This window comes from Prauserella cavernicola (genome assembly GCF_016595675.1).
GTDB classification, from domain to species: Bacteria; Actinomycetota; Actinomycetes; order Mycobacteriales; family Pseudonocardiaceae; genus Prauserella_A; species Prauserella_A cavernicola.
Genome location: NZ_JAENJH010000001.1, coordinates 282376 through 338115 on the forward strand (window position 1 = coordinate 282376; position 55740 = coordinate 338115).

Genomic DNA, 55740 nt, shown 5'->3' on the forward strand with positions numbered 1-55740 from the left:
GTGCGGGCAAGGTGCTGCAGACGCCGCGGGGCGCGGTGTACTGCCTGTCGCAGCGCGCGGAGCACATCTGGGAGGGTGTGTCGAGCGCCACCACGCGCTCGCGGCCGATCATCAACACGCGCGACGAGCCGCACGCCGACGCCGAGCGCTACCGCAGGCTGCACGTCATCGTGGGCGACTCGAACATGGCGGAGCCGACGACGTTGCTGAAGGTCGGAGCCGCGAACCTCGTGCTCGAGATGATCGAGCAGGGCGTGCAGTTCCGGGACTTCACGCTGGACAACCCGATCCGCGCGATCCGCGAGATCAGCCACGACCTCACCGGACGGCGCCAGGTGCGTCTCGCTGGTGGCCGCGAGGCCTCGGCGCTGGAGATCCAGCGCGAGTACCACGCCAGGGCGGTGCAGCACGTCGAGACCAACGGGTCCGGGCCGACCGCCGAGCGGGTGATCGAACTGTGGGGCCGGGCTCTCGACGCCGTCGAGCAGCAGGACTTCTCCAAGATCGACACCGAGATCGACTGGGCGATCAAGCACCGGCTGGTGGAGCGCTACCGCGCCAAGCACAGCCTCGACCTGTCCGACCCGCGGGTGGCGCAGCTGGACCTGGCCTACCACGACATCCGGCGCGGCCGCGGCGTGTTCGACCTGCTGCAGCGCAAGGGTCTCGTGCGGCGGGTGACCGACGACGGCGAGATCGAACTGGCCAAGGACACGCCGCCCCAGACCACGCGGGCGAAGCTGCGCGGCGACTTCATCGCGGCCGCTCAGCAGGCCGGCCGCGACTTCACGGTGGACTGGGTGCACCTCAAGCTCAACGACCAGGCACAGCGGACCGTGCTGTGCAAGGACCCGTTCCGGTCGGTCGACGAGCGGGTGGAGCGGCTGATCAACTCGCTGTAGGGGCTGGGGCGGAGCCACGCAGGTGGCTCCGCCCCAGCCTTCGCCGCCTCAGGCGTTGACGCGGGGACGCTCCCCCTCGGGCGCCTCGCTGATCCCGACACGGCGGTGGAGCCTGCGCAGCGGTGCGGGCGCCCACCACGCCCGTTCGCCGAGCAGGCGCATGCCCGCGGGGACGAGCAGCCCGCGGATGATCGTGGCGTCGATGAGAATCGCCAGTCCGCTGCCGATGCCGAACATCTGGATGAAGCTGACGCCGCTGGTGGCGAAGGCGAAGAAGCTCACCGCCAGCAGGACCGCCGCCATCGACACGATCCGGCCGGTGCGGGACAGCCCGTCGACCACGGCCTCGCGGGTGGGCAGACCCCGGTCATGGGCCTCCTTGATACGGCTGAGCACGAACACCTCGTAGTCCATGGACAGGCCGAACGCGATGCAGAAGAGCAGCATCAACATGCTCGTGTCGAGCGGCATCGGGGTGAAACCGAGCAGGCCGGACAGTGCGCCGTCCTGGAAGATCAGCACCATCACGCCGAGCGTGGCCGAGAGCCCCAGGACATTGAACACCAGTGCGCGCAACGGTTGCAGCACGCTGCCCGTGAACAGGAACAGCAGCACGAACGTGGTCAGCGCGATGAGGCCGAGCGCCAGGGGGAGGCGGTCGGTGATCGAGTTCGTGGAGTCGAGCAGGACGGCCGCGTCTCCGCCGACGAGCGCCTGCACGCCCGCCGGGGGCGGGACCGCGCGGACGTCCTCGACGACGGCGCGGGCCGAGTCGGACCGCGAGTCCTCGGTGGTGATCACGTCGTAGCGCTGGCCCTGAGCGCTGGGCACGACGTCGGCGACGCCGGGCAGCGCGGCGAGCCGCTGGACGTAGGAGGCCGAGCTCGCCTGGTCGACGGCACCCGTGGTGACCACCTGCACGGCGCGGCTGTCGTCGCCGGGGAACTGCTCGCGCAGCGTGTCGCCGACGACGCGGCTGGAGGCCGTCTCGGGCAGGACGCGGTCGTCCGGCGTGCCGAAGTCGACGCGCAGCAGGGGAGCGGCGGCGAGGACGAGCACCAGCACGGCGGGCGCGGCGACCAGTCCCGGCCTGCGAACGGCGGTGGCGGCGACGCGGCCCCAGAACGAGGACACGGTGCTCGGCGCCGTCCTGCGCCAGGGGAGCTTGCCCGCGTTGACGCGCGGGCCCAGCACGGTGAGCAGCGCGGGCAGCACGAACAGCGCCGCCAGCATCGCGATGAGCACCACGCCGATACCGGCGTAGGCGAACGAACGCAGGAAGTACTGCGGGAACAGCAACAGCGCGGAGAGTGCGACGGCGACGGTGACGGCGCCGAAGGTGATGGTGCGGCCCGCGGTCTCGACGGTGCGGATCACGGCGTCCCGGGTGTCGGCCCCGTCCGCGAGTTGTTCGCGGAAGCGGCTGACCATCAGCAGCGCGTAGTCGATCGCCAGGCCGAGGCCGAGACCCGTGGTGAGGTTGATGGCGAAGATCGAGACATCGGTGAGTGAGCCGAGTACCGAGAGTTCGGCGAACGTGCCGAGGATGGCGATGCCGCCGATGGCCAGTGGCAGGAGCGCGGCGACCACGCTGCCGAACACGAGTACCAGCAGCACGAGGATCACCGGTACGGCGATGGCCTCCGCGATGAGCAGGTCGCGGCCCACCTGGGAGTTGATGTCCTGCCCGACGCCCTGCCTGCCGCCGAGCTCGACGCCGATCGCGCCGTCGTCGCCGGTGTAGCGATCGCTGATCTCGTCCACGGCGGCGTCCTCGTCGGCGAGGTGGGCGACGACCAGTGCGTGGGTGCCGTCGGTGGAGCGCAGCGCGGGCACGCCGGTCTGGAAGTACGAGGTGACGCCGGTGAGTGCGGGGTCGCCGGCGAGCCGTGTGGTGAGGTCGGCGCCCGCGGCGCGGGGGCCGGGCTCGTCGACCGTGCCGGAGTCGGCCGTGACGAGGAAGACCAGGTCGGCCGAGCCACCGTGGCGCGAGTCGATGAGCTCGGCCGCCTCGGTGGACTCGGCCGCGGGATCGTTGAAGCCCTCAGCCTGGAGCTTGCCGAAGGCGGTGACGCCGAGTGCTCCGGCGCCGACGAGGACGAGCAGCGTGACGGCCAGTACGGCGCGGGCGTGGTCGGTGGCGAAGCGTCCGATGCGAGCGAACATGGTGGGCTCCGATGCGGAATGCGGACACGAAGTGGATGTTGACGCCTGCAAACTTTGTGGGCGTTAACTTGTCACTGATGTGTGCGGGTGTCAACATTGATCTGTGAGTTCCTCAGCGTCCGTTCGAAGCGGCTACCACCACGGCGATCTCCGCAACGCGCTCATCGAGGCGGCGGCGGGACTGGCGAGCGACGGCGGACCTGGCGCGGTGACGATCAGGGCCGCGGCGCGCGTCGTCGGTGTGACCCCGACCGCGGCCTACCGGCACTTCGCGGGCCACGAGCAGCTGCTCGACGCCGCGAAGGAGGAGGCCATGATGCAGATGAACGAGGCGATGCGGGCCGAGCTCGCGCAGCGTGCCGAACAGCCCGATCGCGTGGTCCGGGCGATCGGCAACCTCGGCGCGGTCGCTCGCGGCTACCTCAACTTCGCCTTCGCCCAGCCCGGCCTGTTCCGCACGGCGTTCTGCGGCGAGGGCAAGGTGCTGCCGCCGCAGGACCAGCAGTCCGATTACAGCCCGTTCCGCAGGCTCATCGAGGCACTCGACGACCTCGTCGACGCCGGCTACCTGCCCGCCGAGCGCAGGCCGATGGCCGAGTTCGGCGCGTGGGCCACGGCGCACGGGCTGGCGATGTTGATGCTGGACGGGCCGCTGCGCGAACTCGATGCGGCCGCCAGGGACGAGATCATCGTGCGCTCGCTGGTGATCTTCGCGCAGGGACTCGGCACTGGTGCGCTGACCGACGAGCTGCGCACGGCGATCGTGGCCGCGGCGCGGGCGTGAACGCGGGAGTTCGCACGACATGCCGGGACCTCACCAACGGGTGGCGGCGCGGGAGCTAGGGTTGGGAGGGTGTCCACCGCCCGCGCCGAGCGCCTGGTCAACCTGGTGCTCGCCCTGCTGTCCACTCGGCAGTTCCTGACCGCCGAGCGCATTCGCGGGATCGTGCCCGGCTACGGCGACGCGGCCACCGACGAGGCGTTCTCCCGCATGTTCGAGCGGGACAAGACCGAGCTGCGCGAGCTGGGCATCCCGCTGGAGACGGGCCGCAGCTCGGTCTTCGACCCCATCGAGGGTTACCGCATCGCCCGCCGCGACTACGAGCTCGGTGAGATCGAGCTCGGCCCCGACGAGGCCACGGCCGTCGCACTCGCCGCACGCTTGTGGGACTCGCCCGAGCTGACCGGTCAGGCCCACGGCGCACTGGTGAAACTGCGCGCCGCCGGGGTCGAGGTCGACGAGCACGCGTCGACGATCGTGGAGCCGCGTGTGCACACCGAGCCCGCGTTCGCGCCGCTGCTGTCCGCCGTGCAGACCGGCACCGTGGTGCGCTTCGACTACCGGCGGTCCGACTCGCCGGAACGCCGCGAGCGCACGCTGGAGCCGTGGGGCGTCGTGTCGTGGCGGGCCCGCTGGTACGTCGTCGGCCACGACCGCGACCGGGACGCGCCCCGGTGCTTCCGGCTTTCGCGGATCACCGGCGACGTCCGCACGGTCGGCAAGCCGGGAGCGGTGCACCGGCCGCAGGACGTCAACCTGCTGGAGTTCGTGGCGGGGACGTCCGGCAGCCAGGATCCGGCTCCGGCCGCCCGAGCCCGGCTGTGGCTCGCGCAGGGCCGCGCGGCGGGAATCCGCAGGCACGCCACCGTCACGGGCCCGCTCACCGTCGCCGACGTCGAGGGCGACGTCGTGGAGGTCGACCTGTACTTCCCGGAGAGCGCGGCCGACTGGATCGCCGGGCACGGTCCCGACGTGCTGGTGCTCGAACCGGACGTGCTCGCGAAGGCGGTGCGCGACCGGCTGGAGCGCGTCGCACTGGGGCTGGGGGCGGACGCGTGAGCGGCTCGACGGAGCGCATGCCGAGGCTGCTCGCACTCGTGCCGTACCTGCTGGCGAGGCCGGGCATCAAGATCGAGCAGGCCGCCCAGGACTTCGACGTCTCCGCCAAGCAGCTGCGCAAGGACCTCGAGCTGCTGTGGATGTGCGGTCTTCCCGGCTACGGCCCCGGCGACCTCATCGACCTCTCCTTCGACGGCGACACCGTGTCGGTCACCTTCGACGCCGGCATGCGCAGGCCGTTGCGGCTGACCGGCGGCGAGGCCAGCGCTCTGGTGATCGCGCTGCGCGCACTGGGTGAGACCCGGGGCGTCGTCGACACCGACGCGGTGCAGCGCGCGATCGCCAAGATCGAGTCGGCCGCGGGCAACGCGCAGCCTGCCGGGGTGGTCGTGGGCATGGGCGTGCGCGAGCGCGAGACCACCGCGCGCACCCGCGAGACCGTGCGCGGTGCGCTGCAGGCGGGCCGCGCGCTGCGGATGCGGTACTACACCGCGTCCAAGGACGAGGTCACCGACCGCACGGTGGACCCGATGCGGTTGCTGATCGTGCAGGCCAACAGCTACCTGGAGGCGTGGTGCCGCAGGGCGGGTGCCGTGCGGCTGTTCCGGCTCGACCGCATCGACGAGCTCGACGTGCTGGACGAGCCCGCCGCGCCGCCGGCCGGCGCCGAGCCCAGGCAGGTCTCGGCGGACGTGTTCGCTCCGCGTGACGACTATCCGGAGGCCGTGCTGGTGCTCGAGCCGGACGCGCGCTGGATCGCCGAGTACTACCCGTGCGAGGAGCTCGCGGAGCTCGACGGCGGCAGGTTGCGGGTGCGGATGCGCTACGGAGACGAGTCGTGGATGGTGCGGCTCGTGCTGGGCAGGGGAGAGGGCGTGCACGTCGAGGGCCCCGAGTCGCTCGCGCAAGCTGTTCGACAGCGGGCCGCCGACGCGCTGGCCCGGGCGCGTCACCTTCCGGTCACCTACGGCCAGTAGGGTGACGGCGTGTATTACGTGCTGAGCGGTGCCCTGGTCGGGCTCGGAATCCTCGTGCTCGGCGTTGTCCTGTTTCGCATCGTTCGGGTCTTGCGTCGTTTCACCCGGACGTTCAGCATGGTCACCGTGAGTACGCAGGATCGGACGGGGCTGGTGCGGGCCCGGACGGCGGCAGTGCGGGTCGCGATCGGGCAACGGCGCGCTCGCTCGCTCACACAAGACGGTTAAGCCAGTACGATCGATCCTGAACGAGTAAGGGAGGCCACTGATGGGTGCACTGCAGCCGTGGCACTTGATCATTTTGGTCCTTGTCGTGGTTCTGCTGTTCGGTGCGAAGAGGCTCCCGGACGCGGCCAGGTCGGTCGGCAAGTCCATGAAGATTTTCAAGGCCGAGACCAAGGACATGCGCAACTCCGGTGACTCGGACTCGGGCTCGTCCGAGACCACTTCCGAGGCCACCACCGAGGCCGAGACCAGGCAGCTGCCCAGCTCGACGGCCACCGCGGCGGCAGCGGCGGCGGGCGCGGCGTCCGCGGAGAAGGACCAGCAGCTCGCCGACCTGCAGCGCCAGCTGGACGAGCTGAAGAAGCAGCAGCCCAACGCCACCGCCGACCAGGCGCAGAAGAACCTCGGCTGACTGGTCGACTAGCGAGAACGGAAACTCTCCGTGGCGGACTCCTCCGAGAAGCGCGAAGGCCGCCCGGGCAAGCGGCGGAACCGTAGCCGTCGGCACAACCCCGACGGCACGATGACGCTCATCGAGCACATCTACGAGTTCCGCCGCAGGCTCGGTTACGCCCTCCTGGCGATCGTGGCAGGCGGCATCCTCGGCTTCCTCTGGTTCAGCAACAAGATCGGGCCGATCCCGTCGCTCGGCGACATCGTCACCGGCCCGTACTGCGCCATTCCGGCCGATCAGCGGTACCCCAAGGGTGGCGAGTGCCAGCTCCTGCAGACGGTGCCCTTCGAGGCGTTCATGATCCAGCTGCGGGTCGGCCTCACCGCGGGCGCCGTGCTGTTCGCGCCGGTGTGGCTCTACCAGCTGTGGGCGTTCATCGCGCCGGGCCTGTACTCGAAGGAGCGCAAGTACGCGCTCACCTTCGTCGCGTTCGCGAGCGCCCTGTTCGCGGGCGGCGCGGTGCTGGCCTACCTGATGGTGCCCCACGCGCTGGACCTGCTGACCAGCTTCGGTGGCGGCGAGTTCGCCACCTGGTTCACCGGTGACCGCTACATCTCGTTCGTCCTGTCGCTGCTGCTCATCTTCGGGGTCAGCTTCGAGCTGCCACTGCTGATTGTGATGCTCAACCGGGTCGGCGTGGTCCGCTACGACATGCTGAAGAAGTGGCGGCGGGGAATCATCTTCCTGCTGTTCGTCTTCGCGGCGTTCGTGACGCCGGCTGACCCGTTCTCGATGCTCGCGCTGGCGGGTGCTCTCACGCTGCTGTTCGAGTTCGCGCTGCAGCTGACGCGACTGCACGACCGCAGGCTCGACCGCAAGCGCGGAACGGAGGGCTGGGACGAGCTCGCCGACGACGAGGCCGCGCCGTTCGAGTACACGCCGAGCAGCGTCGACGACGAACAGCCCGCGAAGCAGGGCAAGTCGGCGAACACGGACGACATCACGTAACCGCTGATGGGAGTGCGTGCGGCGCTGGCCGTGCATCCCGATTCCGGCAAGGGCGCGGCGGCCCGCATCGCGGGTACCGTCGCCGCCCGGCTCCGGGATCACGTCGAGCGGCTCGACCTGGTGGCCGCCAACACGGTGGAGCAGTCCCGGCTGCTGATGGACCGCTCCCACTCCGACGGGCTCGACGCGCTCGTCGTGCTCGGCGGTGACGGCGCCGCCCATCAGGCGGTGCAATTCTGCGCGCGCACGGGCGTCGCGCTCGGGCTGGTGCCGTGTGGCACCGGCAACGACCTCGCCCGGGCGCTCGGCGTGCCCACCGACCCGATCGACGCCGTGGACGCGGTCGCCGCGGCGTTACGGGAGGGACGGCGCCGGCGGCTCGACCTGGGCACGGTGGGCGACACCTGGTTCGCCACCGTGCTGTGCGCCGGGTTCGACGCCGCCGTCAACGAGCGAGCGAACCGGATGCGCTGGCCCCGGGGACCGCGGCGCTATGACCTGGCCATCCTCGCCGAGCTGGCGTCCTTCCGGGCACGCACGCTCGTGGTGGACTCCGACACCGGCCGCGTCGAGCTGCCCGCCGTGCTGGTCGCGGTCGGCAACACCCGCTACTACGGCGGCGGCGTGCCGATCTGTCCCGAGGCGGATCCAGAGGACGGTCTGTTCGACGTCACCGTCGTCGGCGAGGCGACGCGCCGGGAACTGGTGCGGATGCTGCCGAGCCTGCGCACGGGCGCGCACCTGGACCATCCCGCGGTCACGACGCTGCGCGCCCGGAGGCTGACGCTGTCGGGCGGCGACTGGCCCGTCTACGCCGACGGCGAGTCGCTGGGGCGCCTGCCCGTGTCGGTCAGCTGCGTCCCCCGGGCACTCGCTGTTCTCGGCTGAGCGCCGACCAGCGCAGCCGCTCGCGCTGCGCCTTCGGCAGTCCGGCCACCACGAGGTCGTAGGAGTCCTCGATCATGTCGAGGACGAGCTGGCGGGGCACCGACCCGTCGAGCACCACCGTGTTCCAGTGCCGCTTGTTGAGGTGATAGCCGCCGGTGATCGCCGGGTGCTGACCGCGCAGCTGGACGGCCAGTTCGGGCTCGCACTTCAGGCTCACCCGCAGCGGGCTCGCGTCGAGCCTGCTGAGCGCGAAGATCTTGCCCGCGACCTTGAACACGCTGTTCGACTCGTCGAAGGGGAACTCCTCGCTGGCGCCGGTGAACCCGAGACACGTCGCCTTCAGTTCCTGGGGAGTCACCCGTCCAGCCTAGAAGCTTCCGGCGCCCGGCCGGGAACGAGCGCCACCGGACGCGCCGAGATCACCCACCGCATGCGCGGGGGCCCGGCGATATGGAACCCTGACGCCGTGGACGCCTCCACTTCCCCCAGTCCCGCCGAGGCCTACGTGGCCGCCCGCCGGCGCGGCAAGTACCCGCACCTGGCCGACTTCGCGGCCGCGCTCTCCTTCGAGTTCGACGACTTCCAGCTCCGCGGCTGCGAGGCGCTCGAGGACGGGCACGGTGTGCTCGTGTGCGCGCCCACGGGCGCGGGCAAGACCGTCGTCGGCGAGTTCGCCGTGCACCTCGCGCTGGCCGAAGGCCGCAAGTGCTTCTACACCACGCCGATCAAGGCGTTGTCGAACCAGAAGTACGCCGACCTCGTCGCCCGCTACGGGCCAGAGCAGGTCGGGCTGCTCACCGGGGACACCGCCATCAACGGCAACGCGCAGGTGGTGGTGATGACCACCGAGGTCCTGCGCAACATGCTCTACGCGGGCTCCTCCACGGTGAACGACCTCGGCTACGTGGTGATGGACGAGATCCACTACCTCGCCGACCGGTTCCGCGGCGCGGTGTGGGAGGAGGTGATCCTGCACCTGCCGGAGTACGTGCGGGTGGTCGGGCTGTCCGCGACCGTCAGCAACGCCGAGGAGTTCGGCGAGTGGCTCATCGAGGTCAGGGGCGACACGACGGTCGTGGTGGACGAGCACCGGCCCGTGCCGCTGTGGCAGCACATGCTGGTGGGCAACCGCCTGCAGGACCTCTTCGTCGGCGAGGAGCCGGGCGGTGACGAGGCCAAGATCAACCCGCAGCTGCTGCGCCGTGTCGAGGACGTCGCCAGGATGCACGCCCCGGCCGGGCTGCGCGGGGGCCGCGGGCGCAGGGGAGCACCGCCGCGTGGGCCGCGCTTCCGGCCGCCGTCGCGCGTCGACGTGGTGGAACGCCTCGACCGCGAGGGGCTGCTGCCCGCGATCGTGTTCATCTTCTCCCGCGCGGGGTGCGACGCCGCGGTGGGCCAGTGCCTGCATTCGGGGCTGCGGCTCAACACGCCCGAGGAGATCGCCGAGGTCCGCCGGATCGTCGACGAGCGCACCAGCGACCTGCCCGAGTCCGACCTCGGCGTGCTCGGCTACTGGGAGTGGCGCGAAGGCCTCGAACAGGGCATCGCCGCCCACCACGCCGGACTGCTGCCGGCGTTCAAGGAGACCGTCGAGGAGCTGTTCGTCCGCGGCCTCGTGAAGGTCGTGTTCGCCACCGAGACGCTCGCGCTCGGCATCAACATGCCCGCCCGCACCGTGATGCTCGAACGGCTCGTCAAGTACAACGGCGAGGCCCACGTCGACCTGACACCCGGCGAGTACACCCAGCTCACCGGGCGCGCGGGCAGGCGCGGCATCGACATCGAGGGCCATGCCGTGGTGCTGTGGCAGCCGGGTGTGGACCCGCGCCAGGTCGCCGGTCTGGCGTCCACGCGCACCTACCCGCTGCGCTCGTCGTTCCGGCCCGGCTACAACATGGCGATCAACCTCGTCGGCCAGTTCGGGGCCGAACAGGCGCGCGAGCTGCTCGAGCAGTCCTTCGCGCAGTTCCAGGCCGACCGTTCCGTCGTCGGGCTCGCCAAGCGCATCGAGCGCAACAAGGAGGCGCTGGAGGGCTACGCCGAGGCCGCGAACGGCGACTTCGACGAGATGCTGTCCTACGTCGAGCTGCGCAAGCAGATCTCCGACCGCGAGAAGCTGCTGGCGAAGCAGAACTCGGCCACCCGCCGTACCGAGACCGCGCAGTCGCTGGAGAAGCTGCGCAAGGGCGACGTGATCTCGGTGCCGCAGGGCCGCCGGGCCGGGCTGGCCGTGGTGGTCGACCCCGGGGTCGACCCGCTGCACGAGCCACGGCCCGTCGTGGTGACGGAGGACCGCTGGTCGGGTCCGCTGTCGGTGTCGGACTTCCCGGCCCCGGTCGAGCCGCTGGGCCGGTTGCGGCTGCCCAAGCACGTCGAGCTGCGCTCGCCGAAGACCCGCCGCGACATCGCGTCCTCGCTGCGCAACACCGGGATCATGCGGCCATCGCGCGAGCGGCGGCGCTCCGGCGCCAACGACGACGGAGAGCTGGCAGCCCTCCGGCGGGCCCAGCGCGCGCACCCGGTGCACGGGCTCGCCGACCGCGAGGCCCGGCTGCGCTGGGTCGACCGCTACCAGCGGCTCGCCGCCGAGACCGCCCAGGTGGAACGCAAGGTCGCCGCCACCACCCACTCGCTGGCCAGGGCGTTCGACCGGATCCGCGCGCTGCTCACCGAACGCGGCTACCTCGCGGAGAGCGGCGAGGACGTGACCGACCACGGGCGGCTGCTCGGCAGGCTCTACAGCGAGTCGGACCTGCTCGCCGCCGAGTGCCTGCGCCAGGGCGTCTGGAACGGCCTGACGCCGCCGGAGCTCGCCGCGGTGGTCTCGGCGCTGGTGTACGAGGCGCGCCGCGACGCCGCCGCCGAACCTCGCCTGCCGACCGGGGCGGTGCCCGCGGCGTGGCAGGAGACCGTGAAGGTGTGGACCGACGTGGTCGAGGACGAGCGGCGCCACCGGCTCGACCGCACCAGGGAGTCCGACGCCGGATTCGCGTGGCCGGTGTATCGCTGGGCGCGCGGCGAGTCGCTCGAGAAGGTGCTCACCGCGGCCGAGGCCAACGGCCAGGAGCTCTCCGCGGGCGACTTCGTGCGGTGGTCACGCCAGGTCATCGACCTGCTCGACCAGCTCAAGACCGTGCTGGGCAAGGATCATCACGTCGGCGCGACGGCGGCCAAGGCGGTGCGATCGCTGCGCCGCGGCGTGGTCGCCGCGGGCGAGGTCTGATACCGATCTGGATCTTCCGCGTGCCCTTCACGTGTGCGCGACGGCATGCTGTGGTTGGATCGCGCTCGACCCGGTGGCACAACGTTCGAGGCGGACTGGCGGAGGCGACACGATGAGCACCCCGTACGGAGGCAACGACCCTCAGCAGTGGGGGCAGCAACCGCCTTCGGGCACCCCGTCCGGTGGCTTCCCCAGCCAGGGCGGTTACGGACAGCAGCCGCAGTACGGGCAACAGCCCGGGTACGGCCAGCAACCCCAGTACGGGCAACAGCCCGGCTATGGCCAGCAACCCGGCCAGCAACCCGGCCAGCAACCCCAGTACGGCCAGCAGCCCGGTTACGGCCAGCCTCAGCAGCCCCAGTACGGGCAGCAGCCGGGCTACGGCCAGCCTCAGCAGCAGCCCGGCTTCGACCCGGCGCAGTACGGCCAGCAGCCACCGCAACAGCCTCATCAGCCTCAGCAGCCGTACGGCCAGCAGCCGCCGTACGGGCAGCAGCCTGGCCAGTTCGATTACGGCCAGCAGCAGCCCGGGTTCGGTGCCCCGCCTCCGGAGAAGAAGTCCGGTGGCAAGGGCCTGTGGATCGGCGTCGGCGCGCTCGTCGTGGTGATCGCCGCCGCCGCGGTGGTGCTGTTCTGGGTCCCGGGCATCCTCGTGTCGAAGGTGTTCGACAACGAGACGATGCAGAACGACATCCAGCGCGTGCTGACCGACAGCTACGGCGAGGAGAACGTCGAGGGCGTCAGCTGTCCGACCGACCAGGCGGTCGAGGTCGGCAGCACGTTCCAGTGCGACGTGACCGCGGGCGGCGAGCAGCAGGCCGTGACGATCACGGTCAAGAGCGAGGACGGGCACTACGAGGTCGGCGGTCTCGAACCGAAGCAGTAATCCGGTGGCGGAGCCGGTCCGGGGTGGACGAGCATCGCACCCATGACCGATCACCACACGAGACTGCTGCGCGAGGACGAACTGCGCGCCGCCAACACGCTGTTCCGGGCGGCACTGCACGTCAAGCCCGTCGAGGACGAGGAGTGGGCGCGCACGGCGCCCGGCTACCAGCCCGAGCGCACCGTCGGGGTGTTCGACGACGCCCTCATCGGTACGGCGCGGTCCACGGACGCCGAGCTGACGGTGCCCGGGGGCGCGACGTTGTCCTCGGCGGCGGTCACCGGGGTCGGGGTGCGGGCCGACCGCACCCGGCGCGGTGTGCTGACCGAGCTCATGCGCGCCCAGTTCGCGGACTTCGAGCGGCGTGGTGTGGTCGCGGCGACCCTGTGGGCCTCGGAAGGTCCGATCTACGGCCGGTTCGGCTACGGCCTGGCGACGCACTGGCGCTCGTGCACGGTCGACCGCAGGCGCGCCGTGCTGCGCGCCGACGTGCCCGCGGGCGGCGAGGTGCGGTTGATCGACGCCGACGAGGCGCGTGAGCAACTGCCCGGCATCAACGCGGGCACCCTCGTCCGGGCCGGGATGATGACACGCGCCCCGTACTGGTGGGCCTGGCACGATCGCGGGCTGCGCAAGGGCGAGGACCCGGTGACCGTCGCCGTGCACCACGGAGAGCGCGGGCCCGATGGTTACGTCGTGTACCGGGTGAGCCGCACCGCGGGCGGGTCCGGCGTGCTCTCGCTCGAGGAGATGCACTACGCCAACGCCGGGGCGTTCGCGGGGCTCTGGCGGTTCCTGCTCGGTGTGGACCTGGTGGACGAGATCGCGACGGGCTGCCGTCCGGTGGATGAGGCCGTCGAGGTGCTGTTCACCGACCCGCGCGTGTGCCGCGTGACCGGGGGAGCGGACGAGACCTGGCTGCGGCTGCTGGACGTGCCCGCGGCGCTCGCCGCGCGGCGGTGGCGGGGCGAGCCGCTGGTGGCCGAGGTGACCGACCCGGTGCTGGAGCGCAACTCGGGCCGGTACCGGCTGGGCACCGGGGGTGCCGAACGGACCGACGAGCCCGCGGGCATGCAGCTGGGCGTGGACGCGCTCGCGATGATCTACCTGGGCGGCTGGCGTCCGTCGGCCCTCGGCGATGTCGGCCGCATCCGGTTCACCGGCGCGACGGCGGCCGCCGCCGCGGACGACCTGTTCGGTGCGCACGTCGCGCCCTGGTGCGGTACGTTCTTCTGACCTGTGAACGATCAACTTCCCCGGGGTGTCCGACTGTGCGGGTACGCGCTGTCCTGTTGGTGCTGATGGCGGGTGCCGTGCTGTTGCTCGGCGCGTGCGAGGGCGGCGGGCAGGATCCCGCCGAGGCTCCCGAGTCCTCGGAGTCGGCGGAGTCGGGTCCGTCGTCGGCCCCGGGCGGGTCGGCGGCCGAGCCGAGCGAGGGCACCGCGACGTCCGCACCGAGCACCACGACCAGCCTGGCGCCGGTGTCGAAGGTGTTCGACCCCGGCGCCATGCAGGCCTCGGTTCAGCGCATCCTCACCGAGAGCTACCGCGTCGAGGGCCTGGAGGGCGTCACGTGCCCGCCGGACCAGCCGGTCGAGGTCGGGCTGACGTTCGACTGCACGGTGCAGATCGCCGGCGAGCAGAAGCGCGTGCGGATCACCGTTAAGAGCGAGGACGACGAGTACGAGGTCGGCTACCCGGAGTGAGCCCGCCGGGTCACGCCTCGCGCGACTCCAGCGCGTCCAGCAGGCGCTTGACCGAGTTGCCGAGGTTCCACCGCTGCGCGAGCTCGGCGACGCGATCCGGGTCGGCGGGCTCCGCGGGGATCCGGTCGTCGCGCGAGAGCACCACCGGCGCGTCCGGCGCCACGCGCACCACGGTCGGTGCCACCGCCAGGTAGTCGGCGGCCTCGTTGAGCCGGGTCCGTGTCTTCACCGGCAGGTCGGGACTCTCCCTGCGCGCGGCCTCCACCAGCGCACCGAGCGAGCCGAACTGGGTGATCAGCTTGGCGGCGGTCTTCTCGCCGATGCCCGCGACGCCGGGCAGCCCGTCGGACGGATCGCCCCGCAGCATGGACATGTCCGCGTAGGCCGGGCCCGCCTGCTCGGCCGGGACGCCGTAGCGGGCGCCGATCTCGGCGGGGCCCAGCACCTCGGCCTTGGCCCAGCCCTTGCCGACGTAGATCACCGAGGCCGGGGTGGGTTCGGTGCGTACCAGCTGGAAGAGGTCGCGGTCGCCCGTGATCACCTCGACGGGATCGGTCTCCTCGGTGGCGGTCAGCGTGCCGATCACGTCGTCGGCCTCGAAGCCTGTCGCCTCACCGGTCGCGAGGCCCACCGCCTCCAGCAGGTCGAGGATGATCGGGACCTGGGGCGTGAGCGTGTCGGGCACCTCCTCGACGTCGGCGCCCTGCGGGGTGGCCTCGGCGACGCGGTGCGCCTTGTAGCTCGGCAGCGCGTCCACCCGGAACTGCGGCCGCCAGTCGGCGTCGAGGCAGGCCACCAGCCGCGAGGGGCGCCGGTCCACGATGATCCGCGCGACCGTGTCGGTGAAGCCGCGCACGGCGTTGACCGGCGTGCCGTCGGGCGCGGTCATGGAGTCCGGAAGCGCGAAGAACGAACGGAAGTAGAGGCTCGCCGCGTCGAGCAGCGCCACAGGTGCGGTCGTCACCAGCACAGCGTGCCATGCTCGGGTGATGGCGCTCGTCGAGAACCCGTTCTTCGCGAGACTGTTCATCCGGATCGGCGCCCGCAACGAGGCCCGTGGCCAGGCGGCGTTGCGGGCCGAGCTGCTCGCCGGGCTGCGCGGGCACGTGGTGGAGCCCGGTCCCGGCACCGGCCTGAACTTCGGTCACTACCCGGCCTCGGTCGAGCGCGTGAGCGCCGTGGAGCCGGAGCCGACGTTGCGCGAGCGGGCGCGGGCCGCCGCCGAGCGTGCGCCGGTGCCCATCGACGTGGTGGACGGGCTCGCCGACCGCCTGCCGCTGGCCGACGGTGAGGCCGACGCCGTCGTGGTGACCGGGGTGCTGTGCTCGGTCGCCGACCCGCCGGCGGTGCTCGCCGAGTTCCGCCGGGTGCTGCGGCCGGGCGGTGAACTGCGGTTCTACGAGCACGTCCGCGCGGGCGGAGCGCGCGGGCGCTGGCAGGACGCCGCCGACCTGGTGTGGCCGAGCCTGATGGGTGGCTGCCACCCCAACCGCGACACCCTGGGCGCGGTGCGCCGCGCGGGCTTCGAGGTCGTCCGGCTCCGCGAGCTGATCTTTCCGCCCGGGGCGACGGTCTCGGTCGTGGCGTCGCGGATCCTCGGCGTGGCGCGGCCCGGACTCCCCGGCCGGTGACGGCGGGGACGACTAGGCTCAGCGCCATGTCGCGCCGATCTCCGCACCTCGCCGTCCCCGATGTCGCCAGCCTCCGCGCCCGCCTCGAGAAGGCCCGTGGCGCGGCCGCCGACGCGAACACCGACGCGCTGCTCATCGCGCCAGGGTCCGATCTGCGCTACCTGATCGGCGAGGCGGGCGGCTCGTTCGAACGGCTCACGACACTGGTGGTGCCCGCGGGCGACGCCGCACCCGCGCTGGTGGTGCCGAAGCTGGAGGCGCCCGGCTACGCGGGCGTGCCGCTCGACGACCTCGGCGTGGAGCTGGTGACCTGGGTCGACGGCGACGACCCGTACGGCCTCGTCGCGGGCAGGCTCGGCTCGCCGGGCCGGGTCGCCGTGAGTGACGCGATGGCCGCCCTGCACGTGCTCGCGCTGCGCGCGGCCGTCGCGGGTGCCGAGCAGACGCTGGCCGGACCGGTGCTGCGGGAGCTGCGGATGCGCAAGGACGCCGCGGAGATCGCCGCACTGCGCAAGGCGGGGCAGGCGATCGACCGCGTGCACGCGCGCATGGGGGAGTGGCTGGTTCCCGGCCGCACCGAGGCCGAGGTCGGCGCCGACATCACCGCCGCGATCGTCGAGGAGGGCCACCTCGCGGCCGACTTCGTGATCGTCGGTTCCGGCCCCAACGGCGCGAGCCCGCACCACGACGTGTCCGACCGCGTCATCGAGCGCGGCGACATCGTGGTGATCGACATCGGCGGCCCGATCGCCGAGGGCTACAACTCCGACTCCACGCGCACCTACGCGGTCGGCGAGCCGCGCGACGCCGACGTGGCGGGCACCTACGCGGTGCTGCAGCGCGCGCAGGCGGCGGCCGTCGAGGCAGTGCGGCCCGGTGCCACGGCCGAGCAGATCGACGCGGCCGCGCGCGAGATCATCACCGAGGCGGGGTTCGGCGCCGAGTTCATCCACCGCACCGGCCACGGCATCGGCCTCGACGTGCACGAGGAGCCCTACATCGTCGGCGGCAACAGCCTGCCACTGGAAGCCGGGATGGCCTTCAGTGTCGAGCCCGGCATCTACCAGGCGGGCCGCTGGGGAGCGCGCATCGAGGACATCGTGGTGGTCACCGCCGACGGCGTGGAGGCGCTGAACAACCGGCCGCACGAGCTGGTCGTCCTCGGCTCATGACCGGACCCGTCCTCGAACCGCTGGACCAGGCGATCGTCAGGGAACTCTCCGCCGATGGCAGGCGCAGTTTCACCGACCTCGCCGAGCGGGTCGGGCTGTCGGTGTCGGCGGTGCACCAGCGGGTCCGCAGGCTCGAGCAGCGCGGTGTCATCCGCGGCTACACGACGAGGCTGGACGGCGAGCAGATCGGGCTGCCGCTGACGGCACTGATCTCGCTCACGCCCAACGACCCGGCGGCGCCGGACGACTACCCGCAGCGCCTGGAGCACATCACCGAGATCGAGTCCTGCTACTCGGTGGCCGGCGACGAGTCCTACATCCTGCTCGTGCGGGTGGCCTCGCCGCTGGCACTGGAGGAGCTGCTGCGCAAGATCCGCGAGTCGGCGAAGGTCTCCACGCGCACCACGGTGGTGCTCTCGACGCCGTTCGAGGGCCGTTCGCCCACGTTGTAGCGGCGCTGGCCCTGTCCGTCGGGCGTGCGGCGGAGTACGGTAAAAGGTATGGCAACACGTAAGGTCACTCTCTCGCTCGACGCCGGTGCGCTCGAGTTCGCCGAGCGCGCCGCCAAGGCACACGGCATCTCGGTGTCGTCGTGGTTGTCGAAGGCCGCCCGCAGGGAAGCCGTCCGCACCGGCTACCACCCGCAGTCCACCGCGCTGTCCGAGTCCACGGCCGCGACGGACGAGAAGGAGCTCTCCGCCGCGCTGGAGGACCTGCGTGCGGAGGGGTGAGGTCTGGACTTATCACCCACCCACGCAACCAGCGCGTCCGCGCGCGGTCCTGCTGCTGTCCTCGGACGGTGTGAACGAGTCGGAGCGGCCGTGGCTGCTGGGCACCGAACTGCTGGAAGAGGACCCCGCCGACATCCTCGGCGTGGCGGTCGACGGCAGGTTCTGGGTGTCGACGCTGTACCTGACCCGGATCTACCGGCCCTGGCTCGATCGGCGCATCGCCGCGATCGACGAGGAGATCCAGGAGCAGATCGACAGCGCGCTCAGGGCCGCCCTCGACCTCTAGCCGTGCGAGCGACCGTCCTAGACTGACGGCGATGGCCGCCTCCTCCGCCGACTTCCGCACGCGCCTGCGAGCCGACTGCTCCAGCTGTTATGGGCTCTGCTGCGTCGTGCCCGCGTTCTCGAGGTCGTCGGACTTCGCGATCGACAAGCCCGCGCGCACCCCGTGTCACAACCTGCTCGCCGACTTCGGCTGCGGCATCCACGAGCACCTGCGCGAACGCGGTTTCGCGGGCTGCACCGTCTACGACTGCTTCGGCGCGGGCCAGCACACCTCCCAGGTGACCTTCGAGGGCAGGGACTGGCGCACCGACCCCGGCAGCGCCGAGCGGATGTTCTCCGTCTTCCCGGTGCTGCGCGAACTGCACGAGCTGCTCTACTACGTCCACGAGGCGCTGACCCTGCCCGCCGCCGCACCGGTGCACGACGCGCTCGCCGTCGCGCGCGACGAGACCGAGCGGCTCACGCTGCTGGGGCCGGACGAGCTCGCGGATCTCGACGCGCGCGAGCACTGGCAGCGCGTCAACTCCGTGCTGCAGCGGGCCAGCGAGCTGGCGCGCGCTCCGGTGCGGCGCCCCGCCGAGCTGCGCGGTGCCGACCTGGTGGGCCGCGACTTCCGCAAGGCCGACCTGCGCGGCGCGAACCTGCGCGGCGCCGTCCTGATCGGTGCTGACCTGCGGGGCGCGGACCTGCGGCTGGCCGACGTCGTCGGCGCGGACACCCGGGGTGCGGACCTGCGCGGCGCCGACCTCGGCACGAGCCTGTTCCTCGTCCAGTCCCAGCTGGACGCGGCGAGGGGCGACGGCACCACGACGCTGCCCCCGACGCTCACGGCGCCCGCGCACTGGTCCGCGTGAGCGCTCAGAGCTCGGCGAGCCTGCGACGCAGCAGCGCGCGCTCGGTGTCGTTGGCGGTGTACTCGGCCGCGGTCTCGTAGGCGGCCGCCGCCTCGGCCATGCGGCCCAGCCTGCGCAGCAGATCGGCCCTGATGGCGTGGAACAGGTGGTAGCGCGGCAGGTCGAGTTCGTCGACCTGCTCCAGCGCGACGGCGGGACCGTCCACTTCGGCCACCGCGACCGCCCGGTTCAGCGCCACCACCGGGGTCGGCGAGAGGGCGAGCAGCTGGTCGTAGAGCAGCACGATCTGCCGCCAGTCGGTCGCCTCCGCCGTCGGCGCGTCGCTGTGCACGGCGTTGATCGCGGCCTGGAGCTGATACGGACCGGGCCGGTCGCGGCGCAGACACCGCCGCACCAGTGACTGTCCCTCGGCGATGAGCGCGCGGTCCCAGCGGCCGCGGTCCTGTTCGGCCAGCAGCACCAGCTCGCCGTTCGGGCCGAGGCGCGCGGGGCGCCGCGACTCGCCCAAGAGCATCAACGCCAGCAGTCCCAGCACTTCCGGCTCGTCGGGCATCAGCCGCGCGAGCAGCCTGCCGAGCCGGATCGCCTCGGCGCACAGGTCCTCGCGCACCAGCCGCTCGCCCTCGCTCGCCGTGTGTCCCTCGGTGAAGACGAGGTAGACGACGGCGAGCACCCCGGAGAGTCGCTCGGGCAGGTCTGCCTCGGCGGGTACGCGGTAGGGGATCCGGGCGTCGCGGATCTTGGCCTTCGCCCGCACGATCCGTTGCGCCATCGTGGGTTCGGGCACGAGGAACGCCCGCGCGAGCTCGGCGGTGGTGAGCCCGCCGAGCAGGCGCAGCGTCAGTGCGACGCGGGCGCTCATCCCCAGCGCGGGATGGCAGCAGGTGAACAGCAGCCGCAGCCGCTCGTCGCGCACCAGGCCCTCCTCGGGCGGCTCGTCCTGGACGTGCAGCAGCGCCGCCTGCGCGTGCCGGTCCTGTCGCGAGGCCTCGCGGCGCAGCCGGTCGATCGTGCGGTTGCGGGCCGTGGTGATGAGCCAGCCAGCCGGGGCGGGCGGCACGCCGGTGCCGGGCCAGGTTCGCAGTGCCGCCGCGAACGCGTCCTGGACCGCCTCCTCGGCCACGTCGAGGTCGCCGAAGACGCGGGTCAGGACCGCGACGGCGCGGCCGTACTCCTCGCGAAAGACCCGCTCGACGTCCGCGGCACTCGCCCGCTGCGTCATGAGTACTCAGTCCCCGTCCTGGAAAGGACGCACCTCGATGGGCAGCGTGGTCGCGGCGGCGAGCCTGCGGCCCCACGCCAGTGCCGAGGCCAGGTCCTCGGCGCGGATGATCGTGACCCCACCGAGGTACTCCTTGGCCTCGACGAACGGCCCGTCCGTGGTGAGCACGTCGTCGCCGTCGGCACGCACGACGGTCGCCGAGTCCGGGGCGTGCAGGCCGCCCGCGAACACCCACGCCCCGGCCGCGCGCAGCCGCTGGTTCAGCTCCTCCACATCGCGCATCACCCCGGCCAGGAACTCGGGATCGGGCAGTTCCCCGGCGGGCTGGTAGACGCTGAGCAGGTACTGCTTCATCGTGGATCTCCTCGTTCGGCGGCCGGCGCCGGTGCCGGCCTCTCACCCTCCACACGAACGGCGGGCGGCCGGATCGACAGGCCGGGCCGAGAAAAACCAGTATTCCCGCCGGTTTCGCTCGCCCCGTGCGGTGGCCGACGAGTTCACGGACAATTTCGACTACCCGGACCGGCAGCGGCGGATCCTCGCCCGCCGCGCCCGGACCTGACCGTCCCGAGAGGAGTGGTGATGTACCGGCTCACCGTGCTCTACCCGCCGCCCACCGATCCCGAGCACTTCCGCGAGTACTACGTGAACACGCACCTGCCGCTGGCGGCGACGCTGCCGGGGCTGCGGGCGATGCGCTACAGCCTCGACGTGTCGGCGCCGGGAGGCCAGAGTCCGTACTTCGCGGTGTTCGAGGGCGACTTCGACTCCTACGACGCGATGGTCGCCGCACTGTCGTCGGAACAGGGCCAGGCCGTCAACGCCGACGTGCCGAACTACGCCACCGGCGGCGTGCACATGATCCACTACGCACCCGTGCAGAGCTGATCGACGCCGCGTGAACACGGCGAGCCGATGGTCGCGGCGCTGGCCCGAACACTGGCCGGTGCGGCCGGTGCCGAAGCAGACGTGGTCGCGGCAGCGGCCCACGGTCGGTCAGGCCGATCCGGCGGTGATCGGCGCGGCGCTGCGCCGCGCCGAGGCCAGGCCCTCGGGCAACTGGTTCCCGTTCGCGGCCAGTGAGCTGGTGCGGCGCGACCGGCCGTACGGCACACGGGTCGCGGGCAGGGAGCTGGTCGCGTGGCGGGACGACTCCGGCGTGCTCGTGGTCGGGCCGGGCGCGTGCCCGCACCTCGGCGCGCCGCTCGCGCAGGCCAGGGTGGTGTGCGGCGCGCTGGTGTGCCGGTGGCACGGCCTCACCGTCGCCGACGGGACCCGGGGCTGGGCGCCGGTACCGTCCTTCGACGACGGTGTGCTGGCGTGGGTGCGACTCGACACCGAGGGCGGTGAGGACCCGACGCCGCGGCCCGTCGTGCCGGACCGCCCGCCGCTGGCCGGTGCGCTCGCGGCCGTCACGAGGCTGGAGGGTGTGTGCGAGCCCCGCGACGTCGTGGCCAACCGGCTCGACCCGTGGCACGGCGCGTGGTTCCACCCGTACTCGTTCACGCGGCTGACCGTCACGCGTGTTCCCGGCGTCGACCACGACAGCGACGAGGCCGGCGACCTGTTCGGCGTGGACGTCACCTTCCGTGTGGGTCCCGGTCTCGGGGTCCCCGTGCACGCCGAGTTCACCGCCCCGGAACCGCGCACGGTCGTCATGCGCATCACCGAGGGAGAGGGAGCGGGCAGCGTGGTCGAGACCCACGCGACGCCGCTGGGCACCGGTTCCGACGGCAGGCCGCGCACGGCCGTGCTGGAGGCCGTGGTGGCCGGTTCGCCACGACGGGGTTTCGCGCTGGCCAGGTCGCTGGCCCCGCTCGTGCGTCCCGCGATGCGGCGGACCGCGACCCGGTTGTGGCGCGACGACCTCGCCTACGCCGAGCGCCGCTACGCCCTGCGCTCGGGCGAGGTTCGCTGAGCTACCGCGCACTCGGCGGGCTCAGCGAGCCGAGGGCAGCAGCCGCAGCGGCGCGTACCTGCCGCGCACGGGCACGCTCTCGAGGTCGTGGCCGGTCACGCCCCAGCCCGCGAGCAGCCGGTTCGCCGCCGTCCAGCCGGTGGTCGCCGCGCGTTCCATGAGCGCAACCGGCAGGTCCACGCGGATGCCGTCCCCGGCGAGGACGACCCCCTCCACGGGTGTCTCCACTCCCGGCCGTCGGGCGAACGAGCCCGGCGGGAACAGCGGGCAGTCCTCGCGCCACTCACTGAGATCGGCCACGATCCCGGCGTCGCGGGTCTCGGGGTAGAGCCGGTGCAGCCGGGTCAGCAGCGCGGCGGAGGTCTCGTCGCGGGGCACGGTGGCCGCGTAGGCGTGCAGCTCGACGACCGAGCCTCCGGTGCGCCGGGCCCACGCCGCGGCGTCGCTGTCGAACCGGTCGAGCACGCTGACGTTGTCCAGCGGTGGCAGCCCGCCCGTCGCGAGAAACGCGGGGCGCCCGCTGTCCACGGGCCGGTCCAGCCAGAGCCTGCGCACCAAGAACGGCGGGGCGTTCTCGAGCGCGGCGATGCGGTCGCGCCACGCCCGCGGGCCGAGCGCGGGGGAGTCGCCGACGACGCGGCGCAGGCCACCGACGTCGAGTGCGAGCACCACCGCGTCGGCCTCGACGGCACCGTCGCCGGTGTGCACGGTGTGGCGGGTGCCCGGCTCGATGCGCGTCACCGCCGTCCCGGTGTGGATCGTGCCGCCCTGGCGCGTCAGGTGGGCGGCGAGCGGATCCCACAGGCGGTCGAAGGGAGCGGCGGCGACGTCGAAGAGCAGGCCCTCCGACGAGCCGAGGAAGTACAGATGGAACATCACGGCCAGCTCCGCCGCGGAGAGCCGCTCCGGCGCGGCGAAGAAGCTGCGGGAGAACACGTCGAACGCCAGATGCCGTGCCGCGTGGGGAAACCGGAGCCGGTCGAGGAACTCCCGCGCGTCGAGCCGGTCGAGGTCGGTGTAGGTGCCGGGAACGCGGACGTCGAGCAGCGCCGCCGCGACCCGCCGGTCCACGCGCAGCAGGTCCCTCGCGGTGAACGTGGGGCTGCGCAGCGCGAAGCGGAGCGCGTTCCACGGCGGCGTGAGCGGCAGGCCCTGGAAGGTGTCGGTGCGGCCGTGGGCGTCGACGAGCGGGTAGTCCGGCACCGGGGTGAGCACATCGAGTCCCGGATCGGCGCGGCGCAGCAGGGTGCGCAGGTTGTAGTACTGGCGGAAGAAGGCGTGGAAGCCGCGGCTCATCCCGGTGCGCGTGCCGTCGGGCAGCGTCGTGGTCCAGCCGCCGACCCGGCCGCCGAGGTACGGCTCGCGTTCGTAGAGGTCGACGGTGACGCCGCGTTCGGCGAGCGCGATCGCCGCCGTGAGACCCGCGATGCCGCCGCCCGCGACGACGGCGCGCAGTCCCCGGCCCCGGGCGTCGGGCCTGCCCCTCGGCGCGGGATGGCGGACCAGCCTGCGATCACGGCTCATGTCGTGGCCCGGAACGTGTGCACGATGCCACGCTGCCATCCGCGCACGGTGCCGCACCGGACCTCGGCGAACCCGGCGCGGCGCAGCCTCGTCATCAGCTCGCCGGGCGCGTCGAACCGGCGCACACTGCGCCACAGGTAGCGGTACAGGCTCGCGTCGCCCGACACGAGCCGGCCCGACGGGATGATCACCGCCCAGCACACCGCGCTCCACAGGCACGCGGGCACGGGATGCTCGGCGAGGCTGTAGTCGTGGATCACGAGCACCCCGCCGGGCCGCAGCAGCCCGCGCAGTGCCGTGAGGGTGGTGTCGGGATCGGGCAGATTGCGCACGAGGTAGGCGGCGAACACGGCGTCGAACGGTCCGGCGACGCCCGCGGCGGCGAGGTCCTCCACCCGGCTGTGCACGAACTCCACGGGCCGCGGCCACGCCTTGTCCCTCGCGACGGCGAGCATGCCCGCCGACCCGTCGACGGCCACCACCCGCGCGTGCGGCACGGCGGCGAGCACCGCCGCGGTGGAGGCGCCCGTGCCGCAGCCCACGTCGAGGATCCGGGGGCCCGCCCCGGTGAGTCCACGGGCGGCCTGGCGCAGGTGCCGGTGGTAGCCGGGGTTGAGCCCGGTGAGCCGGTCGTAGCCCGCCGCCGCGGCGTCGAACGCGGCGGGCACGTCGGCGCTCACGCGCGGACCCGGTCGCGGTGTTCCTGGCGCAGCCAGGTGAGCAGCACGAGGGTGACGAGGCTGAAGCCGAACAGGAAGTCCTCCACGGGGATGTCGAAGGGGAACCGGATCCCGCTGACATGGTCGGGGGAGTACACGACGATGGGGGCGCTGAGTTTGGTGAGCCACCAGTCCACCGGCACCTGGAATCCGAGCACGATCGCCATGGTCAGCCAGTAGGCCGGACGGCGGAAGAGCCCCGTGCGCAACCAGGCCAGCTCGATCAGCACCACCGCGGGCACCGAGAGCAGGGCGGGCAGCGTGTAGCCGAGCCCGGTCATGCGCGGACCTTCCCGAACCGGGCGAGCACGCCGCGCACGGCTTCGAAGGTGAGCAGCCCGCACAACGGGATCACCACGAAGAACAGCAGTTCCTCCAACGGCATCCCGGGCAGCACGTGCACGCCGAGCGTGTAGCGCTCGCTGATGCTCCACACTCCGCCCGCGAGCGCCAGCAGGTCCCACACCACGAACAGCGCGGCGGGCATCAGCGCGACCAGCAGCTTGCGGGGCTTGCGGTAGACACCGGAGCCGAGGAACTCCAGGGGCAGTGTGATCGCCACGCAGGCGGCGAGCACGAACAGATAGTGCAGTTGGTCCGTGTCCTCCATGAGGCCATCCTTCGCCACCGGCGGGCGCGGGGCGAGCCCGCCGGGCCGCCGAGGTGGCCTGGCGGGCGGTCAGAGCTGAGCAGTCAGGACCAGGGCGTGACCGGGCGCGGCCGCGGCACCCCGCCCAGCACGATGTCCACCCGTTCGTCGAAGAAGCAGACGTGGTCGGCGATCTCGGTGACGCCGGGCAGTGGCCTGCGGTAGGTCCAGGCCACATCGGGGTGCGCACGCCCGCCGACGTGGGCCGTGAAGTAGGTGGCCACGCCCTTGTACGCGCACGCGCTGGTGGTGGGCGAGGCGGTGAGCAGGTCCATCCTCACGTCCGAGGGCGGCAGGTAGAAGCGGGGCGTGATCAGGGTTTCGAAGAGCATCAGCGCGCCGGTGGAGTCGGCGAGCACCGTGTCGTCGAGCAGCACCTGCACGCGGTCGGCGGTGCGCCGGACGTCGATGCGCGAGAACGGGTCGCGCGGGTGCGCGACGATCGGCTCGGACTCCTCGAACCACTGGTCGAACGCGGCGAAGTCGAGCACGACGTAGCCGGCGAGGTCGGGGTCCGCGGGCCGGAATCCGGCCCCCGCGAGCGCGTGCCCGGCCACCCGCAGCGTCACCGGCGTGCCCTCGCAGGTGTGGGCCGCGAATGCGGTGCGCGGGTCGAGCACGCCGGGACTGCCGGGCCCGAGCGGCACGAGGTGCTCGGGGGCCTCGCTGCCGGGGGCGTCCTCCAGCGTGGCGACGAGATCCTCGGCGGGCACCGCGTAGGACGGCACCACCCGCTTCGGTTCCCACACCAGCACGGCGCGGCGGGAGTCGGCGACGGTGGTGGTGCCCGCGATCGCGCGGACCCGCTTGGGAGTCGGCTCGTAGCGCAGCTCGCTGAACTCGCGGGCCAGCCGCCCGCTGCGGTGCAGGGCCATGCTGTCACTGTCCGCCGCCGCGTACGGCCGGTCAATGGCGCTCAGGGAAGCAGGCCGACCTGCTGTTTCGTGTCGCGCCTGCGAGCCTGCACGAGAGCGAGCACACCGAACAGCACGAGGGCGCCGTGGTAGGTCGAGGAGTAGCCGGTCGGGTTCGCCTCACCGGTCGCGGATCCCAGGACGAGGTCGAGGAGCACGATCAGCAACGCGACGACAGCGCCGATCGTCACTGCCGCGACCCCGGCGGCGCTGCGCCTGATCAACAGCACACAACCGGCGAGGGCGCACCCCGCGCAGGCCGCGTGCGCCAGCACGGCCAGCAGCAGCGGCACGGGCCTGGCCGCCTCGCCGAACAGGGCGAGGCCCGCGACCGTGCTCACCAGAGCGGCCAGCCCGAGCAACCCGGCGAACACGATCGCCAGCACCGTCGACACCCTGCTGGGCCGGTACCCGCTCTGCGCCATCGTGCCCCCTCACTCGCGCCGTCCGCTGATCTTAGGGCTCGCGGCTCGCGCTGACCTGTTCAGACAGCAACGTTCGCGGGAACCTCCGTTGGCGGCGAGGACATGGCGAGGTCATGGTCACGTCATCGCGTCGATGCCCGTGAGGTCCCTGCCGATGATGAGCTTCTGGATCTGGCTCGTCCCCTCGTAGAGCGTGAGCACGCGGGCGTCGCGGAGGTACTTGCCGGCCGGGTACTCGTCGACGAAGCCGTAGCCGCCGAAGACCTGCAGGCAGTTGTTGCTCACCCGCACCGCGGTCTCGCTCGCGTGGTACTTGGCCGCCGAGGCGTCGGTGGCGTAGTCCTTGGGCGCGATGCCGGAGTCGGCCATCCTGGCGACGTGGTGGGTCAGCAGCCGGGAGGCCTGCACGTCCACGGCCGAGTCGGCGAGCAGTTCCTGCACGAGCTGGAACGACGCGATGGGTTTGCCGAACTGGTCGCGCTCCCCGGAGTAGCGCGTGGCCGCGTCGAGTGCGCCCTGCGCGAGCCCGACCGCACCGGCCGCCACGGAGATCCGGCCCCTCGACAGGGTTCCCAGCGCGATGCCGAGGCCGCGGTCGAGCGCGCCGAGCCGGGCCGAGTCCGGCACGCGCACGCCGTCGTAGGCCAGTTCGGCCGTCGCCTGCCCGCGCAGGCCGAGTTTGCCGGTGATCTCGGTGGCGGTGAACCCGGGGGAGTCCGTGGGCACCAGGAACGCGGTGATGCCGGACTCGCTCGTCCTCGCGAAGGTGAGTGCGACCGCGGCCTGGGTGCCGTTGGTGATGAACAGCTTGGCGCCGTCGAGGATCCAGTCGTCGCCGTCGCGCCTGGCGCGGGTGCGCAGCGAGCCCGCGTCGGAGCCGGTGCCCGGTTCGGTGAGCGCGAAGCAGCCCAGCGCCTCGCCGCGGACCAGGCGCGGCAGCCATTCCTGCCGCTGCGCGTCCGTGCCGTGGGCGGCGATGGTCTTGGCGACCAGGCCCAGTGACACGGACACGATGCCGCGCACCGACGAGTCGCCACGCCCCAGCTCCTCGGTGACCAGCACGTAGGAGAGCAGGTCGGCGTCGACTCCGCCGTAGCGTTCGTCGATGGTCAGCCCGAGGAAACCCAGTTCGCCCAGGCGTCGCACGATCGCGGGGTCCACGCGTTCGCAGCGGTCCCAGTCCCGTGCGTGCGGGACGATCTCGGCATCGACGAACCCGGCGGCGAGGTCGCGGATGTCGCGCTGGGTCTCGGTGAGCCCGAAGTCGCGTGCCAGCATCGGTTGTCCTCTCAGGACTCGGTGACGTGGTCGGGGGAGGTGCCCGGTTCGGTCAGCGGCAGGCCCAGCTGGGCTCGCTCGGTGAGCCAGCGCGTCGGGCGGTAGCGCGGATCGCCCGTGGCCTCGAGCAGAGCGCGTTGCAGCGTCAGGAGTTCCGGAGCGCCGATGCTCTCGCCCCACGCGAGCGGTCCCGCGGGGTAGCCGAGCCCGGTGGTGACGGCGACGTCGATGTCGGTGGGGGTGGCGAGTCCGCGCTCGGCGATGGACGCGGCCACCGAGATGATCGACGAGACCAGGCGCTGCGCGGGCGATCCCGGGCTGTCGCGGACGACGGACACGCGGTGGTCGCTGAGCGCGAGCGCGGCTCTGGCGTCGCGGGCGGCGCCGGGATCGGTCGCCGGGGTCACGGCGAGCACGCGGCGTGCGGTCGGCAGCGACAGCGGGTCGACGCCGACGGTGCGTGCGGCGGGCAGACCGTCCTCGGCCACCCGTGCCGCCACGGTCGTTCCCCACGTGGGCACCAGCACCACGGCGTCGGCCGAGGGCCGCGCGGCGTCCTCGACGGTCGCTCCGTCGGCGGCGAGCGCCGTGCGCACCGTGTCGTCGGGTGTCCACACCGGACGATCGGGGTCGCCGGTCACCGGAGCCTCGGCGGGTGGCCGCGCGCCCTCAGCGTGGTCGAACCAGCCACGGCCCGTCTTGCGGCCGTACAGACCGGCGGCGAGCCGGTTGGGCGTCAGGAACGACGCCCGGAGCCGGTCGGAGTAGCGAAAGCCCTCCCAGATGGAGTCGATCACCGTGGCGGTGACGTCCAGGCCGGTGAGGTCCATCAGTTCGAACGGCCCCATCTTGAGGCCCAGCACGTCGCGGGCGATGCGGTCGAGCTCAGCGGGCTCGGCGACGCGTTCCTCGAGCAGCGCCAGCGCCTCGGTGACCAGCCCTCGCCCGGCGTGGTTGACGAGAAAGCCCGGCGTGTCGGCGACGACGACGGCGCGGTGCCCGGTGGCGCGCACCAGCTCGGTGAGCATGCCCGGGACGTCCGGCCGGGTCGCCGCGCCGGGCACGACCTCGACGATCGTCATCAACGGCACCGGGTTGAAGAAGTGCAGCCCGCACAGCCGTGACGGGTCGGCCAGCCGGGCGGCGATCTGGGTGACCGGCAGCGACGAGGTGTTGGTGGCGAACACGGTGCTCGCGGGCAGTGCGGCCTCGAGCTCGGTGAACAGCGCTGCCTTCGTGTCCAGGTCCTCGCGGATCGCCTCCACCACCAGGTCGACGTCGCCGGGCTCGCCGGGGGCACCGACCGGGACGAGCCGGTCCACGATCGCGGCGGCCTCCTGCTCGCTCGTGCGGCCCTTGGCGACCGAGCGGTCGAGCAGGCCCCGGACGAACGTGATCGCCTCGCCGACCGACTCCGGGCGGGCGTCGGTCAGCTCGACCGTGTGCCCGGCGGTGGCCGCCCACTGGGCGATCCCCCTGCCCATCACTCCGGTGCCGACGATCCTGATGCGCATGGTGCGTTCTCCTTGTTGTTACCGCTACAGCTTCGGATCAGCGAAGGTAGACCCGGGCCGGGTCGACATCGTCGCGCAGCAGGCGCAGCTCGCCCGCCGAGGGCGGCTCGACGGTGGTGAGGTCGTCGGCGACGGCCAGCTCCCACCCGGTGGCCTCGCGCACCCGCGCCGCGGTGACGCCCGGGTGCACCGCCACCAGTCGCAGCTCGTCGCCCGGCGCGGTGCGGCCGAGAATGCCCAGCTCGGTCACCACCCGGGTGACGCCGGCGCCGAACGGGCGGAACCCCTCGGCCAGCGCCCGGTCCGGTCCGGGCGAGGTGCAGAAGTCCAGCTCGTCCACAAAGGATCGGCGGTCGTGACGGCGCATCACGACGAACACCTCGCGGGCGTTGGCCATGACCTCCATCGCGCCGCCGGGTCCCGGCAGCCGCGCCGTGGGCGAGTGCCAGTCGCCGATCACCGACGAGTTCAGGTTGCCCCACCGGTCGATCTGGGCGGCGCCGAGAAAACCGACGTCGATGTGGCCGCCCTGCAGGACATAGCCGAACAGCGCGGGCATCGACAGCACCGCCTCGGCGCCGGTGATCAGCACCGCGTCGGCGATGGTCTGGGGCAGGTGCGAGGGATGCGCTCCGCAGACGCCGGACTCGTAGACGGTCTCCAGCTCCGGTGCCACGGTCAGGTGTGCCAGCGAGGCCGCGAGCGTGGGCAGGCCGATGCCGGCGAAGACGGTCCGCCGCCCGGCGAGCTCCCGCGAGGCGACGACGGCCAGCAGTTCCGAGGACGTGTACTCCATGGCTCAGAGCCGCCTTCCGTAGTTCACCGGCGTGCTCAGGGCCTCGCCCACCGCGAGCCCGGCCCAGTGCCCTTCGCCGAGCTTGGTGACGTACTCGCCGTGGTCGGCCGTGCCGTAGACCCACTCGGCGAGCCACGCGCGCAGCCGGTCCGGCTTGGCACTGATGGCCGACCACTCGCGGTAGAAGTCGTTGTCCCGGTCGTAGTAGCCCTGGGCGAAGGAGGGATGCGCGCCGCGCGGGCACTCGACGACGGCGTCCACGGCGTGCGCGGGGATCAGCGTGCGGTTCGGGTCCGAGCGCACGACGCCGTCGGCCACCACCTCCTCGACCACGACCACGGCCGTGCGTGCCGCGAACACCGCCTCGGCCTGGACCCCGGTGAGTCCCCAGATCTGGGTGTTGCCCGCCCGGTCGGCGCGCTGCGCGTGCACGATCGTCACGTCCGGGTTCACCGGCGGCACGACGTGCACGCGCTCGCCCGCGTAGGGCGAGGTGACGGTCCGGATGCCGGGGTTGACCCTCGGCAGGTCGCTGCCCGCGTACGAGTGCAGCGGGTAGAACGGCAGCCGCTGGGCGCCTGCCAGGTAGCGGCAGACCATGCCGTAGTGGCTGTACTCCTCGAACTCCAGCGGCTCGGGGTCGGCGTGCTCGACCCGCCTGCGCAGCTCGCCCAGCGAGCCCGCCGACGAGTTGCCCACGAACGACGAGACGAGCGCGCGAACGCACCCGGCCGCGAGCAGCTGGTCGGTCACGATGTCGGCGGTCATCCGCACCAGCGTGAGATCGCGCCTGCCCTGCCGGATGATCTCGTGACCCGCCGCCGTCGGGATGAGGTGGGTGAAGCCCTCGAGCGACACGGTGTCCCCGTCACGCACGTGGGCCGCGACGGCCTCGCGCAGGGTCGTGGTCTTGTCCGGCGTGGACCGGGGCATCGTCGCTCCTGAACGGCTGAGGGGGCAGCGTGGTCGGTTCCTCACCTTGCCAGGCCACATTGTTATGCGTCCAATACTGAATTAGGGTCACATTGATACGCTGAGCGTCTGAATTCGGCTCGGTGTCTGGAGGGGCTCGTGGAGCTGCGCTACCTCACGTCGTTCGTCGCCGTGGCCGAGGAACTGCACTTCGGTCGCGCCGCGACACGACTCGGCATGGCCCAGCCCCCGTTGAGTCAGCAGATCCGGCAGCTGGAGAAGGAGCTCGGCGTCCCGCTGTTCGAGCGCAACACCCGCTCGGTGCGGCTGACGAGCGCGGGGGAGTCGTTCCTCGATCCCGTGCGCCGGGTGCTCGACGACCTTGACCTCGCCGTCAGCGCCGCCAAGTCGGGTGGCCGCGGCGAGTACGGCAGGGTGAGCGTCGGGTTCGCCGGCGCGTCGAGCCACGAGAGCCTGCCTCTGCTCACCAGGGCGGTCCGCGCAGCGCACCCCGGGCTGGAACTGGTCATGCGCGGGCAGACCTATGCCAACGTCGCGCTGGCCCGGGTCGCCGACGGCTCGCTCGACCTCGGGTTCGTCCGGCTGCCGGTGACCCAGCCCGGTGTGGCCGCCAGGGTGATCGACGAGGAGGACATGGTCTGCGCACTGCCGTCGGACCACCCGCTCGCCCTGCGGGACGCCATCGCGATCTCCGACCTCGCCGACGAACCGTTCGTGAGCTTTCCCGCCAACGCGGGTTCGACGGTGCGCGACGCGACCGTGCGCGTGTGCGGCGAGGAGGGGTTCACGCCCAGGGTTGTGCAGGAGGCGCCGGACTCGTGGACGATCCTCGCGCTCGTGGCGGCGGGCGTGGGCGTGACGCTGACGCTGACCTCCTGTCAGCACATCCAGCAGACCGGGCTCGTGTACCGGCCCCTCTCCGGGCCGGGGCACCGCCTTCAGGTGGCTCTGGCCTGGCGGCCCGACAACCCCTCCGCCGCGCTGCGCACGGTGCTCGCCATCGCCGAGCGCGCCCTGCCCACGCTGCACGTGGACCGCTGAAAATACTCGGGGCCGGGGCTAGTCGTGGCAGGCCATTAGTGCTTGGCTAAGAGATTGAGGCCATGGCGGTGAGGGTAGTTCTCGGATGTCCGGCACCAACGCTGGCTTTCTCGTGACACACCAACGTCGTGCGGGCCGAGGAGGCGATGTTTCCCGTGGGCGCGCGGAACACAACCAATCGTGACCTGATCGTCGTCGGCGCGTCGGCAGGCGGCGTCGAAGCGCTGCGCTGCCTCGTCGCCGGGCTGCCACCGGATCTGCCGGCCGCGGTACTGGCGGTCCTGCACCTGCCCGCTGGCGGTACCAGCGCACTGGCCTCGATTCTCGACCGCGCGGGTGCCCTGCCGGTCCGTCCGGCCGAGAACGATGTGCCGCTGAAACCGGGAACCGTGGCTGTCGCCGTGCCCGACCACCATCTGCTCGTGGAGAACGGCCGGACACTACTGACCAACGGCCCCACCGAAAGCGGGCACCGGCCCGCGATCAACGCACTGTTCCGGTCCGCGGCCCTCGACCTGAACGGTCGCGTCACCGGCGTCGTGCTCTCGGGCATGCTCGACGACGGGGCTGCCGGTCTCGCGGCGATCGCCGCGGCCAACGGCAGGACCGTCGTCCAGTCGCCCGACGACGCCTTGTACAGCAGCATGCCGGAGAGCGCTCTGCGCGCGGTCGCCGCCGATCACGTCGTCACACTCGACGAGATGGGCGAGGTGCTGACGGCGCTCGCCGCCGAGCCAGCGGAGGGCGAGGAACACATGCAGCCCGATGTACTGGTGGAACTGGAAAACCGGATCGCGCGGGGCAACGACATGCTGACCCGGCGCGACCACGCCGAACTCGGGGTTCCGTCGGGGTTCGTGTGCCCCGACTGCTCGGGATCGCTGCTGGACCTCGGGGCCGGCCGGTACCGCTGCTACGTGGGTCACGCATGGACGGAGGAGGCTCTGCTGCGAGCGCGGGGCCACGAGCTGGAGCGAGCGCTGTGGACCGCTCTGCGGACACTCGACGAGGAGGCGAGCCTCGCGCGGAGGATGGCGGAACGCGCGGGCGCGAGTCCCCGGTCGCAGCCCTCCCTGCGCGGGCGTTACGAGCGGGCCGCGGCGGAGGCCGCGCACGCGGCGGACGTGCTGCGCTCGCACCTGGGGACCGTGTACTCGACGGCCGGAACCTCGGTGAGCTGAGATGGCGACGACACAACCCTGGCTCGACATCACGCTGGAGGACGTCGCCGGCTGCCTCGTCGTGCGCCCGTCGGGTGAGCTGAGCGCCCGCACCTACGCCCAGCTCAGGGACACGCTCGTCAAATGCGCCGTGGAGGAGCCGGACGCGGTGGTCGTCGACTTCGACGACCTCGAGATCGTCTCCACCGCGTCGCTGACGGTGCTCACCAGTGCCTACACGTGCACGGCCGAGTGGCCGGGCGTACCGCTGTCGGTCGTGGTGCGCGATCCAGACAGGTTGCACCGGTTGCGCACATCCGCGATCGCCAGGTTCATCCCCATCCATGCGGACCTGGAGTCGGCGGTGGCGGCCGTGGGCACACCGCCGCCCCGGCGCAGGGCGATCGCCACGATGACGGACGGCAGCGCGGGTGCGCTCGCCCGCGAGTTCTCGATGGGCGTGCTGCGGCGGTGGGACGTGCGCGGCAGGGACGACGACGTGAAGCTCCTCGTCACGGAGCTCGTCGAGAACACGGTGCGGCACACACTGTCGTTCGCGACGGTGCGCCTGGAACTGCGGGAGAACCTGCTGACGGTGGCCGTCGCCGACGACGACCCCAGTCCAGCGGTGCTGCGCGAACGCCCGGACGGCGTGCGGAAGGTGTCCGGGCTGCAAGTGGTCGCCCGGCTGGCGCGGGCGTGGGGCAGCGCTCCCACCCGAGCGGGCGGCAAGGTGGTGTGGGCGACGATTCGCGTGTGATCACCACGCCGACCACTGGTCGGGACGATTCCCCAGGACGCTACGGTGATGACTGTGAACGGCGTTGACGAGGGCACGACGGATCCCGATTTCGAGGCTCTGCTGACCTACCTCAAGGAATCCAGGGGATTCGATTTCACAGGGTACAAAAGGGCGAGCCTCATGCGCCGCGTGCGCAGGCGCATGAGTCAGATCAACGTGACCCAGTTCGCCGATTACGTCGACGTTCTCCAGGTCAACGCCGAGGAGTTCGTCGCGCTGTTCAACACGATTCTGATCAACGTCACCGCGTTCTTCCGCGACCAGGAGGCATGGGACTTCCTGCGTGACGACGTCATCCCCACGCTGCTGGCCGAGCGGACTCCCGACGACCCGATCCGGGTGTGGAGCGCGGGGTGCGCGTCAGGGGAGGAGGCATACAGCCTCGCTATCGTCCTGGCGGAGGCGCTGGGCGCCGAACAGTTCCGGCAGCGGGTGAAGATATACGCGACTGACGTCGACGACGAGGCCCTGGCGCAGGCGCGGCACGCCTCGTACGATCCGGCAGCGGTGGAAAGTGTTCCACCGGACCTGCTGGAGAAATACTTCGAACTGCAGGGGGACCGGTACTCGTTCCGCAGCGATCTGCGCCGTTCCGTGATCTTCGGGCGCAACGATCTCGTGCAGGACGCGCCGATTTCGCGGATCGACCTGCTGGTCTGCCGCAACACTTTGATGTATTTCAATGTCGAGACACAGACGAAGATTCTCAACCGGTTGCATTTCGCGCTGGCGCCGCGCGGCCTGCTTTTCCTGGGCCAGGCCGAGATGCTGCTGAGCCACACGAAGATCTTCGACCCGTTCGACCTGAAACGGCGGGTGTTCCGCAAGGCCGCGACCGCTCCGAGCGTGCTGAACCGCTTCGTCGCCGACACCTTGATCACCGACCGGCACGGGGAGGTCTCCGGAATCGGGCAGTTGCGGGAGCTGGCGTTCGCCGCGAGCCCGGTCGCGCAGATCGTGGTGACCGGTGACGACGTCGTCGCACTGGTCAACCAGCCCGCGGAGCAGATGTTCGGCCTGTCGAGCCGGGACGTGGGGCGGCTGCTGCGGGACCTGGAGATCTCGTACCGCCCGGTGGAGCTGCGTGCGTTCATCGAACAGGCCAAGCTCGAACGCAGGGCGATCCGCATCAAGGACGTGGAGTGGCGCAGGCCCGCCAGCGAGTCGAGCTGGTTCGAGGTGCACGTCAACCCGCTCGCCAACGCCGACAGCGGGCTCATCGGTGTGTCGGTCGTGTTCCACGACGTGACGTCCTCGCGCACCCTGCTGGACGAGCTCGAGCAGGCGCACCGCCAGCTCGAGTCCACCTACGGCGAGCTCCAGTCCACGAACGAGGAGCTGGAGACCACCAACGAGGAACTCCAGTCGACCAACGAGGAACTGGAGACCACCAACGAGGAACTCCAGTCCACGAACGAGGAACTGGAGACGATGAACGAGGAGCTGCAGTCGACCAACGACGAGCTCCAGGTCATCAACGACACGTTGCGCGGCCGCACACTCGAGCTCGACGAGGTGAACAACTTCCTCGAGTCGATACTGACGTCCATCAAGGCGGGCGTGGTGGTGCTGGATCCGGACATGCGCATCTCGGTGTGGAACTCCGGCGCCGAGGACCTCTGGGGCCTGCGCCACGAGGAGGCGGACGGCCAGCGCCTGTTCGGCCTCGACATCGGCCTGCCGCTGGACGAGATCCGCTCCGTGGTCGGCAGTACGCTCGCCGACCCGTCGTTCTCGGCGGAGCTGGAACTGACGGCGGTGAACCGGTTCGGCAGGCAGATCGAGCTGCGCCTGGTGTGCGGTGCTCTGCGCAGCCCCTCCGGCGCGCCGCAGGGCGTGATACTGCTGATGGAGGCACGGGGAACCAAGCCGGTCGAGTGACACGAGGGTCGCCGGGGGAATAGCATGTTTTCCTTGGCCCGCCAGGGTTGCGTGCGAACCGGGGGAGGAGGTGCCGGACGATGCCGGACCACCCACTCTTCTCCGACGTGGACGTGTTGCTGTCGTGGCGGAGTCACTGGCCCGCGCCCGATCTGGTCGTGGTCTCTGTCCACGGTGAGATCGATCTGAGCACCGCGGCGCGGCTGCGTTTCGCGCTGACCGAGCACCTCGACCTGCTGCCCCGCGTCGTGGTCGCCGACCTGGTGCCCGTGCGGTTCCTCGGCGTCGCCGGGCTGAACGTGTTCACCGAGGTGCGGACGGTGGCCGCGGAGCGGGGCGCGCAGCTGCGGATCGTCACCGGTGGGCGCAGGCCGTTGCAGCGCCCCATCGAGCTGTGCGGTCTCTGCGACGTGCTGCCGGTGTATCGCACCGTCGAGGACGCACTCGGTCGCTGAGCGCCTCCCCGACGGTGCCCCGGCTCAGCGCACGTCCTCGATGGCGGTGCCCTTGGTCTCCTTGATGAACTTCAGCACGAACGGGATCGACAGCACGGCGAAGGCCGCGTAGATCCAGTAAGTGACGCTGAGGTTCCACGCGCCCATGCTCGGGAACGACACCGTGACGATCCAGTTGGCGACCCAGTTGGCCGCCGTGCCGACGGCGAGCGCGGCCTCCCGGATGCGCAGCGGGAACATCTCGCCGAGCAGGACCCACAGGATCACACCCCACGACAGCGCGAACGACAGGACGAACACGTTGGCGAACACCAGCGCGACCGGTCCCCACACACCGGGCAGCCGCAGCGCGCCGTCGACGGTCACCGCGTTGCCGAACGCGATCGCGGCGACGCCGAGGCCGATCGCCATGCCCACGGAACCGATGAGCAACAACGGTTTCCGGCCGATCCGGTCGATGAACGCGATGGCGATCAACGTACCGATGATGTTGATGGTCGGGCTCACCATCGAGATCAGCAGCGAGTCGGTGTTCTGGCCGACCGAGTGCCACAGCGTGTCCGAGTAGTAGAAGATCACGTTGATGCCGACGAACTGCTGGAAGGCGGCCAGCGCGATCCCGATCCACACGATCGGGAGCAGCCCGAGCTTGCCGCCGAGGATGTCGCGGATCGCGGGCCTGCGCTCGGTGCTCAGCTCCCGCCGGATGTCGGCGAGCTTCGCGTCGGCGTCGGCGCCGTCGCCCTCGACCTGGGCGAGCACCGCGCGCGCCTGGTCGAACCTGCCCATCGAGACGAGGTAGTGCGGCGACTCGGGGATGATCGACGCGAGGACGAAGTAGATGACCGCCGGCACCGCGGCCGCACCGAGCATCCACTGCCACGCCTCGACCCCGCCGAGCATGCCGTTGATGTCGTGCGTGCCATCGGCCCCGATGGGCGAAGAGTCCTTGATGAACCAGTTCACGAGCGCCGAACTGCCGATGCCGAGCACGATGGCCAGCTGCTGCAGCGACGCCAGCCTGCCCCGGTAGGCCGGTGGCGCTACCTCCGCGATGTAGGCGGGCCCGATCACCGAGGCGACACCGATCGCGACGCCGCCGACGACGCGCCAGATCGCCAGATCCCAGACACTGAACGGGAACATCGCGCCGATCGCGCTGACGAAGAAGAGGATCGCGGCCAGCTTCATGGTGCGGATGCGGCCGGCGCGTCGCGACAGCACGCCGCCGAACCACGCACCCACTGCGGAGCCGATGAGCGCCGAGGACACCGTGAGGCCGGTGATTGCCTCACCGACGTCGAAATGTCGTTGGATTCCGAGTACCGCGCCGTTGATGTTCGAACTGTCGTAACCGAACAGGAATCCGCCGACGGCGGCGGCCCCGGCGATGAAGACGACGTGCGCGAGATGTTGCTGGCCGGTGCGTTCACCGGCCGATGACGTGCTCACAACCCACTCCTACTTCGGGCGTTGTCTGCTGACCCATCTGGAGTAACCGTACGAGTGGTCCGGACCATGTCGGGTGTTCCGGTGACGTGTCACACGCTCGTGTTCCCCCGGTCGGGACTACCCGCGGACCCGGTGTCCGACACGGCGAATTACCGGATGCCCTCCTCTGGGTGAGGCGATGATGGAGCGATGAAGGTCGCGGCCGAACTGTCGGGCCTGGTCGTCGCGGTGCTCGTGGTCGCGGCGCTGGCACGGCGGCTCAACTGGTCGGCGCCGCTCTGCCTGGTCGTGGTCGGTGTCGGTCTGTCCTATGTGCCCGGTGTGCCCGAATTCGACCTGCACCCGCAACTGGTTCTGGTCGGCCTGCTGCCGCCGTTGCTGTACGCGACGGCCATCCGCTCGTCCCTGATCGACTTCCGAGCCAACCGCGGTGCGATCGCGCTGTTGTCGGTGGGGCTCGTCGTGTTCACGGCGGTCGGTGTGGGTGTGCTGGCGTGGCTGATCGTGCCCGGACTGCCCCTGGCGGCGGGCATCGCGCTGGGCGCCGTGGTGGCTCCTCCCGACGCGGTCGCCGCGAGCGCGGTGGCCCGCAGGGTCGGCCTGCCGCGCCGGATCGTGCGGCTGCTGGAGGGCGAGAGCTTGTTCAACGACGCCGCCGCGCTGGTCACCCTGCGCACCGCCATCGCGGCCATCGGCGGGTCGGTGACGGTGTGGCAGACGGGCGCGCAGTTCCTCGTCGCGGCCGTCGGTGGAATCGTGGCGGGCCTCGTCGTCGGCGTCGGTGCGGCACAGTTGCGGGCCAGGATGGACGACCCGGTGCTCGACACGGCGTTCTCGTTCGCGCTGCCGTTCCTCGCCTACCTGCCCGCCGAGGTGGTCCACGGCTCCGGCGTGCTGGCCGTCGTGACGACGGGGCTGATCGTCGGCCACCAGACGCCGGCGGTGCTGTCCGGCCCTTCGCGCCTGGCCAGCAGACTGAACTGGCAGACGGTGCAGTTCCTGCTCGAGAACATGGTCTTCCTGCTCATCGGCCTGCAGTTGCGCCGCATCCTCGCCGAGGTGGCGGGCAGCGGCCTGACATCGCCGACCATCGTGGTGATCTGCGGAGCCGTGCTGGCGTCGACCATCGCGCTGCGGTTCGTGTGGATGTTCGGGATCGCGCTGCTGCGCAGGATCGCCGGGGCCCACGTCTGGCCCTGGCGGTACTCGACCGTCATCGCCTGGGCGGGCATGCGCGGCGTGGTCACCCTCGCGGCGGCGTTCGCCCTGCCCACCGACACTCCGCACCGGGGCGTGCTCGTGCTCGCGGCGTTCGTCGTCGTGGCGGGCACACTGCTGGTGCAGGGCACGACACTGCCGGTGCTGGTGCGCAGGCTCCGGCTGCCCGCACCGGACCCGGCCGCCGACGCGCTCCAGGAAGCCGCCCTGCTGGACGAGATGACGCGTGCGGGGCTGGAGCGGCTCGAGCGGGTCCGTCAACCCGAGGACCCGGAGGAGGTCGTGCGGCGGCTGCACGAGCGCGTGCGCCACCGCTCGGACGAGGCGTGGGAGCAGCTCGGCAGCCGAAGCGGCGGCCAGGGGGAGACGCCGAGCGGGGCCTACCGGCGGCTGAGGCTGGAAATGCTGGAGGCCGAACGGCTGGAGTTCCTCACCGCACGGGGTGAACGCCGCTACGACGACGCCGTGCTGGAACGGATTCTCGACCTCATGGACATCGAGGAGTCTATGCTCGACCACGTGTCCGACGACACTGACGAGAGCGAGCGGGAGCTGACCACCCCCGCCACGTCCAAGCGGTCGTGTGAGCACCTCACGGCCACGTTCCGCGAGGTGGAGCCGAGTTCGCCCGACTCGTGCCTGGCCTGTCTGGCCGAGCACAGTACGTGGGTGCATCTGCGGTTGTGCCTGGACTGCGGCAACGTCGCGTGCTGCGACTCCTCACCCCGGCGCCACGCCAGCGCGCACTTCCACGGCTCCGGCCACCCGGTGATGCGCAGCTTCGAGCCCGGCGAGAGCTGGCGCTGGTGTTTCGTCGACCGGCAACTCGGCTGAGGGGGCGACGTGGGGGCCAACGTGGGGGCCAACGACGAACAGCGCGAGGGTGTGGCGCTCACCAACCTCGACCAGCCGCTGTTCGACGGCGCCGAGGCGACCAAGCGGGACCTCGTGGACTACCTCGACGCCGTCCACGACCGGATCATCCCCGGCTTGGCGGGCAGGCCGCTGTCGGTGATGCGGGTGTTGCGCGGCCAGCGGCCGTTCATGCAGAAGAACGTCCCGAAGTACACCCCGGACTGGGTGCGCACGGTGTCGCTGTGGGCGGAGTCGTCGCGGCGGGAGGTCTCCTACGCGCTGTGCGACGACCGGCGGACGCTGTTGTGGTTCGCCAACCAGCGTGCCGTCGAGTACCACCCGACGCTGGTGACGGCGGGCCGGTGGGACCGGGTGAGTCACCTGGTGCTCGACCTCGACCCGCCCGCCGGTGACGGTGATGGTGCACGCGGGTTCGGGCTCGCCGTGCGCGCGGCGCACGTGGTCCGGCAGGCGCTGGCCGACGCGGGGCTGACCGGTGTGGTGAAGACCAGCGGCGCCAAGGGCGTCCACGTGTTCGTGCCGGTGTCGGCCGACGTGCCCATCGACGACGTCGCCGGCGCCACGCGCGCGCTCGCGGCCAGGGCCGAGCGACTCGATCCCGGACTCGCGACCACCGCCTACCTGCGTGAGGACCGTGGTGGCAAGGTCTTCCTCGACTCCACGCGCGCGGGCGGGGCCACGGTCGTCGCGGCCTACAGTCCCCGGCTGCGGCCGGGGACGCCGGTGTCGTTCCCGGTCGCCTGGGAGGACCTCGATGCGGTCATGCCGCGCGACTTCACCGTGCGCACCGCGCCGGCGTTGCTGGGTGCACGCGATCCCTGGGCCGAGTGGATGCCCGCGCCGCAGTCGCTGCCCGCGGACCTGCTGGAGCAGGGCAGAGCGATCCCGGTCGCCAGGGTGGCCGCGATGCACGAGGGCAAGCGGCGCGCCCGTGCCCGGCGTGACTGAGCGTCCACAGTGGAGCACATGCTGACCACAACGGCGTAACGTGCCGCAGCCGAACGGAGCAGGCTCGGGTGGCGAAGCGGCGAATTCCACCGGGGTGGCGGCTTGTCGCGTTTCGCGCGCGGATTCCGGGGAAGCCCTGCCCATGCCAAGGTCAGGAATTCACCGCAGTCGTACCACCGCAGGGCGAATTGTCACAGGAATCGGCACACTCTTCGCCCTGATCGAAGCCTGTCACATCCTGCTCGTGGTCCTCGGAGCCAATGCCGCGAACGGATTCGCGACCTTCATCCGGTCACTGGCCGAGCCACTGGCGCTGTTCTTCCCTGGACTGTTCCCCATTGCGGAGCCGAAGCTGGCCGTGCTGGTCAACTATGGGCTGGCGGCGGTGTTCTGGCTCGTTGTCACCGGGCTGCTGGCGAAGGTGCTCGGCGGGACCCGCTGAGGGCTGGGGGCCAGTGAGGAGTCTCGCGCGCAGCTCGGCGGCCTCCCGCCGGGCGTGCGCGAGTTCGTGCTCCAGCCAGAGGATGCGCCGGGCCGCCGCGAGGTTGTGGCCCTCGTCGAACAGTTCCCGCAGCCTGCCCGCCTGGCCGAGCTGATGGCGCGAGTAGCGCCGGTGACCGCCGCGGGAGCGTTCGGGCGACAGCACGCCCGCGTTGTCCAGACTGCGCAGGAAAGGTTGTTCCACGCCCAGGATGTCGGCCGCCTGACCCGTGGTGTAGGTGGGCCGGTGCTCGTCGTCGAGCTGGTGCAGGTTCATGGCGGCCGCCGGGCTAGGCGTACCCGGCGAGCAGCCGGGGGAGCTCGTCGGGACTGCCGGCCGTGCGGAACCGGGGCGGGTCGGGGTGCCTGCTCACGTGGCCCTCGAGCATGCTCGTGGCGAACAGCGCCACGGAGCGCGGCGGCGGCAGCACATCGGTGTCCAGATAGGACAGAACGAGCAGTTCGTCGCAACAGCGCGCCTCGACGGCGAGCGCCCAGCCGTTCTCCTCGTCCCACGTCAGTGCGACGTCGAGCGCGGGAAACGAGCTGAGCCTGCCCTCGAGTGCGAGGTAGGCGTTGACGGGAGGTTCCAGCTGGACGCAGGAGGAGTCACCGCTGAGTCCCATGGCCTCGCGGACCAGTCGGACGTAGCGGCGCAGTCCCCGCGCCGTGGGTTCATGCTGTTCGAGTTCCATACGACGTCTCACCGCAGCAGCATCGAAAATGGGGGAGTTCCGCCGACTGCTTGACGTAAAACCGGATCATACGTGGAAGAAGCAGATCCGCAAGTGCTTCGGCTGACGCTCAGAGTCCATAGTGGATCTTCATGGCGGAGCGGGCCGCGTGCTGGGAACGGCGGGTGGCTGACCAGATCCCAGCCGTGTCCGGTCGACGCCGGAACCGGTGGAACGCACCGCTTTGGCATCAGTTCTGCAGCGGCAGCAGGGTGGTGGTGAACTCCTCGACGAAGCGGGGCAGCGGTGTTTCCGGCGATCCGGGGCGGATGACGAACTTCGTGATTCCCGCCACGATGTGGCGTTCGATCAGCTCCCGCGCGTGCGGCCAGCTCGTCGCGACGAGCTCGGCCGGGTCGGTGCCGGGATTGCGCTGCCGGGCGGCCTGTCGCAGCGAGTCCGGCACGCCGTCGGTCGCGACGGCGAGGGAAAGGCCGAAGTGGTCGGCCTCGATCTCCCTGCCCGCCTAGGCCGCCGCCGCGTCGATGGCCAGCCGGGCCCTGAGCGCCTCGTCGGGGCTGACGAAGCTGCCGAGCCAGCCGTCGGCCAACCGGCCGATCCGCCGGAACGCGGCGGGAACCGAGCCGCCCAGCCAGAGGTCCAGCGGCTTCGCGGGCAGCGGGCCGACGCCGAGACCGTCGAGGTCGAAGAACTCGCCGTGGAAGCTCACCTCCTCCTCGGTGAGCAGCAGCCGCAGCACGCGCAGGGTCTCGTCGAACACCGCGGCCCTGCGCCCCTCCGGCACGGGAAAGCCCGCCAGTTCGTGCGGACGGGCCGGGCGCAGTCCGAACACCGGCAGCACCCGCGCGGGCGCCAGCGCGGCGAGCGAGGTGAGCTGCTTGGCCAGGCGCACCGGGTGCCTGCCGGGCAGCACCGCCACGCCGGTGCCGACCTTGAGCCGCTCGGTCCTGGCGAGCGCGTGGGCCATGCCGACGAACGGCTCGACCTGCGGTGAGGACACGACCTCCGACAGCCACAGCGAGTCGATGCCACGCCGTTCCAGGTCGTCGACGGCGTCGCCGAACTCCGCCGGTCCGGTCCGCGGGCCGAGCCCGATGCCGATGCGAATCTTCATACCCGCCTGCAACGTGACCGGCCCCGGGTCTATGCCGCCCGAGACCGTGCGCCGCTCAGTCGGCGATGGACCCGCAGGTGATGTTGAACGTCGTCGCGGTCATCGCGGAGGCGAGGTCGGAGGCGGCGAACGCGGCCACGTTGCCGACCTCGGCGAAGGTCGCCGCCCGCCGCAGCATCGTCTTCTCCACGATCGAGTCGACGATGGCCTGCCTGCCCTCGAAGTCCTCTGGCAGCGTCTCGACGATGCCGCCGGTGTGCAGCGTGACCACGCGGATGCCGTACTGGCCCAGCTCGGCGGCGAGCTGACGGCGCAGCACGTCCACAGCGCCGAGGGCGACCACGAAGCCGCCGATGGAGTAGTCGCGGATGGGCTGGCCACCGCCGTCACCGCCGAAGGTGAGGATCACGCCCGAGCGCTGCCGGATCATGTGCCGGGCCGCGGCCCTCGTCGTGAGGAACGTCGTGCGGGTGGCGACGTGGACCGGGCGTTCGAAGTCCCCGAGCGACATCTCCGCGAGCGGGGTGCCCTGCACGTCGTCGTAGGAGATGACGTTCACCGAGATGTCGACGCTGCCAGCCGAGGCAGCGACGGTGTCGGCGTGCGCGTCCACCGCCGTCTCGTCGAGCGCGTCCAGGACGGCGGTCTCGGCCCTGCCGCCGGTCTCGCGGATGCGGCCCGCGACCTTGTCCAGCGTCTCGCGCGTGCGGCCCACCAGGTGCACGGTGGCGCCCTCCCTGGCGAAGGCGGTGGCCAGTGCGGTGCCGACCGCGCCCGCTCCGCCGTAGACGATCGCGTTCTTGCCTTCGAGCAACATCGTGGTCTCCTTGGTGTCCATGAGGTCAGTGCGTGAGGTCCTGGGAGCCGAGCCAGTCGGTCCAGCGGCGCAGCTCCGGTCCGGCGTGTGCTTCGGCGCCGGACCCGTACACGCGGCCGGTGACGTTCACCGACAGCGAGATCCCGTCCATCGGGAAGCTGGAGATGGCGAACAACGCGGGCGCGGGCTCGTGCCCGCGCAGCAGCAGGAAGTACGGGCCGACGTGCTCGACGGTGCCGGCGAGCGGCGGGGCGGTCGGCGCGGTGCGGAAGGGATCGCCCTCGGTGAGGCCGGTCAGCCCGAGCGCGGCCGTGAGCCGCGTGGTCACCTCGGCCCGTGCCGACGAGGGCGCGGCGACGGGCACGGTGAGGTCCACCGGGGCGGCGGGCAGGCCCGCGAAGTGCGCGACGTAGGCCCGCAGGAGCAGCAGCGACATCCGCCAGCCCGCGCCCGCCTCCTCGGCGAAGTGGTCCCACTCGTCGCCGTCGGCGTGGATGCCGCTGACCACGCGCACCACACACGTGCCCTGCTCCCGGGCCTCGACGAGGAACTCCGTGGCGACGGTAGGGGCGGGAGCCTCGCCGGGTTCGGTGTAGGCGAGGCGGTGCGGCGGATCCCACGCGGTGACGACGGCGGAGGCGTCGGGCGCGAACGGCCCGCGGTGCAGGCGGACGGCGCCGCCGACGCCGGGTTCGATGTCGGTGGGGAAGAACCACGCGGAGCTGCCGGAGCCGGTCGCGATCGCCTGCCAGACCTCGCTGGGGTCGGCCGGGATCTCCAGTTCGGCTCCGCCGCGGTGGACCTCGCGTTCGTCGCTCACGCCGCCTCCCCGGTGGGGGCCGGGTGCATCGCCACCATGAGGCGCTGCCTGCGACCGTTCTCGGCCTGCTCGTCGTGGTACTTCTGCGCGAGCCGGGTGACCGCCGTGGTGAGCTCGTCGGCGAAGGCCGCCCGGTCCGCTGGCGTCGCGAACCGGATCTCGGTGTCGAGGCCGAACACCGGCAGCCGCTTGTCCTGCTTCGCGGCCCTGCGGGCGAGCGCGCCCACCTCGCGTACCACGCGCGCGGCCAGCGAGATGAGGTAGGCGGCCGAGAGGCGGTTGTCCTCGCGCACGGCCCCGGGCTTGCCGAGCGGCTCGGGCGCGACCACGTACCCGGCCGCCGTGGCGACGAGTAGCCGTTCGGTGAGCCCGCCCCAGGTCCGGGTCTGCGCCACCTCGACCAGGCCGTGCGCCTCGAGCTGGCGCAGGTGGTAGTTGACCTTCTGTCGCGTCAGGCCCACGCGGCCGGCGAGCGTCGCTGCCGACGCGGGCTCGTGCAGCTCGGCGAGCAGCCGGGCCCGCACGGGGTCCAGCGCCACGACGGCGGCGGCCGGGTCGGCGATCACCTCGATGTCCTGCATGCACTCCAGGGAACCGCTTGACAAACGGATTTGTCAAGCGGTTCCCTGGAGTCGTCGCCGAGCTACTTCGCGGGGTCCTCGATGTCGATGCTCGTGCGCAGCGGCGCGGGCTTGAGCGCCGCGGCGGCGAGCACGCCCACGACGGCGATCGCGGCCGAGATGAGGAAGATGAAGCCGGTCGCGTCCCCGTACGCGCCCTGCACGATCTCCCGCACCGGCTCGGGCAGGGCCGCCAGGTTGAGGGCGCTGGTGTCGCCGGAGCCCGTGGCGGGCAGGCCGGCGGCGGCCAGTCCCTCGCTGATGTTGCCGTCGACCTGGCGCGCGAGCACCGCACCGAGCACGGAGACGCCCATCGTGCCGCCGAGCGAGCGGAAGAACGTGATCGACGCGCTCGCGGCCCCCATGTCGCGCAGCGACACCGTGTTCTGCACCGCCAGCACCAGGTTCTGCATGGACATGCCCACGCCGACGCCGACGAGCAGCATCCCGGCCGAGACCACGAGCATCGACGTCTGGTGGTCGATGGTGGCCAGCACGCCGAACCCGGCCACGAGCACGATGGTGCCCGCGAGGATGTAGGGCTTCATCCGGCCGGTCTTGGTGATCAGCAGGCCGACGACGGTGGAGGACACCAGCACACCGGCCATCATGGGGATGGTCAGCAGGCCCGCCTCGGTGGCGGAGTAGCCGCGGCCGATCTGGAAGTACTGGCCGAGGAACACGGCGCCACCGAACATCGCCATGCCCACCGCGAGGCTCGCGAGGATCGCCAGCGCGGGCGTGCGCTGGCGCACGATGTCGAGCGGCACCACGGGTTCCGCCGCGCGGGACTCCCACCAAACCGCCACGCCCAGCAGCACCACGGAGGCGCCCACGAGCACGCCGCTCTGCCACGACACCCAGGCGAACGAGCCGTCGACGAACGAGATCCAGATCAGCAGGATGCTGACGCCCGCGGCGATGAGGCCGGCGCCGAGGTAGTCGATGCGCACCTCATCCCTGCGCACGGTCGGCAGGTGCAGGGTCCGCTCGAGCACCACCAGCGCGGCGAGCGCGACGGGCACCCCGACGAAGAAGCACCAGCGCCAGCCCAGCCAGTCGGTGTCGGCGATGACGCCGCCGAGCAGGGGGCCGCTGACGGTGGCCACCGCCATGACGCCGCCGAGCAGGCCGTTGTAGCGGCCGCGTTCGCGCGGCGGGATCATCGCGGCGATCACCACCTGCACCAGCGCCTGCAGACCGCCGACGCCGAGGCCCTGGAACGCCCTGGCGGCGATGAGCTGGCCCGCGTCCTGGGCGAACCCGCTGATGACGGAGCCGAGCAGGAAGATCACGATGGCGATCTGGACGAGCGTCTTCTTGTTGTAGAGGTCGGCGAGCTTGCCCCAGATCGGCGTGGACGCCGTGGCCGTGAGCAGCGTGGCCGTGACGACCCACGTGTACTGCGTCTGGCTGCCGTTGAGGGAGCCGATGATCTGCGGCAGCGCGGTGGACACGATCGTCGAGCTGATCATCGCCACGAACAGGGCGAGCAGCAGGCCGCTGAGTGCCCTCAGGACCTCCCGGCGGGTCATGGCCGCGTCGTCCGCGGCGGCGGTGGTGGTGGTCGGTGCGCTCACGCGCAGCCTCCTGGCGGTGTCGAACGAATTGGTTGCTGTACGCAACTATCCGCTCGAGTGACTCACTGCGCAAGATTGCGCAATGAGAAATATTTCCCATGCGGGTAAGCTCACACCCGTGGACACGGCGCTCGGACTGCGGGAACGGAAGAAGGCGGCGACCCGGCAGGCTCTCCACGAGGCCGCCGTGCGGCTGGCCATGGAGCTGGGCCTCGACCGGCTCACCGTCGAGGCCATCGCCGACGCCGCCACCGTCTCCCGCCGCACCTTCTCGAACTACTTCACGAGCAAGGAGGAGGCGCTGCTCTACGGCGACCGCTCCCGGGTCGAGGAGCTGCTCGGCCGGGTGCGCGCCCGGCCTCGCTCGGAGCGGCCGTGGGCCGCGCTCACCGCCGCCGCGCACGACGGATCTCCCGACCAGCTCGCACCCGACCCGGAGTGGGTCGCGCGGGCGCGGTTCATCCGCTCGCACGACGTGCTGCTCGCCCAGCAGGTCGCCACGTTCGCCTCGCTGGAACGCGAGCTCGTCGCCGAGCTCCTGAGCCGTATGCCCGAGGCGCAGCGGTCGCCGACCCGGGCGCGGTTGATGGCGGCGTGCTACCTCGCCTCGCTGCGCGTGGCTGTGCAGGAGTGGCTGGACCGGTCCGCGGCGACGCCGCTGGCCACGGTGCTCGACGAGGTGCTCGCCGAGGCGGGTGCCGGCTTCGCGTGAGCCCCACGGCGCCGGACTGCTGGTAGCGTCCCGGCAGGTGTTGTCGTACGGCCAAGAACGGGGCAGGAACATGCCGCTCGACCACGTCGACGTGCTCATCGTGGGTGCCGGGCTCTCCGGGATCGGTGCCGCGTGCCATCTGCGGGAGCGCAGCCCCGGGTCGACGTTCGCGATTCTCGAGTCCCGCGACGCGATCGGCGGGACGTGGGACCTGTTCCGCTATCCAGGTATCCGATCCGATTCGGACATGTTCACGCTCGGCTACTCCTTCCGGCCATGGACCGACTCCACGGCGATCGCCGACGGGCCGTCGATCCGCTCCTACGTGCGCGACACCGCCGCGGAGTACGGGATCGAGGAGCACATCCGCTTCGGCCACGAGGTCGTGAGCGCGGAGTGGTCCAGTGAACGAGCACAGTGGACGGTCGAGGCGCGGCGCACCGACACCGGCGAGACCGTGCATCTCACGTGCGGGTTCCTGTTCACCTGCTCCGGCTACTACCGCTACGACGAGGGCTACACGCCGGAACTGCCCGGGGCGGCGGACTTCGCAGGCCCCATCGTGCATCCCCAGCACTGGCCGGAGGACCTCGACTACGCGGGCAAGCGGGTGGTCGTGATCGGCAGCGGGGCCACCGCGGTGACGCTCGTGCCCGCGATGGCGCCCGAGGCGGAGCACGTCACGATGCTGCAGCGCTCGCCGAGCTACGTGCTCGCGATGCCACGGCACGATCCGCTGGCCCGCCTGCTGCGCCGGGTGCTCTCGCCGCGTCGCGCGTATCCCGTGGTGCGCTGGAAGAACACGCTCGTGATGACCGCGCTGTTCAAGCTGAGCCGCGCGCGGCCGGGCCTGGTCAAGAAGTTCCTGCGCAAGGAGGTCCAGCGCAGGCTGCCCGAGGGCTTCGACGTCGACCGGCACTTCCGGCCCCGCTACGACCCGTGGGACCAGCGCATGTGCTTCGTGCCCGACGGCGATCTGTTCCGCGTGCTGCGGGAAGGACGCGCGTCGATCGTCACCGACACCATCGAGGCGATCACCGAGCACGGCATCCGCCTGACCTCGGGGGAGGAGCTGCCCGCCGACGTGATCGTCACCGCGACGGGACTCAATCTGCTGCCCGCGGGAGGCATCCGGCTGACCGTGGACGGCGAGCACGTCGAGCTCGCGGACACCGTGGCGTACAAGGGCATGATGCTCAGCGGCGTGCCGAACTTCGCGCTCACCATCGGTTACACCAACGCCTCGTGGACGCTCAAGGCCGACCTGGTGGCGCAGTACGTGTGCCGCGTGCTCGCCCACATGCGCGAGCACGATTACGATCGCTGCGTCCCGGTGGCGCCCGCCGGGGACCAGCCGCTGGAGCCGCTGATCGATCTCAAGGCCGGGTACGTCCTGCGCGGGGTGGACTCGCTGCCGAGGCAGGGGCCCTCGGCGCCGTGGCGGCTGCACCAGAACTACGCGCGCGACGTCCTGCTGCTGCGGCGCGGCCGCGTCGACGACGAGGGCGTGCGGTTCTCCCGCGCCGGGGCCGGTCAGCCCAGCGGCGGCGGCGCGCTGCGGTAGGTCGGGGGAGTGGCCGACAGGCCGATCGGGTTGCGGGTGAGCCGCGCCGTGGTGCCGTCGCCGCGCTCGATCCCGACCACCGGGTCGAGCCCGAGGTCCGTGGCGAGCGCGAACGCGCCCGCCAGGTCGTTGACCACGCCCGCCGGGACGCGGGCCGCGCTCAGCTCCTTGGCCCAGTCCGCTGCGGAGCGCGCGGACAGCAGCCGCACGAGCTCGGCGCGCAGCGGCTCGCGGTGGGCCACGCGCGCGGTGTTGGTGGCGTAGCGGTCGTCGGCGGCGAGCCGGGGAGCGCCGAGCTCGGCGCACAGTGTCGCGAACTGGCGGTCGTTGCCCACCGCGAGCACGAGCTCGCCATCGCCGCACGGCAGCACCTCGTACGGCGCGACGCTCGGGTGCGCGTTGCCCATTCGCCGCGGCACCACGCCCCCCGCGGTGTAGCCCGCGGCCTGGTTCACGAGCGCCGCCAGCAGCGACGAGAGCAGGTTGATCTCCACCCGCTGGCCCTCGCCGGTGGCGTCACGGTGCCGCACGGCGGCGAGCAGCCCGACCGTCGCGAACAGTCCGGCGACGACGTCCACCATGGCCACGCCGACCTTCTGCGGCTCGCCCTCGGGGCTGCCGGTGATGCTCATGAGCCCGCCGAGCGCCTGGATCAGCAGGTCGTAGCCGGGCAGCTCGGCGCCCTTGTCGCGGCCGAACCCGGTGATGGAGCAGTAGACGAGCCCGGGATTGTCCGCGCACAGGTCGTCGTAGCCGAGTCCGAGCCGGTTCATCAGGCCGGGCCGGAAGTTCTCCACCACCACGTCCGCGCCCCGCACGAGCTCCCTGGCGCGCGCGAGGTCGCGCTCGTCGGTGAGGTCGAGCGTGATGCTGTCCTTGTTGCGGTTGACGGACTGGAAGTACGTCGCCTGGCCGCTCTCGTCGAAGGGCGGGCCCCACCCGCGGGTGTCGTCGCCGGTGCCGGGGCGCTCGATCTTGGTCACGGTGGCGCCCAGGTCGGCGAGCAGCATCGTGGCGAACGGTCCGGCGAGCACGCGGGAGAAGTCGACGACCCGTAGGTCGCCCAGTGACGAGGCCATGTGTGGAAGTCTCCTCTTTTAGATTTTCGAAAATCTAAGCTATGGTCTCCGCCAGGACCACGTCAAGGGAGACCAGCACCGATGACCACCCACCGCAGCACCACCGCCACCCTCGACCCGCACGACTTCCTCGCGATCGACTCGCTGCTCTCGGACGAGGAGCGCGACATCCGCGACGTCGTGCGCTCGTTCGTCCGCGACCACGTCGTGCCGAACGTGGGGCAGTGGTTCGAGGACGGCCGGATCCCGCGCGAGCTGCCCCGGGAGCTCGGCAAGCTCGGGGTGCTCGGCATGCACCTCGACGGCTACGGCTGCGCGGGCGCCAGCGCCACCGCGTACGGCCTGGCGTGCCTCGAACTGGAGGCGGGCGACAGCGGGGTGCGCAGCCTCGTGTCGGTGCAGGGCTCACTGGCGATGTACGCGATCCACCGCTGGGGCTCGGAGGAGCAGAAGCAGGAGTGGCTGCCGCGCATGGCCGCGGGCGAGGCGGTGGGCTGCTTCGGTCTGACCGAGCCCGACTCCGGCTCCGACCCCGGTTCGATGCGCACCTCCGCGCGCCGCGACGGCGACGACTGGATCCTGCGCGGCCAGAAGATGTGGATCACCAACGGCTCGATCGCCGACGTCGCCGTGGTGTGGGCGCGCACCGACGAGGGCGTGCGCGGTTTCGTGGTTCCGAAGGGCACCAAGGGATTCACCACCAACGACATCCACAGCAAGCTGTCGTTGCGCGCGTCGGTGACCTCCGAGCTGGTCTTCGACGAGGTCCGGCTGCCGTCGTCGGCGATGCTGCCCGGCGCCACCTCGCTGCGCGGGCCGCTGTCGTGCCTCAACGAGGCGCGCTACGGCATCGTCTGGGGCGCTGCCGGCGCCGCGCGGGCCTGCTACGAGTCCGCGCTGGACTACAGCACCACCCGCGTACAGTTCGGCAAACCGATCGCGTCGTTCCAGCTGCAGCAGCAGAAACTGGCCACGATGGCGCTGGAGGTCAACCGCGCCACGCTGCTGGCGCTGCACCTCGGCCGCCTCAAGGACGAGGGCACGTTGCGCACCGAGCACGTCAGCATGGGCAAGCTCGGCAACGTCAACGCCGCCCTCGACGTCGCGCGCACTGCCCGGCAGGTGCTGGGCGCCAACGGCATCACGCTGGAGTACCCGGTGATCCGGCACATGAACAACCTCGAGTCGGTGGTGACCTACGAGGGCACCGCGGACGTGCACTCGCTCGTGATCGGTGGCGCCGTCACCGGTATCCAGGCGTTCCGCTGACGGCCCCGGCTAAGGTCGAGCGGTGAGCACGCGCCAGACCGGTCCCGGCACGACCGCCCAGCACGCCCTCGAGGGTCTGCGCCGGGCCATCATCGCCGGTGAGCTCCGGCCGGGTCAGCGGGTCCGGCAGGAGGAGATCGCCGACAACTTCGGCGTCAGCGTCGCGCCCGTGCGCGAGGCCCTGCGGGTGCTCGAACAGGAGGGCCAGGTCGAGTACCGGCCCCGCCGCGGGTACTTCATCACCGAGCTGTGGGCCAGCGACCTCGCCGAGATCTACGCGCTGCGGCAGGTGCTGGAGGAGCGGGCCGCACGCAAGGCACTGCCCACTCTGGACGACGACGCCGTCGAACGGATCGCGGCGGCCGCGCGCGACTGCGCCGAGGCCGCCGAGCGCGGTGACGTGGCGGCCGAGCTCGCCGCCAACCGCCGGTTCCACTTCGGCATGCTGGAGTCGCCGGATCAGGTGCACACGATGCGCCTGATCCGGCTGCTCTGGGACTCCACCGAGTCCTACCGGGCGCTGTACTACAACTCGCCCGAGGAACGCACCAGGACCGTGCACTCCCACGAGGCGATCCTCGAGGCGGTGCGCCGTCGCGACGCCGACACCCTCGTCGCCGAGCTCGACGCCCACCGTTCCCGCGCGCTCGACGTCCTCACGCGCGTGCTCGACGGGGACGCCGAGTAGCGCCGGTCATGACCAGCGCGGCAGCGTCACGCCGTGCAGGCCCGCGTAGGCGGCGGGCCGCGTCGGCTCCCAGCTCGCCGTGAGCTCCGCGGCCGGGCGGCACACCTCGACCTCCAGTGGCCTGCACACCTCGAGCGGATCGCGCGCGTCCGGCCCCCACAACGGGATCGACAGGTCCCCGGCCGGGCACGTCGACAACGCGCACAGCAGGTCCTGCTCGGCGAAGAACTCCACGAAGTCGCCGGCCCGCGCGGGGGAGGCCTTCATGAAGTACTGGTCGTCGGCGTTGAGGCCGGTGCACTGGAAGACGTTGAGCACGTCGTGGACGTCGAACTCCGTGAGGCCGTAGGGCAGCACCGCCCGCACCAGGTTCGAATGGCAGTGGAAGTCGAAGTCGGTGTCGGCCAGGATCCGGTTGACGTAGGGATCGCATCGCGTGCCGAGCAGGTCGTGCACCCGCCCGCCCTCGGCGTCCACGCCGTAGGACTCCAGCGTGTCGGCTACGAACGTCAGCAACGGCCGCAGGTACGGCAGTGTCGACCACAGCCGGTCGTAGCGCGTCACGTGCGCGCTCTGCAGCTGCCGCGTCCGCGCCGCCCACAACCGTTCCCTCGGGTTGTGCCGGTTCCACACGTTGAGGTCGCCGACCTGCGGACCCTCCGGCGTGCTGATCCGGCACACGTGACCGGCGGGCACCTCCCACGCCCGGCCCGAGCGGATCGGGAGCACGAACGACTCGAGAACCTCGCGGCCCGTGGTGTCCGCGAGCCGGTCGTAGAACGGCCGGTCGACGTCGAGGATGCTGCCCGGCCTGGACTGGTATGCCGCGGGTGGGGTGTCCGTCATCGACCCGAAACTACCGGTTCTCGGCCGCAGGCTCCCGTTCGGAACGGCGGGCCCAGTACGTGGCCAGCAGCGAGCCGGACACGTTGTGCCACACGGAGAACAGCGCGGCGGGCAGGGCGGCCAGCGGCGCGAAGTGGGTGGTCGCGAGGCTCGCGGCGAGGCCCGAGTTCTGCATGCCGACCTCCACGCTGACGGCGCGGCTCGAGGACTCGCCGAGCCCGGTGAGCCGTCCCGCGGTGTAGCCCAGCAGCAGTCCCGCGCCGTTGTGCGCGATCACGGCCAGCACGAGCAGCGCGCCGCTGGTGGCGATCACGTCGGCGTTGGCACCGACCACCGCGGCCACGACCAGCAGGATGCCCGCCGAGGACACCAGCGGCAGGTAGGGCAGCACGCGCACCACGAACCGGCCCGCCACCGACCGCAGCAGCACGCCCGCCACGATGGGCAGCAGCACCACCTGCAGGATCGAGGCGAACAGATCGCCGAAGCCGACGGGCAGATCCGACCCGGCCAGCCACAGCACCAGCAGCGGCGTCAGCACCGGGGCGATCAGCGTCGCCACCGACGTCAGCGTCACCGAGAGCGCCACGTCGCCGCGGGCGAAGTAGACGATCACGTTGGAGGCCGTACCGCCGGGTGAAGCGCCCACCAGGATCATGCCGACCAGCAGCATGCCGGTGAACCCGAACAGCGAGCCGATGCCCCACGCCGTCAGCGGCATGATCGTGAACTGCGCCAGCAGCCCGATCAGTACGGCGTGCGGCCTGCGCAGCACCAGCGCGAAGTCCGAGGCGCGCAGGGTCAGGCCCATCCCGAACATGATCACGCCCAGGAGCACGGGAACGTACTCCGAGAGCTTCGCCGCCTGATCCGGCACGAGCATCCCGGCGAGCCCGCCGAGCAACACCAGCACCGCGAACCACCGGCCCGCGAACTCGGCGACCTTGAGCCACACACCCCGCTGCTTCGCCATGTCCTCCGCCAGTGATCGCCGGTCCGGGCGATCACTGTAGGACACGGTCGCGTGTGGCTCGGCTCACCCGGCTACTCGCGGGGTGACGGCGCCGTTCAGGGCCGCAGCGGCAGCCGCACCTGGAACCGTGTGTCGCCGGGAACGGACTCGACACGCAGGTCGCCGTGGTGCTTCTTCACCACGATGCGCCACGAGATGTCCAGACCGAGTCCGGTGCCCTCACCGAAGGGCTTGGTGGTGAAGAACGGGTCGTAGATGCGGCCGAGGATCTCGGGGTCGATGCCGGGTCCGGTGTCGCCGATCTCGACGAGCAGCCGGTCGCCGTCGGCCGCCGTGCGCACCGTGAGGGTCCCTCCGCCGTCCATGGCCCAGACCGCGTTGTCGACGAGGTTCGTCCAGACCTGGTTGAGCTCCGCCGCGTAGACCGGGATCGGCGGGAGCTCGCGGTCGTAGTCCCGCACCACCGTGATGCCGTCGCCGATCTTGCGGGCCAGCATCGTGAGGGTGCTGTCGAGCAGCTCGTGCACGTCGACCGTCCGGTTGGGTGCGCGGTCGAGCTGGCTGTACTGCTTCGCGGCGCCGACGAGGCTGGACACGCGCGTGGTCGAGTCCTCGATCTCGCTCATCAGCTGTTCGGTCTCGATCGTGTAGTACAGCCAGCGGATCGCGCCCTCGAGCTGGTCGGGCTGACCGACGGTGGCCGCCACCTTCTCGAACCAGCTCGGACCGAGCCCGGCGGCGACGAAGGTCGCGGCCATCTCCCAGCCGCCGCCGATGTCGTGGTCGTCGAGCCAGTCGGTGACGGCGTCCTCACGGTCACCGGCCTCCATCGGACTCAGATCGGGCGCTTTGGCCGCGTGTTCGACCGCGTCCTCCTGCAGCGTGATGAGCGACTCGAGGATCGCCCTGTCGAACGGTCCGCTCGCGATGAGGCGCAGCTTGTGGCGCATCGCCGTGACGCGTTCGCGCAGCGAGCTGGTGGCGCGCACGGCCGCGGCGGCGGGGTTGTTCAGCTCGTGGGTGAGCCCCGCCGACAGCGAGCCGAGCGCGAGCAGCCGTTCGCGCTGGGCGACGGCCTGCTGCGTGTTGTGGAAGCCGAAGAACAGGCCCTCCAGCATGTGCACGGCCATGGGGAACCAGTCGCGCATCACGGAGGCGAGCTTCTCGGCGTCGAGCACGTAGAAGCGCGACGGCTCGGTGACGGTGAGCGTGTTGTTGTAGACCTGCGGGACCTGGTCGCCGAGATAGGCCTGCCACGCGCCCGCGTACACCCCGCGCTGGGTGGTGCGGTGAGTCTCCACGTCGTCGTCGCCGACGCGGCGCGACAACGAGACCCCGCCCTCGATGAGGACGTAGAAGCACGTCGCGGGCTCGCCCTCGGTGAACAACACGCCCTGCTCGACGGTGGTGACGAACCCTTCCCGGCAGAGCCGGTCGAGCTGCTCGTCGGTGAGCTTCTCGAACAGGAACAGGGTGCGCAGTTCCTCGGCGTCGCAGGGGCCCTTGGTCATGGCTTCTCCAGGTAGCGGTGGACGAGGGAGACGGCCATCGCGCCGTCCCCGACGGCCGAGGCGACGCGCTTGACGGACTCGGCCCTGGCGTCCCCGGCCACGAATACGCCGGGCAGGCTTGTCTCGAGGTGGTAGGGGTCGCGCTCGGGGACCCAGCCCTGCGGCCGCTTGCCGTCCACGACCAGGTCGGGTCCGGCCAGTACGAACCCGGCGTCGTCACGGGCGACCACCCCGTCGAGCCAGTCGGTGTGCGGGCTGGCGCCGATGAACACGAACAGCCACGACGAGTCCACGAGTTCGACCTCGCCGCTGCGCAGGTCGCGCAGTTCAAGGCGTTCCAGGTGGTCCTCGCCGTGCGC

At 71.5% G+C, this 55740-nt stretch carries 60 protein-coding genes and 1 pseudogene (2 of these 61 cut by a window edge); 32 read left to right on the forward strand and 29 right to left on the reverse strand.

From position 1 onward, the window contains the following. Window positions 1–902 carry the 3' portion of a Pup--protein ligase gene (gene pafA / locus JHE00_RS01330; RefSeq protein WP_200313897.1) on the forward strand. The gene continues 457 nt to the left of window position 1, outside the view, so the window shows 902 of its 1359 coding nt (coding positions 458–1359); the start codon falls outside the window, past its left edge; its stop codon occupies window positions 900–902. A gap of 48 nt (window positions 903–950) precedes the next feature. Here pafA and JHE00_RS01335 read toward each other — a convergent pair whose 3' ends face one another. Then, a complete protein-coding gene (locus JHE00_RS01335) occupies window positions 951–3068 on the reverse strand; it encodes an MMPL family transporter (RefSeq protein WP_200313899.1) in 2118 nt (705 codons plus the stop codon). 103 nt (window positions 3069–3171) lie between these two features. On the opposite strand from JHE00_RS01335, the gene JHE00_RS01340 reads away from it, so the two are divergent. The 7 genes from JHE00_RS01340 (at window position 3172) to JHE00_RS01370 (ending at window position 8400) form a co-directional block, all read left to right on the forward strand. Further along, window positions 3172–3852 (forward strand): TetR/AcrR family transcriptional regulator, encoded by a 681-nt coding sequence (locus JHE00_RS01340; RefSeq protein ID WP_200313901.1) that lies wholly within the window; start codon window positions 3172–3174, stop codon window positions 3850–3852. Window positions 3853–3921: 69 nt separating this feature from the next. Next, complete coding sequence (locus JHE00_RS01345; RefSeq protein WP_200313902.1) at window positions 3922–4908, forward strand: helix-turn-helix transcriptional regulator; 987 nt, start codon at window positions 3922–3924, stop codon at window positions 4906–4908. Next, window positions 4905–5885 carry a helix-turn-helix transcriptional regulator gene (locus tag JHE00_RS01350; RefSeq protein WP_200313904.1) on the forward strand — a complete coding sequence of 327 codons (981 nt, stop codon included), beginning with the start codon at window positions 4905–4907 and terminating at the stop codon, window positions 5883–5885. The genes JHE00_RS01345 and JHE00_RS01350 overlap by 4 nt, the downstream gene beginning before the upstream one ends. Before the next feature lie 9 nt (window positions 5886–5894). Then, a complete protein-coding gene (locus JHE00_RS01355) occupies window positions 5895–6113 on the forward strand; it encodes a bacteriophage holin (protein WP_200313906.1) in 219 nt (72 codons plus the stop codon). Window positions 6114–6153: 40 nt separating this feature from the next. Then, complete coding sequence (tatA, locus tag JHE00_RS01360; RefSeq protein ID WP_200313908.1) at window positions 6154–6522, forward strand: Sec-independent protein translocase subunit TatA; 369 nt, start codon at window positions 6154–6156, stop codon at window positions 6520–6522. 30 nt (window positions 6523–6552) lie between these two features. After that, a complete protein-coding gene (gene tatC / locus JHE00_RS01365; RefSeq protein WP_200313910.1) occupies window positions 6553–7512 on the forward strand; it encodes a twin-arginine translocase subunit TatC in 960 nt (319 codons plus the stop codon). A 6-nt stretch (window positions 7513–7518) separates the two neighbouring features. Next, window positions 7519–8400: a diacylglycerol/lipid kinase family protein gene (locus tag JHE00_RS01370; RefSeq protein ID WP_200313912.1), complete on the forward strand. Its 882-nt coding sequence runs from the start codon at window positions 7519–7521 to the stop codon at window positions 8398–8400. Here the strand turns inward: JHE00_RS01370 and JHE00_RS01375 are convergent. After that, complete coding sequence (locus JHE00_RS01375) at window positions 8363–8758, reverse strand: MmcQ/YjbR family DNA-binding protein (protein WP_200313914.1); 396 nt, start codon at window positions 8756–8758, stop codon at window positions 8363–8365. The two genes, JHE00_RS01370 and JHE00_RS01375, sit on opposite strands and share 38 nt — an antisense overlap. 72 nt (window positions 8759–8830) lie before the next feature. Between JHE00_RS01375 and JHE00_RS01380 the strand changes: the two genes are divergently transcribed. From JHE00_RS01380 to JHE00_RS35470, 4 genes are all read left to right on the forward strand, one after another. Continuing rightward, window positions 8831–11623 (forward strand): DEAD/DEAH box helicase, encoded by a 2793-nt coding sequence (locus JHE00_RS01380; RefSeq protein ID WP_230422773.1) that lies wholly within the window; start codon window positions 8831–8833, stop codon window positions 11621–11623. 112 nt (window positions 11624–11735) lie between these two features. Further along, window positions 11736–12509, forward strand: a complete 774-nt coding sequence (locus tag JHE00_RS01385; RefSeq protein WP_200313917.1) for a DUF4333 domain-containing protein — start codon at window positions 11736–11738, stop codon at window positions 12507–12509. A 42-nt stretch (window positions 12510–12551) separates the two neighbouring features. Then, window positions 12552–13745: a GNAT family N-acetyltransferase gene (locus JHE00_RS01390; RefSeq protein ID WP_200313919.1), complete on the forward strand. Its 1194-nt coding sequence runs from the start codon at window positions 12552–12554 to the stop codon at window positions 13743–13745. A 35-nt stretch (window positions 13746–13780) separates the two neighbouring features. Next, window positions 13781–14215 carry a DUF4333 domain-containing protein gene (locus JHE00_RS35470; protein ID WP_200313921.1) on the forward strand — a complete coding sequence of 145 codons (435 nt, stop codon included), beginning with the start codon at window positions 13781–13783 and terminating at the stop codon, window positions 14213–14215. 10 nt (window positions 14216–14225) lie between these two features. Here JHE00_RS35470 and JHE00_RS01400 read toward each other — a convergent pair whose 3' ends face one another. Further along, on the reverse strand, window positions 14226–15179 hold the full coding sequence (locus JHE00_RS01400; protein WP_307831770.1) for a 5'-3' exonuclease: 954 nt from the start codon (window positions 15177–15179) through the stop codon (window positions 14226–14228). Window positions 15180–15204: 25 nt separating this feature from the next. On the opposite strand from JHE00_RS01400, the gene JHE00_RS01405 reads away from it, so the two are divergent. Genes JHE00_RS01405 through JHE00_RS01430 form a run of 6 tightly spaced genes read left to right on the forward strand, consistent with a single transcriptional unit; the run spans window position 15205 to window position 18888 of the window. Further along, window positions 15205–15846 carry a class I SAM-dependent methyltransferase gene (locus JHE00_RS01405; RefSeq protein ID WP_200313925.1) on the forward strand — a complete coding sequence of 214 codons (642 nt, stop codon included), beginning with the start codon at window positions 15205–15207 and terminating at the stop codon, window positions 15844–15846. 26 nt (window positions 15847–15872) lie between these two features. Then, on the forward strand, window positions 15873–17018 hold the full coding sequence (locus tag JHE00_RS01410) for a M24 family metallopeptidase (protein ID WP_200313927.1): 1146 nt from the start codon (window positions 15873–15875) through the stop codon (window positions 17016–17018). Next, the gene (locus JHE00_RS01415) at window positions 17015–17470 is read left to right on the forward strand and encodes an Lrp/AsnC family transcriptional regulator (protein WP_200313929.1); all 456 of its coding nucleotides are present in this window, start codon (window positions 17015–17017) and stop codon (window positions 17468–17470) included. The genes JHE00_RS01410 and JHE00_RS01415 overlap by 4 nt, the downstream gene beginning before the upstream one ends. Before the next feature lie 48 nt (window positions 17471–17518). Beyond that, window positions 17519–17749, forward strand: a complete 231-nt coding sequence (locus tag JHE00_RS01420; protein WP_200313931.1) for a hypothetical protein — start codon at window positions 17519–17521, stop codon at window positions 17747–17749. Next, the gene (locus JHE00_RS01425) at window positions 17736–18035 is read left to right on the forward strand and encodes a hypothetical protein (RefSeq protein ID WP_200313934.1); all 300 of its coding nucleotides are present in this window, start codon (window positions 17736–17738) and stop codon (window positions 18033–18035) included. The genes JHE00_RS01420 and JHE00_RS01425 overlap by 14 nt, the downstream gene beginning before the upstream one ends. Before the next feature lie 31 nt (window positions 18036–18066). Further along, window positions 18067–18888 (forward strand): pentapeptide repeat-containing protein, encoded by an 822-nt coding sequence (locus tag JHE00_RS01430; protein WP_200313936.1) that lies wholly within the window; start codon window positions 18067–18069, stop codon window positions 18886–18888. Window positions 18889–18892: 4 nt separating this feature from the next. Here JHE00_RS01430 and JHE00_RS01435 read toward each other — a convergent pair whose 3' ends face one another. Both JHE00_RS01435 and JHE00_RS01440 read right to left on the reverse strand, forming a co-directional pair. Then, the gene (locus JHE00_RS01435; protein ID WP_200313938.1) at window positions 18893–20110 is read right to left on the reverse strand and encodes an RNA polymerase sigma factor; all 1218 of its coding nucleotides are present in this window, start codon (window positions 20108–20110) and stop codon (window positions 18893–18895) included. Window positions 20111–20116: 6 nt separating this feature from the next. Continuing rightward, window positions 20117–20464, reverse strand: a complete 348-nt coding sequence (locus JHE00_RS01440) for a YciI family protein (RefSeq protein ID WP_200313940.1) — start codon at window positions 20462–20464, stop codon at window positions 20117–20119. A 228-nt stretch (window positions 20465–20692) separates the two neighbouring features. Here JHE00_RS01440 and JHE00_RS01445 point away from each other — a divergent pair, with 228 nt between their 5' ends. Next, window positions 20693–20998 (forward strand): EthD family reductase, encoded by a 306-nt coding sequence (locus JHE00_RS01445; protein ID WP_200313941.1) that lies wholly within the window; start codon window positions 20693–20695, stop codon window positions 20996–20998. Between the two features lie 10 nt (window positions 20999–21008). Next, window positions 21009–22028, forward strand: coding sequence for a DUF5914 domain-containing protein (locus tag JHE00_RS01450; protein ID WP_200313943.1), 1020 nt, complete (start codon window positions 21009–21011; stop codon window positions 22026–22028). Between the two features lie 21 nt (window positions 22029–22049). Here the strand turns inward: JHE00_RS01450 and JHE00_RS01455 are convergent, their stop codons facing one another. The 10 genes from JHE00_RS01455 to JHE00_RS01500 all read right to left on the reverse strand — a co-directional run bounded on the left by JHE00_RS01455 (window position 22050) and on the right by JHE00_RS01500 (window position 30780). Further along, window positions 22050–23591, reverse strand: a complete 1542-nt coding sequence (locus JHE00_RS01455) for a hydroxysqualene dehydroxylase (protein ID WP_230422775.1) — start codon at window positions 23589–23591, stop codon at window positions 22050–22052. Continuing rightward, window positions 23549–24232: a class I SAM-dependent methyltransferase gene (locus JHE00_RS01460; RefSeq protein ID WP_200313945.1), complete on the reverse strand. Its 684-nt coding sequence runs from the start codon at window positions 24230–24232 to the stop codon at window positions 23549–23551. Before JHE00_RS01460 ends, JHE00_RS01455 begins: the two co-directional genes overlap by 43 nt. Beyond that, a complete protein-coding gene (locus JHE00_RS01465; protein WP_200313947.1) occupies window positions 24229–24552 on the reverse strand; it encodes a lycopene cyclase domain-containing protein in 324 nt (107 codons plus the stop codon). Before JHE00_RS01465 ends, JHE00_RS01460 begins: the two co-directional genes overlap by 4 nt. Continuing rightward, complete coding sequence (locus tag JHE00_RS01470) at window positions 24549–24881, reverse strand: lycopene cyclase domain-containing protein (RefSeq protein ID WP_200313949.1); 333 nt, start codon at window positions 24879–24881, stop codon at window positions 24549–24551. Before JHE00_RS01470 ends, JHE00_RS01465 begins: the two co-directional genes overlap by 4 nt. Before the next feature lie 83 nt (window positions 24882–24964). Beyond that, window positions 24965–25795, reverse strand: a complete 831-nt coding sequence (locus JHE00_RS01475; protein WP_200313951.1) for a DUF427 domain-containing protein — start codon at window positions 25793–25795, stop codon at window positions 24965–24967. Window positions 25796–25836: 41 nt separating this feature from the next. After that, window positions 25837–26259, reverse strand: a complete 423-nt coding sequence (locus tag JHE00_RS01480) for a hypothetical protein (protein ID WP_200313953.1) — start codon at window positions 26257–26259, stop codon at window positions 25837–25839. Window positions 26260–26376: 117 nt separating this feature from the next. After that, window positions 26377–27537 carry an acyl-CoA dehydrogenase family protein gene (locus JHE00_RS01485; protein ID WP_200313955.1) on the reverse strand — a complete coding sequence of 387 codons (1161 nt, stop codon included), beginning with the start codon at window positions 27535–27537 and terminating at the stop codon, window positions 26377–26379. Between the two features lie 11 nt (window positions 27538–27548). After that, window positions 27549–29051, reverse strand: a complete 1503-nt coding sequence (locus tag JHE00_RS01490; RefSeq protein WP_200313957.1) for a 3-hydroxyacyl-CoA dehydrogenase — start codon at window positions 29049–29051, stop codon at window positions 27549–27551. 37 nt (window positions 29052–29088) lie between these two features. Beyond that, window positions 29089–29847, reverse strand: coding sequence for a CoA-transferase subunit beta (locus JHE00_RS01495; RefSeq protein ID WP_200313959.1), 759 nt, complete (start codon window positions 29845–29847; stop codon window positions 29089–29091). Window positions 29848–29850: 3 nt separating this feature from the next. After that, window positions 29851–30780 (reverse strand): CoA transferase subunit A, encoded by a 930-nt coding sequence (locus tag JHE00_RS01500; RefSeq protein ID WP_200313961.1) that lies wholly within the window; start codon window positions 30778–30780, stop codon window positions 29851–29853. Between the two features lie 138 nt (window positions 30781–30918). Here JHE00_RS01500 and JHE00_RS01505 point away from each other — a divergent pair, with 138 nt between their 5' ends. The 5 genes from JHE00_RS01505 (at window position 30919) to JHE00_RS01525 (ending at window position 36119) form a co-directional block, all read left to right on the forward strand. Then, complete coding sequence (locus tag JHE00_RS01505; RefSeq protein ID WP_200313963.1) at window positions 30919–31821, forward strand: LysR family transcriptional regulator; 903 nt, start codon at window positions 30919–30921, stop codon at window positions 31819–31821. Between the two features lie 128 nt (window positions 31822–31949). Further along, entirely contained in the window at window positions 31950–33002 is a 1053-nt protein-coding gene (locus JHE00_RS01510; RefSeq protein ID WP_307831771.1) for a chemotaxis protein CheB, read from the forward strand. 1 nt (window position 33003) lies between these two features. Next, window positions 33004–33741 carry an STAS domain-containing protein gene (locus tag JHE00_RS01515; RefSeq protein ID WP_200313965.1) on the forward strand — a complete coding sequence of 246 codons (738 nt, stop codon included), beginning with the start codon at window positions 33004–33006 and terminating at the stop codon, window positions 33739–33741. A 54-nt stretch (window positions 33742–33795) separates the two neighbouring features. Continuing rightward, window positions 33796–35664, forward strand: coding sequence for a CheR family methyltransferase (locus JHE00_RS01520; protein WP_307831772.1), 1869 nt, complete (start codon window positions 33796–33798; stop codon window positions 35662–35664). 80 nt (window positions 35665–35744) lie between these two features. Continuing rightward, window positions 35745–36119, forward strand: coding sequence for an STAS domain-containing protein (locus tag JHE00_RS01525; protein ID WP_200313970.1), 375 nt, complete (start codon window positions 35745–35747; stop codon window positions 36117–36119). A 24-nt stretch (window positions 36120–36143) separates the two neighbouring features. On the opposite strand, the gene JHE00_RS01530 is transcribed toward JHE00_RS01525, so the two are convergent. Beyond that, window positions 36144–37571, reverse strand: a complete 1428-nt coding sequence (locus JHE00_RS01530) for a sugar porter family MFS transporter (protein WP_200313972.1) — start codon at window positions 37569–37571, stop codon at window positions 36144–36146. Between the two features lie 189 nt (window positions 37572–37760). Here JHE00_RS01530 and JHE00_RS01535 point away from each other — a divergent pair, with 189 nt between their 5' ends. From JHE00_RS01535 to JHE00_RS36035, 3 genes are all read left to right on the forward strand, one after another. Next, on the forward strand, window positions 37761–39623 hold the full coding sequence (locus JHE00_RS01535) for a Na+/H+ antiporter (RefSeq protein WP_200313974.1): 1863 nt from the start codon (window positions 37761–37763) through the stop codon (window positions 39621–39623). A 9-nt stretch (window positions 39624–39632) separates the two neighbouring features. Next, window positions 39633–40613, forward strand: coding sequence for a DNA polymerase domain-containing protein (locus tag JHE00_RS01540; protein ID WP_307831773.1), 981 nt, complete (start codon window positions 39633–39635; stop codon window positions 40611–40613). A 142-nt stretch (window positions 40614–40755) separates the two neighbouring features. Next, entirely contained in the window at window positions 40756–41055 is a 300-nt protein-coding gene (locus tag JHE00_RS36035) for a hypothetical protein (RefSeq protein WP_372440368.1), read from the forward strand. A gap of 90 nt (window positions 41056–41145) precedes the next feature. Here the strand turns inward: JHE00_RS36035 and JHE00_RS36040 are convergent. The 8 genes and pseudogenes from JHE00_RS36040 to JHE00_RS01575 all read right to left on the reverse strand — a co-directional run. Further along, a pseudogene (locus JHE00_RS36040) lies at window positions 41146–41370 on the reverse strand (helix-turn-helix domain-containing protein); the annotation flags it as partial. Window positions 41371–41383: 13 nt separating this feature from the next. Continuing rightward, window positions 41384–41788 (reverse strand): DUF6292 family protein, encoded by a 405-nt coding sequence (locus tag JHE00_RS01550; RefSeq protein ID WP_200313976.1) that lies wholly within the window; start codon window positions 41786–41788, stop codon window positions 41384–41386. A gap of 229 nt (window positions 41789–42017) precedes the next feature. Next, a complete protein-coding gene (locus JHE00_RS34850; RefSeq protein WP_230422776.1) occupies window positions 42018–42233 on the reverse strand; it encodes a hypothetical protein in 216 nt (71 codons plus the stop codon). A gap of 60 nt (window positions 42234–42293) precedes the next feature. Beyond that, complete coding sequence (locus JHE00_RS01555) at window positions 42294–42902, reverse strand: TIGR03854 family LLM class F420-dependent oxidoreductase (protein WP_230422777.1); 609 nt, start codon at window positions 42900–42902, stop codon at window positions 42294–42296. A 55-nt stretch (window positions 42903–42957) separates the two neighbouring features. Continuing rightward, entirely contained in the window at window positions 42958–43719 is a 762-nt protein-coding gene (locus JHE00_RS01560) for an SDR family NAD(P)-dependent oxidoreductase (protein ID WP_200315744.1), read from the reverse strand. Between the two features lie 25 nt (window positions 43720–43744). After that, window positions 43745–44539 (reverse strand): SRPBCC family protein, encoded by a 795-nt coding sequence (locus tag JHE00_RS01565; protein ID WP_200313978.1) that lies wholly within the window; start codon window positions 44537–44539, stop codon window positions 43745–43747. Beyond that, a complete protein-coding gene (locus JHE00_RS01570) occupies window positions 44536–45120 on the reverse strand; it encodes an ArsR/SmtB family transcription factor (protein WP_200313980.1) in 585 nt (194 codons plus the stop codon). The genes JHE00_RS01565 and JHE00_RS01570 overlap by 4 nt, the downstream gene beginning before the upstream one ends. Window positions 45121–45182: 62 nt before the next feature. Further along, on the reverse strand, window positions 45183–46694 hold the full coding sequence (locus tag JHE00_RS01575) for an MDR family MFS transporter (RefSeq protein WP_200315745.1): 1512 nt from the start codon (window positions 46692–46694) through the stop codon (window positions 45183–45185). 163 nt (window positions 46695–46857) lie between these two features. On the opposite strand from JHE00_RS01575, the gene JHE00_RS01580 reads away from it, so the two are divergent. Further along, entirely contained in the window at window positions 46858–47451 is a 594-nt protein-coding gene (locus JHE00_RS01580) for a TetR/AcrR family transcriptional regulator (RefSeq protein WP_200313983.1), read from the forward strand. 70 nt (window positions 47452–47521) lie between these two features. Then, entirely contained in the window at window positions 47522–49015 is a 1494-nt protein-coding gene (locus JHE00_RS01585; protein WP_200315746.1) for a flavin-containing monooxygenase, read from the forward strand. Here JHE00_RS01585 and JHE00_RS01590 read toward each other — a convergent pair. Beyond that, complete coding sequence (locus tag JHE00_RS01590; protein ID WP_200313985.1) at window positions 48985–50094, reverse strand: CaiB/BaiF CoA transferase family protein; 1110 nt, start codon at window positions 50092–50094, stop codon at window positions 48985–48987. The genes JHE00_RS01585 and JHE00_RS01590 overlap by 31 nt on opposite strands. An 81-nt stretch (window positions 50095–50175) precedes the next feature. Between JHE00_RS01590 and JHE00_RS01595 the strand changes: the two genes are divergently transcribed. Together JHE00_RS01595 and JHE00_RS35755 are read left to right on the forward strand one after the other, a co-directional pair. Continuing rightward, window positions 50176–51363 (forward strand): acyl-CoA dehydrogenase family protein, encoded by a 1188-nt coding sequence (locus JHE00_RS01595; RefSeq protein ID WP_200313987.1) that lies wholly within the window; start codon window positions 50176–50178, stop codon window positions 51361–51363. Between the two features lie 22 nt (window positions 51364–51385). Next, window positions 51386–52051: a GntR family transcriptional regulator gene (locus tag JHE00_RS35755; RefSeq protein WP_200313989.1), complete on the forward strand. Its 666-nt coding sequence runs from the start codon at window positions 51386–51388 to the stop codon at window positions 52049–52051. A gap of 6 nt (window positions 52052–52057) precedes the next feature. On the opposite strand, the gene JHE00_RS01605 is transcribed toward JHE00_RS35755, so the two are convergent. From JHE00_RS01605 to JHE00_RS01620, 4 genes are all read right to left on the reverse strand, one after another. Continuing rightward, complete coding sequence (locus JHE00_RS01605) at window positions 52058–52897, reverse strand: urea carboxylase-associated family protein (RefSeq protein ID WP_200313991.1); 840 nt, start codon at window positions 52895–52897, stop codon at window positions 52058–52060. A 10-nt stretch (window positions 52898–52907) separates the two neighbouring features. After that, window positions 52908–53870 (reverse strand): bile acid:sodium symporter family protein, encoded by a 963-nt coding sequence (locus tag JHE00_RS01610; protein ID WP_200313994.1) that lies wholly within the window; start codon window positions 53868–53870, stop codon window positions 52908–52910. Between the two features lie 95 nt (window positions 53871–53965). Then, complete coding sequence (locus JHE00_RS01615; RefSeq protein WP_200313996.1) at window positions 53966–55381, reverse strand: ATP-binding protein; 1416 nt, start codon at window positions 55379–55381, stop codon at window positions 53966–53968. Further along, window positions 55378–55740 carry the 3' portion of an NAD(P)/FAD-dependent oxidoreductase gene (locus JHE00_RS01620; RefSeq protein WP_200313998.1) on the reverse strand. The gene runs 1314 nt beyond the window's last position, so 363 of the gene's 1677 nt are visible here — the last part of the coding sequence; its start codon lies off the right edge, out of view; the stop codon is at window positions 55378–55380. The genes JHE00_RS01615 and JHE00_RS01620 overlap by 4 nt, the downstream gene beginning before the upstream one ends.

Bases quoted from the DNA above. Each gene is read 5' to 3' on its own strand.
- JHE00_RS01575 (WP_200315745.1), bottom strand. From the start codon at position 46,694: ATGACCCGCCGGGAGGTCCTGAGGGCACTCAGCGGCCTGCTGCTCGCC.
- JHE00_RS01615 (WP_200313996.1), bottom strand. From the start codon at position 55,381: ATGACCAAGGGCCCCTGCGACGCCGAGGAACTGCGCACCCTGTTCCTG.
- JHE00_RS01535 (WP_200313974.1), top strand. From the start codon at position 37,761: ATGAAGGTCGCGGCCGAACTGTCGGGCCTGGTCGTCGCGGTGCTCGTG.
- JHE00_RS01570 (WP_200313980.1), bottom strand. From the start codon at position 45,120: ATGCAGGACATCGAGGTGATCGCCGACCCGGCCGCCGCCGTCGTGGCG.
- JHE00_RS01420 (WP_200313931.1), top strand. From the start codon at position 17,519: ATGGCAACACGTAAGGTCACTCTCTCGCTCGACGCCGGTGCGCTCGAG.
- JHE00_RS01525 (WP_200313970.1), top strand. From the start codon at position 35,745: ATGCCGGACCACCCACTCTTCTCCGACGTGGACGTGTTGCTGTCGTGG.
- JHE00_RS01445 (WP_200313941.1), top strand. From the start codon at position 20,693: ATGTACCGGCTCACCGTGCTCTACCCGCCGCCCACCGATCCCGAGCAC.
- JHE00_RS01490 (WP_200313957.1), bottom strand. From the start codon at position 29,051: ATGCGCATCAGGATCGTCGGCACCGGAGTGATGGGCAGGGGGATCGCC.
- tatA (WP_200313908.1), top strand. From the start codon at position 6,154: ATGGGTGCACTGCAGCCGTGGCACTTGATCATTTTGGTCCTTGTCGTG.
- JHE00_RS01500 (WP_200313961.1), bottom strand. From the start codon at position 30,780: ATGCCCCGGTCCACGCCGGACAAGACCACGACCCTGCGCGAGGCCGTC.
- JHE00_RS01415 (WP_200313929.1), top strand. From the start codon at position 17,015: ATGACCGGACCCGTCCTCGAACCGCTGGACCAGGCGATCGTCAGGGAA.
- JHE00_RS01440 (WP_200313940.1), bottom strand. From the start codon at position 20,464: ATGAAGCAGTACCTGCTCAGCGTCTACCAGCCCGCCGGGGAACTGCCC.
- JHE00_RS01455 (WP_230422775.1), bottom strand. From the start codon at position 23,591: ATGGCAGCGTGGCATCGTGCACACGTTCCGGGCCACGACATGAGCCGT.
- JHE00_RS01380 (WP_230422773.1), top strand. From the start codon at position 8,831: ATGCGCGGGGGCCCGGCGATATGGAACCCTGACGCCGTGGACGCCTCC.
- JHE00_RS01610 (WP_200313994.1), bottom strand. From the start codon at position 53,870: ATGGCGAAGCAGCGGGGTGTGTGGCTCAAGGTCGCCGAGTTCGCGGGC.
- JHE00_RS01465 (WP_200313947.1), bottom strand. From the start codon at position 24,552: ATGACCGGGCTCGGCTACACGCTGCCCGCCCTGCTCTCGGTGCCCGCG.
- JHE00_RS01475 (WP_200313951.1), bottom strand. From the start codon at position 25,795: ATGGCCCTGCACCGCAGCGGGCGGCTGGCCCGCGAGTTCAGCGAGCTG.
- JHE00_RS01515 (WP_200313965.1), top strand. From the start codon at position 33,004: ATGGCGACGACACAACCCTGGCTCGACATCACGCTGGAGGACGTCGCC.
- JHE00_RS01605 (WP_200313991.1), bottom strand. From the start codon at position 52,897: ATGACGGACACCCCACCCGCGGCATACCAGTCCAGGCCGGGCAGCATC.
- JHE00_RS01550 (WP_200313976.1), bottom strand. From the start codon at position 41,788: ATGGAACTCGAACAGCATGAACCCACGGCGCGGGGACTGCGCCGCTAC.
- JHE00_RS01385 (WP_200313917.1), top strand. From the start codon at position 11,736: ATGAGCACCCCGTACGGAGGCAACGACCCTCAGCAGTGGGGGCAGCAA.
- JHE00_RS01470 (WP_200313949.1), bottom strand. From the start codon at position 24,881: ATGGAGGACACGGACCAACTGCACTATCTGTTCGTGCTCGCCGCCTGC.
- JHE00_RS01430 (WP_200313936.1), top strand. From the start codon at position 18,067: ATGGCCGCCTCCTCCGCCGACTTCCGCACGCGCCTGCGAGCCGACTGC.
- JHE00_RS01480 (WP_200313953.1), bottom strand. From the start codon at position 26,259: ATGGCGCAGAGCGGGTACCGGCCCAGCAGGGTGTCGACGGTGCTGGCG.
- JHE00_RS01335 (WP_200313899.1), bottom strand. From the start codon at position 3,068: ATGTTCGCTCGCATCGGACGCTTCGCCACCGACCACGCCCGCGCCGTA.
- JHE00_RS01410 (WP_200313927.1), top strand. From the start codon at position 15,873: ATGTCGCGCCGATCTCCGCACCTCGCCGTCCCCGATGTCGCCAGCCTC.
- JHE00_RS36035 (WP_372440368.1), top strand. From the start codon at position 40,756: ATGCCAAGGTCAGGAATTCACCGCAGTCGTACCACCGCAGGGCGAATT.
- JHE00_RS01595 (WP_200313987.1), top strand. From the start codon at position 50,176: ATGACCACCCACCGCAGCACCACCGCCACCCTCGACCCGCACGACTTC.
- JHE00_RS01435 (WP_200313938.1), bottom strand. From the start codon at position 20,110: ATGACGCAGCGGGCGAGTGCCGCGGACGTCGAGCGGGTCTTTCGCGAG.
- JHE00_RS01590 (WP_200313985.1), bottom strand. From the start codon at position 50,094: ATGGCCTCGTCACTGGGCGACCTACGGGTCGTCGACTTCTCCCGCGTG.
- JHE00_RS01495 (WP_200313959.1), bottom strand. From the start codon at position 29,847: ATGGAGTACACGTCCTCGGAACTGCTGGCCGTCGTCGCCTCGCGGGAG.
- JHE00_RS01560 (WP_200315744.1), bottom strand. From the start codon at position 43,719: ATGTTGCTCGAAGGCAAGAACGCGATCGTCTACGGCGGAGCGGGCGCG.
- JHE00_RS01485 (WP_200313955.1), bottom strand. From the start codon at position 27,537: ATGCTGGCACGCGACTTCGGGCTCACCGAGACCCAGCGCGACATCCGC.
- JHE00_RS01555 (WP_230422777.1), bottom strand. From the start codon at position 42,902: ATGAAGATTCGCATCGGCATCGGGCTCGGCCCGCGGACCGGACCGGCG.
- JHE00_RS01585 (WP_200315746.1), top strand. From the start codon at position 47,522: ATGCCGCTCGACCACGTCGACGTGCTCATCGTGGGTGCCGGGCTCTCC.
- JHE00_RS01370 (WP_200313912.1), top strand. From the start codon at position 7,519: ATGGGAGTGCGTGCGGCGCTGGCCGTGCATCCCGATTCCGGCAAGGGC.
- JHE00_RS01390 (WP_200313919.1), top strand. From the start codon at position 12,552: ATGACCGATCACCACACGAGACTGCTGCGCGAGGACGAACTGCGCGCC.
- JHE00_RS01405 (WP_200313925.1), top strand. From the start codon at position 15,205: ATGGCGCTCGTCGAGAACCCGTTCTTCGCGAGACTGTTCATCCGGATC.